Origin of the sequence: Cellulosimicrobium funkei, assembly GCF_900155925.1 — a bacterium.
GTDB classification, from domain to species: domain Bacteria; phylum Actinomycetota; class Actinomycetes; order Actinomycetales; family Cellulomonadaceae; genus Cellulosimicrobium; species Cellulosimicrobium funkei.
The window spans coordinates 400104-457774 of sequence record NZ_FTMI01000004.1; the positions used below are offsets into that span (position 1 = coordinate 400104).

The window sequence follows — 57671 nt, forward strand, 5'->3', positions numbered from 1 at the left end:
TCGCCCGTCGCGGGTGCGTCCGCGCCGGGCGGGTCGACGGCCGACCCGACCGAGGCGAGCGGCGCGCCGACGTCGACCACCCCCGACGCGCCGGTCGCCGGCGCTGCCGAGAGCCCGGCCCTCGTCGGCACCCCGGACGGCGGCCCCACGGCCGAGAGCAGCCCGCGGACGGTCGGCGCTCCCGGCGGCAGCGACGCAGACGAGGCCGACGAGGAGCCGTACGTCCCGCGCGTGTTCGCGTTCGACCCGGACGTCCCGGCGGTGCTCGTCCCCGCACCGGGTGCCCAGGCCGACGCCCCGGCCGCCCAGGCCACGGGCACCGCCGACCGGGAGGCCCCGGCGCCCGTCGCCCACACCTCGGTCCCCCCGGACTCCACGACCTCGGACGACACGGCCGCGGACGCGACGGCCGCGAGCAGCGCGACACCTGACGACCCGACGTCGGCCGACCGGTCGGCCGACGCGACCGGGGGAGGCCCGGCCGACGAGAGCACGGCCGAGCGGTCCGCCGTCGTGCCCGTGAGCTCCGCGCCGGCGGGCGACCAGGGCCGACCCGCGGACGAGGGGAGCGACGCCGCGCCCGACGCGACGCGGGTGATCCCGCCCGTCGACCCGTGGTCGCGGCCCGCGCCCGTCGTGCGCACGTCGATCCTGTCTCCCGCGTCCCCCGACGAGCCGGCGAGCCCGGCGCCGGTCGCCGCCGGCGCGACCGCTCCGGCGGAGGCCCCGGCCGAGGGCTTCGGCGCGACGGCGCAGGCGGTCGCCGCGGGGATCGCCGCACCGAGCGCGTTCACGCCGGTCCCGCCCGACGACTCGCGCGAGGCCTCGCCCTTCGAGGGCTTCGACGAGGACGCGCCGCGGCGCGGCTGGGCCCGCGGGCTGCTGTGGACGGGGATCGCCGTCCTGGTCCTGGGCGGCCTGTACACCGGCGCCCAGTGGTTCTACTCCGACAAGGTCCCGAGCGGGACGAGCGTCGCCGGCGTCGACGTCGGTGGCCTGTCCCGGGCGGCGGCCGAGGACCGGCTCGAGTCGGAGCTCGGGCCGCGCGCGGCCGAGCCGATCACGCTCGCCGCGGGCGAGGCGAGCACGACGCTCGACCCGGCGACGGCGGGCCTGACCTTCGACGCCGCGGGCACGGCCGAGGAGCTCACGTCGTTCTCGATGAACCCGGCGCGCCTGTGGCAGCACCTGTTCGGCGGCAAGGACGCGGAGCCGCTGGTCACGGTCGACGACGCGGCCCTCGACGCCCAGGTCGAGGCGCTGCGCGGCAGCCTGGAGATCGAGCCCGTGGACGGGGCCGTGCAGTTCGTCGACGGCGCGCCCACGAGCACGCCGGCCGCGGACGGCTCGGCGCTCGTCACGGACGAGGTGCCCGCCACCATCACGGAGAGCTGGCTCGTCACCGACGGGCCGGTCGAGCTGCCCACCGAGCCCGTCGAGCCCACGATCACGCAGGACGAGACGGACGCCGCGCTCGCCCTGGCGGAGAAGGTCGTGTCCGCGCCCGTCGTCGTCTCCGTCGGCGGCCAGTCGCCGGAGCTGCCCCCCGAGGCGCTCGCCGCGGCCGCCTCCTTCGCGGCGACGGACGGCGTCCTCACCCTGACCTTCGACGGCCCGGCGCTCGTGCAGTCCGTGGTCGACCGGACGAACGACCTGCTCACGGCGGCCGACGACGCGCACTTCGTCTTCCGGGACGGCGTGCCGGTGATCGAGGGCGGCCAGCCCGGCACGACGATCGACCCGGCCGCCATCGCGACGGCCGTCACGACGGCCGCCTCGGGCGACGAGCGCACGGCGACGGTCGAGCTCGTCGAGTCGGACCCGGAGCAGTCGGTCGCGGCGCTCGAGGCGCTGGGGATCAAGGAGAAGGTGTCGGAGTTCTCGACGCCCGTCCCCAACGTCCCCGTCCGCACCGCAAACCTGCAGCGCGGGGCGGAGAAGGTGAACGGGACGCTCGTCAAGCCGGGGGAGACCTTCTCGCTCGTCGACACGCTCTCGCCCATCACGCTCGAGGGCGGCTACTACGCGGCCGGCATCGTCGAGAGCGGGCGCCACACCGAGGGCGTCGGCGGCGGCCTGTCGCAGATGGCCACGACCACGTACAACGCGGGCTTCTTCGCGGGGCTCGAGGACGTCGAGCACCGCCCGCACAGCTACTGGTTCGAGCGCTACCCCGCGGGCCGCGAGGCGACGATCTTCGTGGGCTCGATCGACATGAAGTTCAAGAACGACACCCCGTACGGCGTCCTCATGCAGTCCTGGGTCGGCGGCGGCCAGCTGCACGTCGCGGTCTGGAGCACCAAGTACTACGACGTCGAGACGTCGTCGAGCGGCAAGTCGAACGTGGTCCAGCCGACGACGGTCACGCACTCGGGCGCCGACTGCGCCCCGACGCCCGCGGGCAGCCCGGGCTTCTCCATCACGAACTACCGCAAGGTCTACCGCGAGGGCGAGCTCGTCAAGGACGAGTCCTACCGGTGGACCTACAAGCCGGACAACGCGGTCGTCTGCGAGTAGACCCGGTCCACCCACGAACCACGGAGGTCCCATGCTCGGACGCAGCGAACGGGAGTCGGGAGCGCAGGCGCTGCTCGCGGCCACGGCGGCGGGATGGGTCGACGGCGACCCGACGGAGGCGCTGCTCGACCTCGGGTCGACGACGGCGACGCTGTCGACCGTCGCGAGCATCGACGCGCTGGCCGCCGTCGTGCACCTGGGCCACCCGGCGCAGCCGTCGCACGAGCTCGAGCGCGCGCTGCTCGCGGCGCCGCCGTCGCTCGTGCTGACCGGCGCGTCGGCGGTGCCGTCGCAGTGGGTCTGGGTCGGCCGGTCGACGGCGGCCCGCGACCTGACGGGGCACGTGGTGGTCGACGAGGCGGGCATGCGCGACCGGCGCCACGTGCTGCGCACGATGGGCGTCAGCCCGTCGCTCGTCCCGACCCGCACCACGCTGGAGGAGCGGGTCGCGCTCGCCGGCGCCGACGGCAGCCTCGTCGTGGAGCGCTCGGTGGCCCGCGGGCCGCTCGCCGCGCTCGGCTACGCCGAGCTCCCGGGGAGCGAGCTCCTCGGCGAGGGCGCGCCCGTCTGGTACGGGCTGCTGGAGAGCCGCGACGCGGCGCCTCGGGCGGAGGGCGTCGCCCAGGTGTGGCTCGCGTTCGGGCCCCGGGACGACCACCGCGGCTCGCTCCAGGAGACGCTCGCGCTCGTCGCAGCCGCCGGGATCGACCTCCAGCACCTGCGCAGCCACCGCTCGCAGGCGGGGCCGCACATCTTCTTCTGCGCGTTCTCGTGCCCTGACGCGACGACGCTCGACGCGCTCGTCGCGGGGTTCGGGGAGCGGGGCGTCGCGCACCGGGTGCTCGCGGTCCTGCCCGGGCAGGAGTTCGTGCCCGGCCCGGACGCGCTCGAGCCGCGCTGGGCGACCGCCCCCGACCCCGTCCACGCGTGAGCGTCGGGTACCTCGGCCCCGAGGGGTCGTTCACCCACCAGGCGGCGGCCGCGTGGTCGGCCGAGCACGGCCCGGTGGATGCCGGGCTCGCGGCCCGCGAGACCGTCGCAGACGTGTTCGCGGGCGTGGCCGCGGGCGTGCACGAGCGGGGCGTCGTCGCGATCGAGAACACGGTCGAGGGGTACGTCGTGCCTTCGCTCGACGCGATCGTCGGGAGCGCGAGCGTCGTCGCGGTCGACGAGGTCGTGCTCGACATCTCGTTCGACGCGTTCGCGCGACCGGGCCACGGCGACCTCACCGAGGTGACGGCGCACCCGCACGGGCTCGCGCAGTGCCAGGGCTTCGTGCGCCGGACGGGCCTCGCCCCGGTCGCGGCGTCGTCGAACGCCGCGGCGTGCCGCGACGCCGGCCCGCACCAGGTCGCCCTCGGCCCGACGATCTGCGGTGAGCTCTACGGCCTGGAGACGGTCGAGCGCGCGGTCGAGGACTTCGCGGGCGCGCGCACCCGGTTCCTCGTGCTGGCGCCGCGCGCGGAGGCCGCCGCCGCGCTCGGCCGGGCGCGCAGCGGCAGCGAGACGGCGTGGCGCACGATGCTCGCGGTGACGCCCGTCGTCACGGGACCGGGGGTGCTCGCGCGCATCACCCAGTCCTTCGGCGCGCGGCGCGTCAACCTCTCGAGCCTCATCACCCGCCCGCTCAAGGCGGTCGCGGGCACCTACGCGTTCGTCCTCGTGGTCGACGGCGCGCCCTGGGACGCGCCGGTGCGCGCGGTCCTGGAAGACCTCGTCGGGGCCGGGGACGCGCTCAAGACGCTCGGGGTCGTCCCGGCGCGCGGCGAGCTCGACGGGTCGGTGCGCGCCGACGTCGACGCCGCCCACGTCCCCGTCGGGAGCGTCGACGCGTCGACCGGCGCGGCGGGCCTCGCGACGGGGCTCCTGTGGTGACCGCCGCGGGTGCCGCGCCGGAGCCTGGAACGTCCCGCTCGGCGGTCCGGGTCGGCGTCGTCGGCCTCGGTCTCGTCGGCGGCTCGGTCGCCCGGCTCCTGCACGACCGCGGGGTCGAGGTGACCGGCTACGACGCCACGGCGACCACGCGCGCGGCGGCGCGGGCTGCCGGTCTGCGCGTGGTCGGCGACGTCGCGGAGGTCTGCGCCGACGAGCCGGACGTCCTCGTGCTCGCCGTGCCGCTGCGCGCCATGCGGGCGGTCGCGGCCGACGTCGCCCGGCACGTGCGGGGCGCGACGGTCGTGACGGACGTCGGGAGCGTCAAGGGCGCGGTGCGCGACGCCGTCCGGTCCGCCGGGCTCGACGCCCGGTACGTCGGGGCGCACCCCATGGCCGGGACGGAGCACTCGGGCTTCGAGGCGTCGGACCCCGCGATGCTCGCGGGCGCGCGCTGGGCCGTGACGGTGGACGCGACCACGCGACCGGACGCGTTCACGAGCGTGCTGCGGCTCGTCACGGGCCCGCTCGGCGGCACGGTGCACGTGCTCACCGACGACGTCCACGACGAGTCCACCGCGCTGGTCAGCCACGTCCCGCACGTCCTGGCCACCGAGCTCCTGGGCGTCGTCGCCGACGCGCCCGTGCGCGACGTCGCGCTGGGCCTCGCCGCGGGCAGCTTCCGCGACGCGACGCGCGTGGGGCGCACCGACCCGCGCCGGACCGAGGCCATGGTCACGGACAACGCCGCGTGGGTCGCGTCCGCGCTGCGCGTCGTCGTGCGCGACCTCGAGCAGCTCGTGCGCGCGCTGGAGACCAACGCGCCCGTGGGGGAGTTCTTCGACCGGCCCGACCCGGTGCGCGCCGCGACGGGCGGCACCGGCGAGCCCGTGCGCGTCGACCTCGACGACGCGGGCACCTGGCGCGAGACGCTCACCGCCGCGGGGGCCCGCGGCGCCGTCGTCGTGGACGTCGAGGACCGGGCGGTCGTCGTCGCCTGAGCGGCCGCCCGCCGGGTCTGGGCGTCGCCCGCGAGTCACGTCCTCGCCAGGCCCCGTCCCCGGGCCCCGTCGACCGGTCGTCCGTCGGGCCCGGTCGTCAGTCCGGGCGCGACGCGGGCCGTCGCGGGGGCCGCGGCGGGACGGGCTTGCCGGCCACGATCGCGTCGAGCGGCACGGAGACCAGGGGAGGGGCGTCGTCGCGCGGGCCGTGGCCGCGGTGCGGCGGGGCGCTGCCGCCCGCGTCCTCGCGCAGCACGAGCGTGGTCGCGGTGGTCTCCACGACCACCCCGATCACGTCGGTGAGGGGCTTGCCCGCGGCGGCGGCGTCGTCGGGCGAGAGCCTGCGGCGGACGACGACCCGCGTCCCCGGCGCCCACGTCGTCCAGGGCGAGTCGGGCACGGGGCGGCTCCTCGGGCGTGTGACGTTCGTCCACGGGCTGGTCAGAGAGGGTCGGGCACCGCCCGACCTGAGCGATACTAGTCGTGCATGCCCCTGTCATGACCTCGCCCCTCGCCGGGCCGGGTCCGGACGAACCCAGAAAGGTACTCGGTCGTGACTTACGTGATCGCCCAGCCGTGCGTGGACGTCAAGGACAAGGCGTGCATCGAGGAATGTCCTGTCGACTGCATCTACGAGGGCAAGCGGTCGCTCTACATCCACCCGGACGAGTGCGTCGACTGCGGCGCGTGCGAGCCGGTCTGCCCCGTCGAGGCGATCTACTACGAGGACGACGTGCCGACGGAGTGGAGCGACTACTACCGCGCCAACGTCGAGTTCTTCGACGACCTCGGCTCGCCCGGCGGTGCCGCGAAGATGGGTCTCATCGAGAAGGACGACCCGATGATCGCCGCCCTGCCGCCGCAGGCCTGAGCCTCCGGCGCCGGCGCTCGTGGGACTCGCCGACCTCTCCGGTCTCGCCTATCCCTGGGACACGCTGACCCCGTACGCGGAGCGCGCGCGAGCGCACCCCCGCGGCGTGGTCGACCTCTCCATCGGCACGCCGGTGGACCCGACCCCCGCCGTGGTGCGCGACGCGCTCGCCGCCGCGTCCGACGCGCACGGCTACCCGACGACGCACGGGACGCCCGCCCTGCGCGAGGCGGTCTCCGCGTGGTTCACCCGCCGTCGCGGCGTCCCCGGGCTCGACCCCGACGCCGTGCTCCCCACCGTCGGGAGCAAGGAGCTCGTGGGGCTGCTGCCCTCGCTCCTGCGGCTCGGGCCGGGCGACGTCGTCGTGCACCCGCGGACGGCGTACCCCACCTACGACGTCGGCGCGCGCCTCGCGGGCGCGACGCCCCTCGCCACGGACGACGTGGACACGTGGGCCGGGCGCGACGACGTGCGCCTGGTCTGGGTCAACTCGCCGAGCAACCCGACGGGCCGGGTGCTCGATGCCGCGCACCTCGCGCGCGTCGTCGCCGCGGCCCGCGAGATCGGCGCGGTCGTCGCGAGCGACGAGTGCTACGCGGAGCTCGCGTGGACCGAGCCCTTCACGACGACCGGTGTCCCGAGCCTGCTCGACCCGGCGGTGTGCGGCGGGTCGCACGACGGCCTGCTCGTCACCTACTCGCTCTCCAAGCAGTCGAGCATGGCGGGCTACCGCGCGGCGTTCGTCGCCGGGGACGCGGCGCTCGTCGCGGACCTGCTCGCGACGCGCAAGCACCTCGGCATGATCGTCCCCGCGCCGGTCCAGGCAGCGATGGTCGCGGCCCTGTCCGACGACGCGCACGTCGCCGCGCAGCGGGACGTCTACGCACGCCGCCGTGAGGTGCTCGTCGACGCCCTCACCGGCGCGGGCCTCGTGATCGACCACTCCGAGGCGGGCCTCTACCTGTGGACGCGGCCCGCCGACGAGGCGGCCGGCGACTGCTGGCTGACGGTCTCCGCGCTCGCGGACCGGGGCATCCTCGTCGGGCCCGGGGCGTTCTACGGGACGGAGGGCGCGGGGCACGTGCGCGTCGCCCTCACCGCGACCGACGAGCGGGTCCACGAGGCCGCGGCTCGACTCTCCGGAGGCCTCCCGCTGGCGTGACCTGGATCACAGCGAGTGTGGTGGTCTCGTGACGGTTCCTGATTGGTCACGTGCGGGTGAGGCGGGGTACGGTCGACCGCGCGGCAACGGCGCGAGCAGCAGCAGGAAGGGAACCATGACCACCACTCAGCAGGCGAAGGTCCGCCTCCTCGTCGACGACCAGGCGCAGGACCTGCCCGTGGTCGCGGCGACCGAGGGCAACGACGGCATCGTCGTGTCCTCCTTGCTCAAGTCGACCGGCCTCGTGACCGTCGACCCCGGCTTCATGAACACCGCGTCGTGCGAGTCGAGCATCACGTACATCGACGGCGAGGCCGGGATCCTCCGGTACCGCGGCTACCCGATCGAGCAGCTCGCCGAGCGGTCGAGCTTCCTCGAGGTCGCCTACCTCCTCATCCACGGCGAGCTCCCCGACGCAGCGACGCTCGACGCCTTCGTCGAGCGCGTCAACCGGCACACGCTCGTGCACGAGGACTTCCGCACGTTCATGGGCACGTTCCCGCGCAACGCGCACCCCATGGCGGTGCTGTCGTCCGCGATCAACGCGCTGTCCACGTTCTACCCCGAGTCGCTCGACCCGTTCGACGACGAGACGGTCGAGCTCGCGACGGTCCTGCTCCTCGCGAAGTCGCGCACCATCACGTCGTACCTGCACCGCCGCCGCGTCGGCGAGCCGCTGCTCTACCCGGACTACTCGCGCGGTTACGTCGACGACTTCCTGCGCATGACGTTCGCGACGCCGTACCAGCAGTACGAGGCCGACCCGGTCGTCGTCGACGCGCTCGACAAGCTGCTCATCCTGCACGCCGACCACGAGCAGAACTGCTCGACGTCGACGGTCCGCGTCGTCGGGTCCTCGCACGCGAACCTCTACGCGTCCGTCGCGGCCGGGGTCAACGCGCTCTCGGGCCCGCTGCACGGCGGCGCGAACGAGTCGGTGCTCACCATGCTCGACAAGATCGCTGGCGCGGAGTACGACGTCGACACCTTCATGAAGAAGGTGAAGAACAAGGAGGACGGCGTCCGCCTCATGGGCTTCGGCCACCGGGTCTACAAGAACTACGACCCGCGCGCGGCGATCGTCAAGAAGTCGGCCGACGCCGTGCTCTCCACCCTCGGCAAGAAGGACCAGCTCCTCGACATCGCCATGGGCCTCGAGGAGATCGCGCTCAACGACGACTACTTCATCGAGCGCAAGCTCTACCCCAACGTGGACTTCTACACGGGCCTCATCTACAAGGCCATGGGCTTCTCGCCCGCCATGTTCACGCCGCTCTTCGCGCTGGGCCGCATGCCCGGCTGGATCGCGCAGTGGCGCGAGATGATGAAGGACCCGCAGACCAAGATCGGCCGCCCGCGCCAGGTCTACGTCGGCGAGACCGAGCGCGACTACGTCGCCGTCTCCGACCGCTGACGATCCCTCCTCCGGACGCCGCGCCCCTCACCTCCCGGTGAGCGGCGCGGCGTTCGTCGTCGGCCCCGTCGGCGACCCGGCGTCGGGACCGACGACGGTCTGTCAGGACGCGTCGGGGACAGCGACGTGGACGCGCAGGGTGCCCGGCTCGAGCGGCGCGAGGTCGGCCGGGTCGAGGGTCGTCCACGTCGAGCCGTCGCGCGACCAGCGGCGGTCGCCGACCTCGACGGCGACGACGTTCGTGGCGTCCGCCGTCGCGACGGCCCACTGGGCGACGGCCCATGCCGACCGCTCGACGTCGCCGTCCTCCGCGGCGCCGGGGAGCGCGGACGCGTCGACCACGACCAAGCCCCCGTCCCCGCCGTCCGACGACGCGACGCGGACGGCGTCGCCGAGGTCGCGCGCGGCGCGCTCCCGGAAAGGCTCGGCCGGGTCGCCGTCGGCCGGGACCTCCTCCGCCGGGACCGCCGCGAGGTCGCACGTGAGCGACGCGGGCGACCAGCCGGTCAGCGCGGACGCCCACGCGCGCGAGCGGGGCTCGTGCTGCGCGTACGCGTCGGGGAACGCGGACCGCTGGACGGTCTGCGCGGCGACGGTGACCTCCATGCCCTCGTAGCCCTCGACCGTCTCGAGCACGTCGTAGAACGTGTTGGTCGAGTAGACGGGGTCCATGATCTCCGCGACGGTTCCCCACCCCTGCGAGGGGCGCTGCTGGAACAGACCGACGGAGTCGCGGTCGCCGTAGTCGATGTTGACGAGCCGCGACTCCTGCAGCGCGGTCGCGAGCCCGATGGTCGCGGCGCGGGCGGGCAGCCCACGCCGCACGGCAGCCCCGCTGATGAGAGCCGCGTTGTCCGCCTGCGTCACGGAGAGGTACCACGTGCGGCCGTCGGCGGTCGCGGCGCAGCGCTCCGCGACGGGTGTCGCGTCGTCGAGCCGGTTGAGCGCGACCACGACCGCGCCGACGCCCACCGCGGCCACCGTGACGAGGGTGACCGCGGTGCGAAGGGGGCGTCGGCGCCGCCGGACACGCCCCGGCGCCGGGGCGTCGGGGGAGCGCGGGGGCTGCGTCGTCGTCATCGTCGAGGCGGGGCGTGCTCGCGAGGGCCGGTCAGTTCGCGTGCAGCGCGGCGTTGAGCTCGACGCCCGCGCCGGTCCGCGAGACCGCCTCGACCCCGCCGGTCAGCGAGTTGCGCCGGAAGAGGATGCCGGACCGGCCGGCGAGGTCGCGCGCCTTGACGACGAGCGGCTCGCCCGAGGCGTCCTGCTGCCCGACGACCGTCACCTTGGTCCCCGCGGTGACGTACAGGCCGGACTCCACGACGCAGTCGTCGCCGAGCGGGATGCCGAGGCCCGCGTTGGCGCCGAGCAGCGAGCGCTGCCCGACCGAGATGACCTCGCGGCCGCCGCCGGACAGCGTGCCCATGATCGACGCGCCGCCGCCCACGTCGGAGCCGTCGCCCACGACGACGCCCGCCGAGATACGACCCTCGACCATCGACGTGCCGAGCGTGCCCGCGTTGAAGTTCACGAAGCCCTCGTGCATCACGGTCGTGCCGGCCGCGAGGTGCGCCCCGAGGCGCACGCGGTCCGCGTCGGCGATCCGGACGCCCGACGGCACGACGTAGTCCACCATGCGCGGGAACTTGTCGACGCCGAGCACGGTCACGGGCTGGCCGGTCGCGCGCAGGCGCAGGCGCGTCTCCTCGAAGCCGTCGACGGCGCACGGGCCGTGGTTCGTCCACACGACGTTCGTCAGCACGCCGAAGAGGCCGTCGAGGTTCAGGCCGTGCGGCACGACGAGGCGGTGGGAGAGCAGGTGCAGGCGCAGGTAGGCGTCGGCGGTGTCGGCGGGGGCGGCGTCGAGGTCGACCTCGGTCCGCACCACGACGACGTCCACGCCGCGCAGCTCGTCGCGCTCCGCGAGCGCATCGAGGGACGCGGGGACGGCGGCGTCCGCCGGGGCGGCGCCGAGCGCCGGCGCGGGGTACCAGACGTCGAGGGTCGTGCCGTCGTCGGTGACGGTCGCCAGGCCGAAGCCCCACGCCGTACGCGGCTCGGACGCGCCCGCCGAGGGGGCGGGCGCGGGGGTCGCAGAAGTCATGCGCCCCACCCTATCCGGCGCCGGTAGGGTGCTGGCGTGACCTCTCCCACCCCTGGCACCGGACCTGTGCTCGACCTCCACGGCGACCTCGTCGCCCTGTTCCGCGCGGTGTGCGACGTGCCGTCCGTGAGCGGGGACGAGCGCGCGCTCGCGGACGCGGTCGAGGCCGCGCTGCGCACGGTCGCGCACCTGGAGGTCGTCCGCGACGGCGACACGGTCGTCGCGCGCACGGCGCTCGGCCGGGAGCGGCGCGTCGTCGTCGCGGGCCACCTCGACACGGTGCCGCTCACGGTCCCGCCGAACCTGCCGACGCGCGTCGTCGGCGAGGGCGCGCACGCCGAGGTCTGGGGCCGCGGCACGGTCGACATGAAGGGCGGCGTCGCCGTCGCGCTCGCGCTCGCGGCGGAGCTCGACGCCCCGGCGCAGGACGTCACGTGGGTCTTCTACGACAACGAGGAGGTCGCCGCGGACCTCAACGGGCTCGGGCGCCTCGCGCGCAACCGCCCGGACCTGCTGGAGGCGGACTTCGCGGTGCTCGGGGAGCCCACGTCGGCCGGCCTCGAGGGCGGGTGCAACGGGACGCTGCGCGCCGAGGTGCGCGTGCCGGGCGTCGCGGCCCACTCCGCGCGCTCCTGGACGGGGACCAACGCGATCCACGCCGCGCACGAGGTGCTGGACCGCCTGGCCGCGTACGTCCCCCAGGAGATCGAGGTCGACGGCCTCGTGTACCGGGAGGGGATGAACGCCGTCGGCATCACGGGGGGCATCGCGGGCAACGTCGTGCCCGACGAGTGCGTCGTCACGGTGAACTTCCGGTTCGCCCCCTCCCGCAGCGTGGCCGAGGCCGAGCAGCACGTCCGCGACCTCTTCACCGGGTTCGCGGTCACCCTCACCGACGCCGCGCCCGGTGCGCGGCCCGGTCTCGACGACCCGCTCGCGGCGGACTTCGCGGCGGCCGTCCTCGGCGTGACCGGCGGGGCACCGGCCCCGAAGTACGGCTGGACCGACGTCGCGCGCTTCGCCGAGCTCGGCGTCCCGGCGGTGAACTTCGGCCCCGGGGACCCGCTGCTCGCGCACAAGGACGACGAGCGGTGCCCCGTCGGGCAGCTCGCGCTGTGCCGCGACGCGCTCCGTGCGTGGCTGACGGCCACCCCTGCGGCATAGGCTCGTGACCATGAGCGACACGGTGCGTGACCAGCAGGGTTCCGACGACGGCGTGCCCCAGACGGGCACCGGGTACCGCAAGGGGCCGGTGCTGCTCCGCGGCGACCAGATCCCCGGCCAGACGACGGACCAGCGCCTCCTCGACTCGCGCGGCAACGCGGACTGGGTGCACTCCGACCCGTGGCGCGTGATGCGCATCCAGAGCGAGTTCGTCGAGGGTTTCGGCGCGCTCGCGGAGGTCGGCCCGGCCGTCTCTGTGTTCGGCTCGGCGCGGACCAAGCCGGACCACGCCGACTACGCGCTCGCCGAGGACGTCGGTCGCCTCCTGGTCGACGAGGGCTTCGCGGTCATCACGGGCGGCGGCCCCGGCATCATGGAGGCGGCCAACAAGGGGGCGTCGGAGGCGGGTGGCCTGTCGATCGGGCTCGGGATCGAGCTGCCGTTCGAGCAGGGCATGAACCGCTACGTCAACCTCGGCGTGAACTTCCGCTACTTCTTCGCCCGCAAGACGATGTTCGTCAAGTACGCGCAGGGCTTCGTGGTGCTGCCGGGCGGGTTCGGCACGTTCGACGAGCTGTTCGAGGCGCTCACGCTCGTCCAGACGCACAAGATCACCGAGTTCCCCGTCGCGCTCGTCGGGACGGACTACTGGACCGGCCTGCTCGACTGGGCGCGGACCGCCGTCGTGGGGCGCGGGATGATCAGCGAGCACGACCTCGACCTGGTCCACCTGTGCGACGACCCGGCCGAGGCCGTCGAGTACGTGTGCGACCGCGGCGCCGAGTTGCGCGCGGAGGAGCGCGAGGCGACGGAGGAGCTCGTCCGGGCGCAGGCCGGCGACGCGAGCTGACGGGCGCGGCGCGATGACCGCAGGTCCCGGCGCGCCCGGCTCCGGCGCGGGCGAACCGGGGTCGCACCCGCCCGAGGGCGCGCCCGTCCCGCTGCCGCCCCTCGGGGTGCCGCCGCGCGGCACCTCGCTCGTGCTGCGCGGGCGCGAGCTCGACCGGCCCGCCGTGATGGCCATCGTCAACCGCACCGACGACTCCTTCTACGCCGGGGCGCGCCAGCTCGACGACCGCCAGGCGCTCGCCGCCGTCGAGCGCGCGGTCCGCGAGGGCGCCGAGATCCTCGACGTGGGCGGCGTGCGCGCCGGGGTCGGCCCGGAGGTCACCCCGGCGGAGGAGATCCGCCGCGTCGTCCCGTTCGTCGCCCGCGTGCGGTCGGAGTTCCCGGACCTCCTCGTCAGCGTGGACACGTGGCGGGCGGACGTCGCGCACGAGGCGGCGCTCGCGGGCGCGGACCTCGTCAACGACACGTGGGCCGGGCACGACCCGCGGCTCGTCGAGGTGGCCGGGCAGCACGGGATCGGGGTGGTGTGCTCCCACACCGGGGGAGCGCGGCCGCGCACGGACCCCGTCCGCGTCGCCTACCCTGCCCGCCCCGGAGCGGCCGACCCGCGCGACGGCGTCGTGCAGGACGTCGTGACGACGCTGCGGGCCGCGGCCGAGCGGGCGGTGTCGTGCGGCGTCCCGCGCGCGTCGGTGCTCGTCGACCCGACCCACGACTTCGGCAAGAACACGTGGCACTCGCTGCACCTGCTCCGCCGCACCGAGGTGCTCGCGGGGCTCGGCTTCCCGCTCCTCATGGCCCTGTCGCGCAAGGACTTCGTGGGGGAGACGCTCGACCTCCCGGCCGACGAGCGACTCGAGGGCACGCTCGCGGCGACGGCGGTCGCCGCGTGGCTCGGCGCGCGCGTCTTCCGCGCGCACGACGTGGCGGCGACGCGCCGCGTCCTCGACCTGGTCTCCGCCGTCCGCGACGAGACGGCCCCGGCAGCGGCCCTGCGGGGCCTGGCGTGACGACGCCGCGCACGGCCGCCCTTCCCGCGGCGCGGGCGCGGCTGCTGCGTCCCGCCACCTGGCGGTGGTGGGTGCAGGTGCTCGTGGTCTACGCCCTGGCCCGGGCGGTGAGCGCCGTCGTGCTGCTCGTCGCCGCGCGGTCCCAGGAGCAGAACCTGTGGACCGACGCCGCGCCCTCGTACCTCGCCTACGTCGGTCGGATGTGGGACGCGAGCTGGTACGAGCAGATCTACTCCTCCGGCTACCCGGACACGCTCCCCGTGGGCCCCGACGGCGCCGTGCAGCAGAACGTGTGGGCCTTCTTCCCGCTCTTCCCCGCGCTCGTCCGCGCGCTCGACGCCGTCACGGGGCTCGGCTGGGAGGTGCTCGCACCGACGCTCGCGCTCGCGTGCGGGGCGGGCGCGGTGCTCGTCGTCCATCGGCTCGTCGCGACGGCCGGGGCGGCCGCCGTCGAGCGGCGCCCGGGCCTGCCGCTCGCGACGGTGCTGCTCGTCAGCGTCTTCCCCTCCAGCCCGGTCCTCCAGGTCGCGTACACCGAGTCGCTCGCCCTGCTCCTCGTGGCCGGTGCGCTGCTCCTGCTCGCGCGGCGCCGCTACGCCGGGGCGGCGCTCCTCGTCGCGCTCCTCGGCTTCTGCCGCGCGGTCGCGCTGCCAATGGCGGCGGTCGTGCTGTGGCACGGCTTCGTGCGGTGGCGCCGCGGTGACCTGCGCGGGCCCGACGCCGCCCGGCTGGGCGGGCTGCTCGTCGTCGCCCTCGCGAGCGGGCTCGTGTGGCCCTGGCTGTGCGGCGCGGTCACGGGCGTGCACCAGGCGTACTTCCGCACCCAGGAGGCCTGGCGCGGCGGCGCGGAGGTCGTGCCGTTCGTGCCGTGGGTGGACGTCTCGCGGTGGCTCGCGGGCGACGCCGGCCCGTGGCTCCTCGCGCTCGTGCTCGTGGTGGCCGCCGCGCTCGTGCTCAACCCGGTGGCGGCGCGTCTCGGCCCGGAGATGCACGCGTGGTCCGGGGGGTACCTGGCGTACCTCGTGGCGACCGTCCAGCCGGGCACGTCGCTCGTGCGCTTCCTCCTGCTCGCGTTCCCGCTCGGCGCGGTGACGGTCGGGTGGACGCGGTCGCGCGCGTGGCTCGCGGCGGTGACCGTCGCGTGCGTCGTGGGTCAGGTGTGGTGGGTCTGGTCGCTGTGGCGGCTGGTCCCGCCGTCGGGCTGGCCGCCGTGACCGGGACGCCCGGGATGTCGGCACGCGTGAACTAGACTGTCCCCCGGGCGTCGTCCGAGGTCGGACGCCCCTCCTCGCGCGTGCGGGGTGGACTCGGGACAAACGGAAATGGAGTGCCATCGATGGCTGCGATGAAGCCGCGGACGGGTGACGGACCGCTGGAGGTCACCAAGGAAGGGCGAGGCATCGTCATGCGGGTCCCGCTCGAGGGTGGCGGGCGTCTGGTGGTCGAGCTCAACGCGACCGAGGCCAGCGAGCTGGGTGAGGCGCTCCAGGCCGTGGTGGGCTGATTGCCCGCACGTGAGCGCCGGGTCTCCGGAACCTCGGAGATCCCGCGCGCGCTGCCGGAGGTGGTCGGTGCACGGGGCGCGCTGAGCGACGCCCCGCTCGTCGACGAGGCACAGGCCGACGCGGTCGTGGTCGCCGTCGCGCCGCCGCGCGAGGCGGAGGACGGGCTGCAGCCGCGCGCCGGCACTGTCGACGCGACCCTGCGGTACGGCGTCGACCTCGCCGAGCTGGCCGAGCGTGCGGGCGGCCCGGGCTTCCGCGGCGCGGCCGGCGAGGTCGTGCGCGTGGACCTGCCGCGCGCGCACGTCGGGTCCACGACCCGGCTGCCGTGGGCGGGCCTGCCGCCCCGCCTCCTGCTGCTCGGCGTGGGCGCCGGCACCGCGACGGACCTGCGCCGCGCCGGTGCCGCGCTGGCCCGTGCGTCCCGCGGCCTCGATCGGGTCGTGAGCGCCGTGACCGCGGACGCCGGGGCGGCCGAGGTCCGCGCCTACGTCGAGGGCTACCTGCTCGCCGCGTACGCCCAGCCGCGTCGCGGCGACGCGCCCGCCGGCGCGCAGGACGCCGCCGCGCAGCTCGTGCTGCTCACGCCGCCCGACCGTCCCGACGTGGCGGCACCGATCGAGGCGGCGACCCGCGCGGCCGCCGCGACGTGGCTCGTGCGCGACCTCGCGAACACGCCGTCCGACGTCAAGGACCCGGCCTGGTTCGCCGACCGCGCCCTCGGGCTGGCCGACGCGCTCGGCCTCGACACCACCGTCCGCGGCCCCGCCGAGCTCGCCGCCGACGGCTTCGGCGCGCTCCTCGCCGTGGGCGCCGGCTCGGCGCGCGGGCCCCGGCTCGTCACCGTCACGTACGACCCCGCGGACCACGGCGTGACCCCGGCGACGGACCGCTCCGCGCCGCGGCACGTGGTCGTCGTCGGCAAGGGCATCACCTACGACACGGGGGGCCTGTCCATCAAGCCGCGCGAGGCGATGGTGCCCATGAAGACCGACATGGCGGGCGCCGCCGTCGCGCTCGCCGTCGTGCTCGGGGCCGCCCGGGCCCGCTCGGACCGGCGCGTCACCGCCGTGCTGCCGCTCGCGGAGAACCACGTCGGCGCGGCGTCGTACCGTCCCGGTGACGTGCTGCGCACGTGGTCGGGGCGCACGGTCGAGGTCGCGAACACGGACGCCGAGGGCCGGCTCGTCCTCGCCGACGCCGTCGGGTACGCCGTGCAGGAGCTCGCTCCCGACGTGCTCGTCGACGTCGCGACGCTCACCGGCGCGGCGAGCGTGGGCCTGGGTCGTGGCCACGGAGCCCTGTTCGCCACCGACGACGGGGTCGCCGACGTGCTCCAGGACGCCGCCCGCACGACGGGCGAGCAGGTGTGGCGCATGCCGCTCGTCGAGGACTACGCGGGTGCGCTGCGCTCCGACGTCGCCGACCTGCGGCACGTCCCTGTCGAGAGCCCCGGCGGTGGGGCCATCACGGCCGCGCTGTTCCTGCGGGAGTTCGTGGGCGACGTGCCCTGGGCCCACCTCGACGTCGCGGGACCGGCGCGCGCTACAGCCGACCGGCACGAGGTCGTGGCCGGGGCGACGGGCTTCGGTGCCCGGCTGCTGCTCGAGGCGCTCGACCGGCTCTGACCTCGGCCGGCTCTGACCTCGGCCGGCTCTGACGCGGCGGGTCAGCGGCGGACGGCGAGCAGGAGGCCGTCGCCGCTGGGCAGCAGCGCCGGCAGCACGCGCTCGTCGGACCGGAGCGACCGGCCGACCTCGCGCACGATCGTCGTGACCTCGTCGCGCCGTGCGGGGTCGGCGACGCGGTCGTGCGAGAGCGCGCCGTCGACCGCCAGCACGCCGCCGGGCCGCAGGAGGCGCAGCCCCTGCTCCACGTACTCGGGGTAGCTGTGCTTGTCGGCCCCGACGAGGACGAGGTCGTACGCGCCGTCGGTGAGGCGGGGGAGCACGTCGCTCGCGCGGCCCGGGATCGTGCGCGTGCGGGACGCGGGCACGCCCTCCTCCGCGAACGCCGCCTTCGCCGCGCGCTGGTGCTCGACCTCGACGTCGATCGTCGTCAGCACGCCGTCGGCGGGCATGCCGCGCAGGAGCCAGATCGAGGCGACGCCCGTGCCCGTGCCGATCTCGACGACCGCGCGGGCCGCGAGGGACGCGGCCAGGACCTGGAGCACGGCCCCGACGCCCGGGAGGACCGCGGGGCAGCCGAGCTCGGCCGCGCGGTCGCGCGCCCGCAGGAGGACCTCGTCCTCGGGGACGAACTCCTCGCTGTACACCCAGCTCGCCGCCTTGGCGCTGCGGTGGGTGCCGACGTCGCTGGTGATCAGGTCCTCCTGGTGGTCCGTCGTCCGGCCCCGGGGGCCGGGCCGGCACTGTCTCGGATCGTACCCGCCCCCTCCCACGCCGGCCCGTTCCCGCGCCGCGTGCGTGTGCACGGGCCGTGGACGTCGCGCGCACGTCCCGCGCGAGCGGGGGAACACGCGCCGAGGGCGGGACGTTCTTCTGGGACGATGGACCACGTGGACGACGCACGACCGAGGACCAGCACGCACGGCCAGCAGGACGCGGGCACGTGGGTGCCGCCGTCGTGGGACTCGATCGTGCGCGAGCACTCGGCGCGGGTCTACCGGCTCGCCTACCGCCTCACCGGCAACCGTCAGGACGCGGAGGACCTCACGCAGGAGACGTTCGTCCGGGTGTTCCGCTCGCTGTCGAGCTACACCCCGGGCACCTTCGAGGGCTGGCTCCACCGGATCACGACGAACCTCTTCCTCGACCAGGTCCGGCGCAAGCAGCGCATCCGGATGGAGGCCATGGGCGACGACGACGGGCACTACCCGGCGCGCGCCGAGGCCCAGCCGGAGCGCGGGTTCGAGCACGCGAACCTCGACCGCGACGTGCAGCGCGCGCTCGACGCGCTCTCGCCCGAGTACCGGGCCGCCGTCGTGCTGTGCGACATCGAGGGCCTCTCCTACGAGGAGATCGCCGTCACGCTCGGCATCAAGCTCGGCACGGTCCGCTCGCGGATCCACCGCGCGCGCTCCCAGCTCCGCGCCGCCCTGCCGCACCGCGACCCCGCCGAGCGTCCGGCGTCGGACGACGCACCGACCGCCGTGGGCGCCCGGGGGGCGGCGTGACCCATCTCGGCTCGCGGCTCTCCGCGCTCGTCGACGGGCAGCTGTCGCCCGCGGAGGCGGAGCGCGCCCTGGAGCACGTGGCCTGCTGCCCGCGGTGCGCGGCGGAGCTCTCCGCGGCCCGGGCGGCCCGGCGCGCGCTGAGCGCGGCCGGGCCGGTGGAGCCGGCGCCGGACCTCGCCGCGCGCCTGCTCGCGCTGTCCGCCCAGATCCCGCCGACGGACGGCGACCCGCTGCGCGCGGCGCCCGCGCCGAGCGACCCCTGGGCCGTTCCCGCGACGCTCCCGCGCGGCGCGTGGAGCGGCGAGGTGCGCCGCGGCTCGCTCCGGCGGCGGGTCGTCGGCCTCGTCGTCGGGGGCGTCGGCGTCGCGGCGGTGGGCCTCTTCGCGCTGGGGGAGAGCCCGCTCGTCACGCCGGACCTGCACCGCAGCGACCCGCTCACCGTGCTCGCGCAGGCCGCACCCCGGGCCACGGGCGCGCTCGTCGTCGGCGGCGCGCGGACCGACGCCCCGGACGGCGGGTCGGGCGGGGGGACGGTCGCCGACGGCGGCGCGTCCGCCCTCGCGGCGCTCGCCGCGCAGGGCTGGACCTGCCCGACGCCGCTCCCCGAGGGATTCCGCGTGGCCGACGTGCGCGACGACGCGCGGCGCGGCGTGCTGGAGATCGACCTCGAGGCGCCGGGCGGGGAGGCGGTCGTGCGCGAGCAGACCGGCCTGCTGGACACGTCGGCGCTCGCGGGCGGCGAGACGTGGGACGTCGACGGGCGCCGCGTGCACGTGCTGTCCGAGGCCCCGTGGCACGTCGTGTGGCAGTCGGGCGACACGGTGATCGACGTCGTCGCCGACACCGAGCAGGAGACGGTCGCCGCCCTCGTGGCGGCGTTCCCGGCCCGTGACTACGATGCCGGGGTCCCGGCGCGCATCTCCCGGGGCTGGACGACCATGACAGGAGCGCTCGGCACCTCATGACCGACCCCCAGACCGGACCGGAGCAGCCCGGTCCGCGCGACGCCGCGCCGAACCCGTTCGCGCCGCCGTCGGCCTACCGCAGCGTGCCCGTCCCGCCGTCCGCCGAGGCGCCACGGCCCACCGAGGCCCCACGGCCCGCCGAGGGCGCTGCGTCGGGCCACGCCGCGCCCGCGTACGGTCCGGGACCGGTCCCGCCCCCGCCCGCGGTGCCCGCGCCCGCGGAACCCTCGAGCGCGGGGCCCACGGACCCCTGGGAGCGGCTGAGCGCGTTCGGCCAGCCCGAGGCGCCGACGCGCCCGGGCGGGTCCGTCGACCCGACCCTCGTGGGCGTGCCCCGCGGACCCGTCGGCACCGCCCCGCGACGCGGCCCGCGCCCGGCCGCCGTGGCGGGCGTCGCGGTGCTCGCGCTCGTCGCGGGCGCCGTCGGCGGCGTCGCGGCCGACCGCCTCGCCGACCCGCAGCCCTCCGGCTCGTCCGTCTCGGCGCTGCCGCCCGCGAGCGTCGAGCCCGGCGCGGACCGCCCCGACGGCTCGGTGGCGGACATCGCGGCGACCGTGCTGCCCAGCGTCGTCTCGCTCCAGGTCCGCGGGGCCGACGGCGTCGCGACCGGATCGGGCTTCGTGCTGCGGGAGGACGGCTTCATCCTCACGAACAACCACGTCGTCGCGTCGGCCGCCGACGGCGGCGACATCGTCGTGCTCTTCTCCGACGGGCACGAGAGCCCGGCCGAGCTCGTCGGGCGGACGGTCGACTACGACCTCGCGGTCGTCAAGGTCGAGGACTCGGGCCTCACGCCGCTCGCTCTCGGCGACTCCGACGAGGTGGTCGTCGGGGACCCGGTGGTGGCCATCGGCGCGCCGCTCGGGCTCAACGGGACCGTGACCACGGGGATCATCAGCGCGCTCAACCGCCCGGTCCAGGCGGGTGCCGCGGCGGAGACGGCGTTCATCAACGCGATCCAGACGGACGCCGCGATCAACCCCGGCAACTCCGGCGGCCCGCTCGTCGACGGCCGGGGCCAGGTGGTCGGCATCAACTCGGCCATCGCGCAGCCGCCGGGGAGCGGCGAGGCCACCGGGAGCATCGGGCTCGGGTTCGCCATCCCGTCGAACCAGGCCCGCCGGACCGCCGAGCAGCTCATCGCCGACGGCGTCGCGACATACCCGGTGATCGGCGTGCTCCTCGACCAGCGCTACCAGGGCGAGGGCGTGCAGGTCTCGACCGACGCGCAGTCCGGGACGCCCGCGGTGACGCCCGACGGCCCGGCGGACGCCGCCGGGATCCGGCCGGGAGACGTGATCCTGTCCATCGACGGCCGGCCCGTCACCGAGTCGGACGAGCTCATCGTCGCGATCCGGGCGAAGGCGCCGGGGGACGCGGTGACCCTGCGCGTGCGGACCGGCGACCAGGAGCGCGACGTGCGCGTCGTCCTCGACGAGGCCACGAGCGAGTAGTCTGTCGGCGTGTTCGGGATCAACGGAGCCGAGTTCGTCGTGCTCCTCATCGTGGCGGTCGTCGTCATCGGTCCCGAGCGCCTGCCGCGCTACGCGGAGCAGCTCGGGGCGTTCGTGCGGTCCGCGCGGGGCTACCTGCGCGACGCGAAGTCGCGCGTGGACGCGGAGCTCGGCGAGGAGCTGTCCGACGTCGACTGGGCCAAGCTCGACCCGCGCCAGTACGACCCACGCCGGATCGTCCGCGAGGCCCTCCTGGACGACGACCCCCTGCCCGAGCGCGTCTCCCCGCCCCGCCCGGCCGCACCCGTCGCGCCGACGGGGCCCGCCCCGTTCGACGACGAGGCCACCTGACCCCGTCGTCCGACCGCGGTACGACGGCGATTCGTTCCGGCGCCCGAGCACCTGTCAGAATGGGGCAATGTCCATCGAGGCGACGCACATCGGTCCGGCACCGGTCCCGGAGACCACGCAGGAGCCCGGGAGCCCGACGGGCACCCGGCCACGGATCCTCTCGGGCATGCAGCCCACCGAGGACTCGCTGCAGCTCGGGAACTACATCGGTGCGCTGCGCCAGTGGGTCTCCCTCCAGGACGCGTACGACGCCCTGTACTGCGTCGTCGACCTCCACGCGCTGACGGTCAACCCGGACCCGGAGCGGCTCCGCGAGCGCACCCGCCGCACGGCCGCCCAGTACCTCGCCGGCGGCGTGGACCCGGACCGCTCGGCGCTGTTCGTCCAGTCGCACGTGCCGCAGCACGCCGAGCTGTCGTGGGTGCTGTCGTGCCAGACGGGCTTCGGCGAGGCGGGCCGCATGACCCAGTTCAAGGACAAGTCCGCGAAGCAGGGCGCCGACGGCACGACCGTCGGGCTGTTCACGTACCCCGTGCTCATGGCGGCCGACATCCTGCTCTACGACGCGGCGCTCGTGCCGGTCGGCGAGGACCAGCGCCAGCACCTCGAGCTCACCCGCGACCTCGCGGAGCGGCTCAACGCCCGCTTCGGCGACGGGACCGCCGTCGTGCCGGAGGCCCACATCGTCCGGTCGGTCGCGAAGATCTACGACCTCCAGGAGCCGACGGCGAAGATGAGCAAGTCCTCGTCCAACGGCAAGGGTGTCATCTGGCTGCTCGACGACCCGAAGGTCGCCGCCAAGCGGATCCGGTCGGCTGCGACCGACTCCGGCACGGAGATCCGCTACGACCCGGTCGCCAAGCCCGGCGTGTCGAACCTGCTGACCATCTACTCGGCGCTCACGGGGCGGGACGTCGAGGCGATCGCCGCCGAGTACGACGGCCAGGGCTACGGGCGCCTCAAGGTGGACCTGGCGGACGTCGTCGTCGACTTCCTCGTGCCGTTCCAGGAGCGCGCGAACACCTACCTGGCGGACCCGGCCGAGCTCGACGCGGTGCTCGCGCGCGGCGCGCAGAAGGCCCGCGAGATCGCGGCCGGCACGCTCGCCCGCGTCTACGACCGCGTCGGCCTGCTGCCCGTGGGCGGGACGACCGCGTGAACCTCCCGGAGCGCGAGCCCCACCAGGTGCGGATCGGCATCGCGATCGAGGTGCCCGAGCCGTTCGCGACGCAGCTCCAGGACGCGCGCGCACGGTTCGGCGACCCGCTTGCGCGGTCGATCCCGCCGCACGTGACGCTCCTCGGCCCGACGGTCCTGGACCGCACCGCGCTCGACACGGCGCGCGCGCACCTGGCTGAGGTCGCGTCGACCGCGGCGCCGTTCCGCCTCCACCTGCGGGGGAGCGCGACGTTCCGGCCCGTCTCGCCCGTGGTGTTCGTCCAGGTGGTCGAGGGCATCGCGGAGTGCGAGCACCTCGAGAGCGCGATCCGCACCGGCCCGCTCGCCCAGGACCTGCGGTTCAACTACCACCCGCACGTGACCGTCGCGCACGAGGTGCCCGAGGCCGCGCTCGACGCGGCGTTCGACCAGATGGCGACCTACGACGCGCAGTTCGACGTCGCCGGCTTCTCGCTCTACGAGCACGGAGACGACGGCGTCTGGCGCCCCGAGCAGGTGTTCCCCCTCGGCGCGGATGCCGCGGGAGCGACCGTCTCGTAGCGTTCGGGGCGTGACGTCGCCCCGCCCCGCCGCCCCGCGCACGCGCGCGCGGGTGGACGCGCTCGTCGAGCGCTGGAAGGACAGCCGGCCCGGCCGCGCGACCTACCGCTACCTGTACGCGCGCGGCGCGCTCCTGTGCGGCGGCATCGCGTACTCCGCGCTGTTCTCGCTGTTCGCCGCGCTGACGATCGGCTACACCGTCTTCATGCGGGTCCTGGGCGGCCGCCAGGAGCTCATGGACGTCGTCTTCGGGGAGATCAACGAGCTCGTCCCCGGGCTCATCGCCCTCGACGGCCAGCCGGGCGCCATCCGGCCCGACCAGCTCCTGCTGGACTCCGGGCTCAGCGTCACGAGCGTCGTCGCGAGCGTGGTGCTGCTCTTCTCCGTCGTGTCGTTCATGTACCACCTGCGTGGCGCCGTGCGGACCATGTTCGGCGTGAGCGATGTCGGCCAGAGCCCCGTGCTCGCCCGGGCGCGCGCCCTCCTCGGGTTCTTCCTGCTCGCGCTGTTCCTCCTCGTCTCCGCCGTCGCCGGCATCGCCGTCACGTCCCTCGGCAACCAGATCCTCGAGGCGATCGGGCTCTCCGGCGGGCCCGCCGTCCTCGTCACCGGTGCGGGCCTCGTCGTGAGCGTCCTGCTCGACGCGCTCGTCGTGGTCGTCGTCGTGCGGCTCCTCGCCGGGGTGCGGGTCCGACGCCGCGACCTCCTCGTCGGCTCGCTCACCGCCGCCGTCGGGTTCGGCGTGCTCCGCTACCTCGGGTCGTCGTTCGTCGAGAGCAGCGCCACGCGGAACGCCCTCCTGGCGTCGTTCGCCGTCCTCGTGACGCTGCTGCTCCTCGTCAACTTCACCGCGCGCATCCTCCTGGCCGTGTGCGCGTGGATGGCGAACCCGCCGCGCCCGCCCGACCCGGTGCCCGACGGCGCCCGGCACGCGCGCGACGGCCGTCCCGAGCTGCCCGTGCTCGACGGCGACCGGACGACCGACGGCCGCCACCTCCGGGCGCCCCGTCACGCCGTCGAGAGCACGCGCGACCACGTCGAGGACAGGCGTGACGCTGCCGAGGGCGCGCGTGACGCCGTCGTCCCGTCGACCGAGGAGCACGTCCGCGCCGGTCACGGGTCGCACCGCCCGTGGAGCCCGGTGGTCCGAGGTGTCCGCCGGGCCCGCCGCCCGCGCGGGACGTGACCGTCGCGCTCGGGCGGTAGGTCGAGATCGGCACGCGCTGCCGAGATCGGCACGTGCGGCTGCCGATCTCGGCCGCAGATGCCGATCTCGGTCGGGACTGCCGATCGCGGCCGTGACCGCTGGTCGCGGTGCGGGGCGCGTGGGCGCGGCGTCACCGGGGCACGACGAAGGGCGCCGACCGTGCGGTCGGCGCCCTTCGTGGCGGTGCGGGGAGCGTCAGAACGCGCGGGTGATCATCGCGCGCTTGACCTCCTGGATCGCCTTCGTGACCTCGATGCCGCGCGGGCAGGCCTCGGTGCAGTTGAAGGTCGTGCGGCAGCGCCACACGCCCTCCTTGTCGTTGAGGATCTCCAGGCGCTGCGTGGCGCCCTCGTCGCGGCTGTCGAAGATGAAGCGGTGCGCGTTGACGATGGCGGCGGGGCCGAAGTACTGGCCGTCGGTCCAGAACACCGGGCAGGACGACGTGCACGCGGCGCACAGGATGCACTTGGTGGTGTCGTCGAAGCGCTCGCGCTGCGCGGCGGACTGGAGACGCTCCTTGCTCGGCTCGTTCCCGGACGTGATGAGGAACGGCATGATCTCGCGGTACGACGCGAAGAACGGTTCCATGTCCACGACGAGGTCCTTGACCACGGGCAGGCCCTTGATGGGCTCGACCGTGATCGGCTTGTCGGGGTTGACGTCCTTGAGGAGCGTCTTGCACGCGAGCCGGTTGCGGCCGTTGATGCGCATCGCGTCCGAGCCGCACACGCCGTGCGCGCACGAGCGGCGGAACGTCAGGGAGCCGTCGTGCTCCCACTTGATCTTGTGCAGCGCGTCGAGGACGCGGTCAGTGCCGTGCGCCTGGACGGTGAACTCGTCCCAGTACGCCTCCTCGCCGTGCTCCGACTCGGGGGAGTAGCGGCGGACGCGGAGCGTGACCTCGAACGAGGGGATCTCCCCGGCCTTGGGCTCGGTGGCCGGGCTCTCGAGTGTGGCAGTCATCAGTACTTCCGCTCCATGGGCTCGTACCGGGTCTGGGTGACGGGCTTGGAGCCCAGGGCGACCTTGTAGCCGTCGAACTGCTCGACGTGGTCGAAGTAGCCCGCGACGTGCCCGTCGGCGACGTCGCTGGCGGACGTCGGACGGCGGTAGGCCATCGTGTGCAGCATGTAGTTGGTGTCGTCGCGGTCCGGGAAGTCCTCGCGGTAGTGGCCGCCGCGGGACTCCTTGCGGTTGATCGCCGCGACCACGGTGACCTCGGCGATGTCGAGGAGGAACCCGAGCTCGATCGCCTCGAGGAGGTCGGTGTTGAACAGGCGGCCCTTGTCCTGCACCGACACGTTCTTGTAGCGCTTCTGCAGGTCGCGGATGTCCGCGAGGGCCTGGTTGAGCGACTCGCCCGTGCGGAACACCTGGGCGTTGGCGTCCATCGTCTCCTGGAGCGCCTTGCGGACGTCGGCGACGCGCTCGCCGTCGGGACGGTTGCGCATCTCCTCGAGCTGCGCGACGACGGCCGCGGCGGGGTTCTCCGGGAGCTCGCTGTACGACGCGGTCGCGGCGTAGGCGGCGGCCGTGCGGCCGGCGCGCTTGCCGAAGACGTTGATGTCGAGCAGCGAGTTGGTGCCGAGACGGTTGGAGCCGTGCACGCTGACGCACGCGACCTCACCGGCGGCGTAGAGGCCCTTGACGACGTTGTGGCTGTCGCGCAGCACCTCGGCGTCGACGTTCGTCGGGATGCCGCCCATCGCGTAGTGCGCCGTGGGGTACACGGGCACGGGCTCGGTGTACGGCTCGATCCCGAGGTAGGTCCGGGCGAACTCGGTGATGTCGGGGAGCTTGGCGTCGATGTGCGCGGGCTCGAGGTGCGTGAGGTCGAGCAGGACGTAGTCCTTGTTCGGCCCGGCGCCGCGGCCCTCGCGGACCTCGTTCGCCATGGACCGGGCGACGATGTCGCGCGGCGCGAGGTCCTTGATGGTGGGGGCGTAGCGCTCCATGAAGCGCTCGCCGTCCGCGTTGCGCAGGATGCCGCCCTCGCCGCGGGCGGCCTCCGACAGGAGGATGCCGAGGCCCGCGAGGCCGGTCGGGTGGAACTGGAAGAACTCCATGTCCTCGAGCGGCAGGCCGCGGCGGTAGGCCAGGGCCATGCCGTCGCCCGTGAGCGTGTGCGCGTTGGACGTCGTCTTGAAGATCTTGCCCGCGCCACCGGTGGCGAAGATGATCGCCTTCGCCTGGAAGACGTGGATCTCGCCCGAGGCGAGGTCGTAGGCGACGACGCCGGTCGCGGTGACCGTCTCGTCGTCGGGGATCTCGCCCGCGGAGAGGTCGTGGTCGGTGATGAGGTCGAGGACGTAGAACTCGTTGAAGAACTCGACGTCCTGCTTGACGCACTGCTGGTAGAGCGTCTGGAGGATCATGTGACCGGTGCGGTCCGCGGCGTAGCACGAGCGGCGCACCGCGGCCTCGCCGTGGTTGCGGGTGTGCCCGCCGAACCGGCGCTGGTCGATGCGGCCCTCGGGCGTGCGGTTGAACGGCAGGCCCATGCGCTCGAGGTCGAGGACGGCGTCGATGGCCTCCTTGGCCATGATCTCCGCGGCGTCCTGGTCGACGAGGTAGTCGCCGCCCTTGACCGTGTCGAACGTGTGCCACTCCCAGTTGTCCTCCTCCACGTTCGCGAGCGCGGCGCACATGCCGCCCTGCGCGGCGCCCGTGTGCGAGCGCGTGGGGTAGAGCTTGGAGATGACGGCCGTCCGGACCTTGCCGGACGACTCCAGCGCCGCGCGCATCCCGGCGCCGCCTGCGCCGACGATGACGACGTCGTACTGATGGGTTTGCATCGGGGTCGATGCCTCCTGGGAGAGAGCCGGGTGGAGCGAGAGGAAGACGGGGGCGTGCGGTGGTGCGGTGCTCAGGCCGTGCAGAACGACGCGAGCAGCTCGGCCGGGGCGTTCGCGGGGCAGGGCTCGAACGTGAAGATCACGAGGGTGCCGAGGACCGTGACGATCGTGAAGGCGAGGTACAGCGCGAGCTTGAGGACGAGGCGAGTGCCGTCACGCTCGGCGTAGTCGTTGATGATCGTGCGGACGCCGTTGGTGCCGTGGAACATGGCGAGCCACAGCATGAGCAGGTCCCAGATCTGCCAGAACGGCGAGGCCCACTTGCCGGCGACGAAGCCGAAGTCGATCGCGTGCACGCCCTCGCCGACCATGAGGTTGACGAACAGGTGCCCGAAGATGAGGACGATCAGCACGACGCCGGAGGCGCGCATGAAGATCCAGCTGTACAGCTCGTAGTTGCTGCGCGTGGCCTTGCGGCGCTTGTACGGGTCGCGCGGGCTCGCGACCTCGACCGTGGGTGCGGCGGCCATCAGTGCCCCCCTCCGAAGACGTTCATCAGGTGGCGCGGCAGGAACCCGGCCATCGTCACGACGAACAGGCCGACGACGACCCAGAGCATCGTGCGCTGGTACCGCGGGCCCTTGGACCAGAAGTCGACCAGGATGATGCGGATGCCGTTGAAGGCGTGGAAGACGATGGCCGCGACCAGGCCCGCCTCACCGATACCCATGATCGGCGTCTGGTACGTCCCGATGACGGCGTTGTACGCCTCGGGCGAGACCCGCACGAGCGCCGTGTCGAGCACGTGCACGAGCAGGAAGAAGAAGATGAGCACGCCGGTCACGCGGTGCGCGACCCACGACCACATGCCTTCGCGGCCGCGGTAGAGCGTGCCGGCTGGTGCACTGGGCACTTTGGGGGCCTCCTGTGGCGAGATCAGGGGGAGATGTCACGTTCCGGCCGTGGTCCGGAACTCCCTCAGTCCGGACCCCGGGACCGTCGTCGGCATCGGTCTCAGGGCTTCCACCATAGTGACATCGACGTCATGATGCGGACCGCCGGGTGCGGCGGAACGGCCCCGTGCCGTGGGTTTGTGACTGATCCCACAGCCCGCGGGGGAACTGCGGCCCTCACTATGCTGGCCCTCATGGCCTCTTCGCCGCACGACTCCTCCGGCCCGTCCGGGTCGCCGATCCCCGGCTTCTTCGCCGTCGTCCCCGCGGGAGGCGCCGGCACCCGGCTGTGGCCGCTCTCGCGGGCGGGCTCCCCGAAGTTCCTGCTCGACCTCACCGGCTCGGGGCGTTCCCTGCTCCAGGCGACGGTCGACCGGCTCGTCCCGCTCGCGGGGGAGCAGGGCGTCGTGCTCGTCACGGGCGACCGGCACGTCGCGTCGGCGCGCACGCAGCTCCCGGGCCTGCCGGCCGAGAACGTGCTCGCGGAGCCGTCGCCCCGGGACTCGATGGCGGCCATCGGGCTCGCTGCGGCGGTGCTCGAGGAGCGGCACGGCGACGTCGTCGTCGGGTCGTTCGCCGCGGACCAGGTGATCACGGGTCGTGCCGCCTTCGAGTCCTCGGTGCGCGAGGCGGTGGAGGCGGCGCGCGCCGGGTACGTCGTGACGATCGGCATCGCGGCGTCGCGGCCGTCGACGGCGTTCGGGTACGTGCACAGCGGCGCCCCGCTCGGCGTCGCGGGGGCACCGAGCGCGCAGCACGTGCGCGGCTTCACGGAGAAGCCGGACGCCGCGACCGCGCAGCGCTACCTCGCGTCCGGGGAGTACCGGTGGAACGCCGGCATGTTCATCGTGCGCTCGTCCGTGCTCCTCGGGCACCTCGCGGACCAGCGCCCCGAGCTGCACGACGGCCTGCGCGCGATCGCGGCCGCGTGGGACGGCCCCGACCGCGACCGCGTGCTCGCGGAGCGGTGGCCCGCGCTCGAGCGGATCGCGATCGACCACGCGGTGGCCGAGCCGGTCGCCGCGGTCGGGGGCGTCGCCGTCGTCCCCGGCACGTTCGGGTGGGACGACGTGGGCGACTTCAACTCCCTCGCCGCGCTCCTCCCGTCCGTCGACGGTGCCGGCTCCAAGGTGCTCGGCGACACGGGGCGCGTCGTGCGCCGCGAGAGCGCGGGCTCGGTCGTCGTGCCCGCGAGTGACCGCGTCGTGACCGTCCTCGGTCTCGACGACGTCGTCGTGGTCGACACCCCCGACGCGCTCCTCGTCACGACGCGGGCGCGCGCGCAGCAGGTGAAGTCGATGGTCGACACGGTGCGCGAGCTCGGGATGGACGAGCTCCTGTGAGCGCCGACGTGACCCTCGCCGCCCGCATCGGGGCCGCCGTCGCGCGCCACGTGGACGAGGTCGTGGCGATCCGCCGCGACATCCACGCCCACCCCGAGGTCTCGCGCGCCGAGACGCGCACCACGGCGCTGCTCGCCGACCGCCTGCGCGCGGCGGGACTCGAGCCGCGGCTCCTGCCGGGCACGGGGCTCGTGTGCGACGTCGGCCCGGAGCCGGGCACGACCGCCGCGGGCGTGCCCGACGGCGCGGCCGTCCCGGAAGGCCGCGTCGCCCTGCGTGCGGACATCGACGCGCTGCCGCTGCAGGACCGCTGCGGCCTCCCGTGGGCGTCGACCGTGCCGGGGGTCGCGCACGCGTGCGGCCACGACGTGCACACGGCCGTCGTGCTCGGTGCCGGGCTCGTGCTCGCGGACCTGCACGCGCAGGGCGAGCTGCGCCGCGGCGTGCGGCTCGTGCTCCAGCCCGCCGAGGAGGTCCAGCCGGGCGGGTCGCTCGACGTCCTCGCGGCCGGGGCGATGGACGGGGTCGACGAGATCTACGCCGTGCACTGCGACCCGAAGGTCGACGTGGGTCGCATCGGCACGCGGATCGGCCCGATCACGTCGGCGTCCGACGAGGTCTCCGTGACGATCGCCTCCCCGGGCGGCCACACGTCGCGACCGCACCTGACCGGCGACGTGGTGTACGCGCTGGGCCAGGTCATCACGCAGGTCCCCGCGGTGCTCGGCCGTCGGCTGGACCCGCGATCGGGCGTGAACCTCACGTGGGGCGCCGTCCACGCGGGCTCCGCGCACAACGCCATCCCGAGCACCGGGACGGTCCGCGGCACCCTGCGCTGCCTGGACGTGCGCGCGTGGGAGTTCGCGGGGCAGGTGCTGCACGACGCGGTGGAGCAGGTCGTCGCGCCGTACGAGGTCGAGGTGACCGTGCACCACACGCGGGGCGTCCCGCCCGTCGAGAACGACGAGCGCTGCACCGGCCTGCTCGAGGCTGCCGCGCGCGACGTCCTGGGCCCGGACAGCGTCGTGCTCACCGAGCAGTCGCTCGGGGGCGAGGACTTCGCCTGGTACCTGACGAAGGTGCCCGGGGCGATGGCCCGCCTCGGCACACGGACGCCGGGCGGGCGCAGCTACGACATCCACCAGGGCGACCTCCAGGTGGACGAGCGCGCGATCGGCCTGGGCATGCGGCTCCTCGCGCGCGTCGCCGCGGGCCAGGACGGGTGAACCGGTCCCGACCCGTGGACAGGGGTGTGTCACGCCTCAGACGCAAAGTGACGCTTGCATAACGAAGCGCCCGCGTTACCGGCAAGTAACGTGCTGGACCCCTCGGGCTGATTAGTCTTCGGTCCTATAGAGGCCGACGGACCGGTTCTCCCGTGCAACGGTGCTCGGGAGGGCCCAGGGGTCCTTCCCTGCGCGGCACTGCTACGAGAACGACAGGAGCTATCAGGTGAAGAGAGCGACTCAGGTCACCGCCCTCGCGGCGGTCGCCGCGCTCGCGCTGGCCGCGTGCGGCGCCGCGCCCGAGGACGACGAGACCACCGGCGGCGGCGACAGCACCGCGGGCGGCAACTCCGACTTCTCCGCGTGCATGGTCTCCGACGCCGGCGGGTTCGACGACCAGTCCTTCAACCAGTCGGGCTACGAGGGCCTCGAGAAGGCCAAGACGGAGCTCGGCATCACGACGCACGAGGTCGAGTCCCAGGCGGACACCGACTACGGCCCGAACATCGACAGCCTCGTCCAGCAGGGCTGCAACCTCATCATCGGCGTCGGCTTCCTCCTCGAGGACCCGATCCAGTCGGCGGCCGAGGCCAACACGGACGTGCACTTCGCCCTCATCGACTCGGCGTTCAGCAACCCGGGCGCCACGGCGGACGACCCGCCGGAGCCGGTCGAGATCGACAACGCGAAGCCGATCCTCTTCAACACCGCGGAGGCGGCGTTCCTCGCCGGCTACCTCGCGGCGGGCATGACGGAGACGGGCACGGTCGCCACGTTCGGCGGCATCCAGATCCCGTCGGTCGCCATCTTCATGGACGGCTACGCCGACGGCGTCGCGAAGTACAACGAGGACAACGGCACCGACGTCAAGGTCCTCGGCTGGGACAAGGAAGCGCAGACCGGCACGTTCACCGGCGACTTCGACAACCAGGCGAACGGCCAGAACGTCACGCAGGGCTTCATCGACCAGGGCGCGGACATCATCATGCCCGTGGCCGGCCCGGTGGGCCTCGGTGCCGCCGCGGCGGCCGAGAGCGGCGGCGCGAAGATCATCTGGGTCGACTCGGACGGCTTCCTCACGACGGACTACGGGAGCATCATCCTCACGTCCGTGATGAAGCAGATCGGCCCGGCGGTCTTCGACACCGTGAGCGAGTCGGCGGACGGCAACTTCACGAGCGAGCCGTACGTCGGCACGCTCGAGAACGAGGGCGTCGGCCTGGCGCCGTTCCACGACTTCGAGGACGCGGTCCCGGCCGAGCTGCAGGACCAGCTCGCCCAGTACCAGGAGCAGATCATCGCGGGCGACCTCGTCGTCGAGTCGCCGAACGCGCCGTGACGCGACGCTGAACCCGCCGGCCGCCCACGGGCGACCGGCACCGGTGGCCCGGGCCCAGCGCCCGGGCCACCGTCATGACGACGACGGTGTCGTCGGGGCCGCGACGACGCGCCGCGCTCCCGCGGGTGCGGTTCGATGGAGTACCTCGACGGGATCGAGGTCGACACCGCGGTACGACTGCGAAGCACGAGGAGAGGCAGACCGGTGAAGCTGGAGCTGCGAGGGATCACGAAGGTCTTCGGGTCCCTGGTCGCCAACGACCACATCGACCTGGTCATCGAGCCCGGCGAGATCCATGCCCTGCTCGGGGAGAACGGGGCGGGCAAGAGCACGCTCATGAACGTGCTGTACGGGCTGTACGACCCGGACGACGGGCAGATCCTCGTCGACGACGTGCCCGTGCAGTTCGCCGGCCCGGGCGACGCGATGGCCGCGGGCATCGGCATGGTGCACCAGCACTTCATGCTGGTCCCGGTGTTCACGGTCGCCGAGAACGTCGCGCTGGGGCACGAGCCCGTGAAGGGCGCGGGTCTCATCGACGCGCGGCGCGCGCGCCGCCTCGTCCAGGAGATCTCGGACCGGTTCGGGTTCGAGGTGAACCCGGACGCGATGGTCGAGGACATCCCCGTCGGCGTGCAGCAGCGCGTCGAGATCATCAAGGCCCTGTCGCGCGACGCGCGCGTCCTCATCCTCGACGAGCCGACCGCGGTCCTCACGCCGCAGGAGACGGACGAGCTCATCGCGATCATGCGCGAGCTCAAGGCGGCGGGGACGTCGATCGTCTTCATCACGCACAAGCTGCGCGAGGTGCGCGCCGTCGCCGACCGCATCACGGTCATCCGTCGCGGCAAGGTCGTCGGCACCGCCGACCCGAGCGCGAGCGAGACCGAGCTCGCGTCCCTCATGGTCGGCCGGTCCGTCTCCCTCGGGGTCGACAAGGCGCCCGCGGAGGACGGTGACACCACGTTCCACGTCGACGAGCTCACGGTCATGGACGACGCCGGCACGGCCGTCGTCGACCGCGTGAGCCTGGAGGTCGCGCGCGGCGAGATCCTCGTCGTCGCGGGGGTCCAGGGCAACGGCCAGACCGAGCTCACGGAGACGATCGTCGGGCTGCGCAAGCCGGTCGCGGGCTCGATCCTGCTCGACGGCAAGGAGCTCGTGGGGCGCAGCGTGTCCCAGGTGCTCGAGGCGGGCGTGGGCTACGTGCCCGAGGACCGCAGCACCGACGGGATCATCGGGACGTTCTCCGTCGAGGAGAACCTCGTGCTCGACCTCGTGACGTCCGCGCCCTACTCGCGCGGCGGCGCGCTCGCGCGCGGCACGATCCGCGCGAACGCGGAGCAGCGCATCGGCGAGTTCGACGTGCGCACCCAGTCGGTCGAGACCCCGGCGGGCACGCTCTCCGGCGGCAACCAGCAGAAGGTCGTCCTCGCGCGCGAGATGTCGCGCCCGCTGCGCCTGTTCATCGCGTCGCAGCCGACGCGCGGCCTCGACGTCGGCTCGATCGAGTTCGTGCACCGGCGCATCGTGCAGGAGCGCGACAACGGCACCCCCGTGATCATCGTGTCGACGGAGCTCGACGAGGTGCTCGCCCTCGCCGACCGGATCGCCGTCATGTACCGCGGCCGCGTCGTCGGGGTCGTGCCCGGCGACACCGACCGCGACGTCCTCGGCCTCATGATGGCCGGGGTCCCGCTCGAGGAGGCTGTCGTGCAGGCCGCCGAGCACCACACGACCCTCGGCGAGGCGGACGCCGTCGCCGAGGACGCGCCGTCGGGCGCCGCGCAGGACGCGGCCGCCGCCCGCGAGGAGGAGATCCAGTGACCCAGCAGGCCACGCCCGACGACGCGTCGGCGCTCCCGCCGACGGCGGCACCGCCGAGCGACCCCCAGAAGCCGGAGGCGCCGGCCGGGCAGGGCGTCCTGCGCGAGATGCTCGAGAGCAGCTGGCTCGTCTCGCTGCTCGCGATCGTCGCCGCGCTGATCCTGGGCGGCGTCCTCATCGCGGCCGCCGACCCCGCGGTCCAGGAGGCGGCGTCCTACTTCTTCGCGCGCCCCTCGGACTTCTTCCAGGCCGTCTGGGACGCGGTGTTCGGCGCGTACGCCGCGCTCTTCCAGGGCGCGGTCCTCAACGTCGACGCGCCCGACGTCTCGCGGGCGCTGCGCCCCCTCACCGAGACGATGACGGTCGCGACGCCGCTCATCCTCGCGGGCCTCGGGCTCGGCATCGGCTTCCGCGCGGGCCTGTTCAACATCGGTGCGCAGGGCCAGATCATCCTCGGCGGCATCTTCGCCGGGTTCGTCGGCTGGACGTTCGCGCTCCCGCCGGGGCTGCACCTCCTGCTCGCCGTGCTGGGCGCCGCGCTCGGCGGGGCTCTGTGGGCGAGCATCGCGGGCGTGCTCAAGGCCCGCACGGGCGCCCACGAGGTGATCGTCACGATCATGCTCAACAACATCGCGATCTACCTCGTCGCGTACCTGCTCACGACGAAGCCGTTCCAGGCGCCGGGCAGCTCCAACCCGATCAGCCCGCGCATCCCGGGGAACGCGCAGTTCCCGCTGCTGCTGGGCGAGGGCTTCCGCCTCCACGCGGGGTTCGTCCTCGCGCTGCTCGTCGCGGTCGGCGTGTGGTGGCTCATGGAGCGCTCGACGCTCGGCTTCCGCTTCCGCGCCGTCGGCGAGAACCCGCACGCGGCCCGGACGGCAGGCATGTCGGTCCCGTGGACGACGGTGTGGGTCATGGCCATCGCGGGCGCGCTCGCGGGCCTCGCGGGCAGCGCGCAGGTCCTCGGCACGGAGCACGTCCTCACGGCCGGCGTCGCGGCGAGCTTCGGGTTCGACGCGATCACGGTGGCGCTGCTCGGGCGGTCCCGTCCGCTCGGGACGGTGCTCGCCGGCCTGCTGTTCGGCGCACTGCGCGCGGGCGGGTTCGTCATGCAGGCCCGCACGGGGACGCCGATCGACATCGTCCTCGTCGTGCAGTCGCTCATCGTGCTCTTCATCGCCGCGCCGCCGCTCGTGCGGGCGATCTTCCGCCTCCCGACCCCGGGCGGCCCGACGCGCGCCGAACGGCAGGCAGCCCGCCGCCGCGCGAAGGCCGTCCCGACCACGACGACCACCCAGGAGGCCGGAGCATGAGCACCGCGACCACCACCCCGGCACCGGCCGCCGCGCCGGAGCGCGCGGCCAAGCCCCTGCCGCCCATCAGCTGGAAGGCCCCGGTGGCGTACGGGGTCATCGGGCTGCTGGCCCTCGTCGTCTTCGCGCTGCTCCCCGCGGGCGGCCAGCAGACGACGTTCCGCCTCTCGACGGCGAAGGACTTCTTCCAGATCGAGCCGATCACGGTGAGCTCCACGGGGGCGGCGCTGTTCCTGTCGATCCTTGCGCTGCTCCTCGCCGGCCTGTCGTTCTGGGCCGCGCGCGACCGGCGCAAGGTCGGCGTGTGGCTGCCGATCGTGTACGGCGTCGCGATCGTCTTCGCGTTCCTCTCCTGGGCCGGGGCCGGGAAGTCGGCGATCCCGCTGACGGGCCTGCTCCAGGGCTCGCTCTTCCTCGCGGTCCCGCTCGTGTTCGGCGCGCTGTCCGGCGTGCTGTGCGAGCGCGTCGGCATCATCAACATCGCGATCGAGGGCCAGCTCCTCGCGGGGGCCTTCCTCGCCGCGGTCGTCGCCTCGCTCACGTCGTCGGCGTACGCCGGCCTCATCGCCGCGCCGATCGCGGGCGCGCTCGTGGGCGTGCTGCTCGTGATCTTCTCGGTGAAGTACTGGGTGAACCAGATCATCGTCGGCGTCGTGCTCAACGTGCTGGTCGTCGGCGTGACGAGCTACCTCTACTCGACGGTCCTCAGCGCGGACCCGGCGACGTGGAACTCGCGCAACCCGCTGCCCGTCATCGAGATCCCGGTGCTGTCGCAGATCCCGGTCGTCGGGCCGGTGCTGTTCCGCCAGACCCTCCTCGTGTACCTCATGTACGTGGTCGTGATCCTGCTGCAGGTCTTCCTGTTCCGCAGCCGCTGGGGCCTGCGCCTGCGCGCGGTCGGCGAGCACCCGAAGGCGGCCGACACCGTCGGCATCAAGGTCAACGCGACGCGCGTGCGCAACACGATCCTCGGCGGCGCGGTCGCCGGCCTCGGCGGCGCGTTCTTCACCGTCGCCGCGGGGCTCGCCTTCGGCAAGGAGATGACGGGCGGCAAGGGCTTCATCGCGCTCGCCGCGATGATCCTCGGGCGCTGGAACCCCGTCGGCGCGCTCGTCGCGGCGCTCCTGTTCGGGTTCTCGGACAACCTCCAGACGGTGCTCGGCATCGTCGGGACGCCGATCCCGAGCCAGATCATGCTCATGACGCCGTACGTCGTGACGATCTTCGCCGTCGCCGGCCTCGTCGGGCGCGTGCGCCCGCCGGCCGCCGAGGGCATCCCCTACGTCAAGTGAGGACGGCATGACGGACGTGCACGACGGCGGTACCCGGCCGGGCGGGGGGACGGACCCGGACGGGTCCGCCGCCGGGCCGGCCGTCGACTGGGACGCGCTGCGCACCGCGGCGCGCGACATCATGACCCGCGCCTACGCGCCGTACTCGGGCTTCCCCGTGGGCGCGGCCGCGCTCGTGGACGACGGCCGCGTCGTCGTCGGCTGCAACGTGGAGAACGCCGCGTACGGCGTGACGCTGTGCGCGGAGTGCTCGCTCGTGAGCTCGCTCGTCGGCTCGGGCGGCGGCCGCCTCGTCGCGTTCGCGTGCGTCGACAAGCACGGCGCGCCGCTCATGCCGTGCGGCCGGTGCCGCCAGCTCCTGTGGGAGCACGGGGGGCCCGACCTGCTGGTCGAGACGGTGCGTGGTATCAAGACGATGAGGGACGTGCTGCCCGACGCCTTCGGGCCCGAGGATCTGGAGGAGCGCTCGTGACCAGCGACGACGTGGCCACGCAGGACGGCATCGAGGACGACGGCGAGGACCGCGGCACCGAGGGGCCGGCGCCGGAGGCGTTCGACGCGGTCGACGTCATCCGGACCAAGCGCGACGGGGCGCGGCTCGCGCCCGAGCAGATCGACTGGGTGATCGACGCCTACACGCGCGGCGTGGTGGCCGAGGAGCAGATGGCCGCCCTCGCGATGGCGATCTACCTCAACGGCATGGACCGCGCCGAGATCGGCCGCTGGACGCAGGCGATGATCGCGTCGGGCGAGCGCATGGACTTCTCGGGGCTCTCGCGCCCGACGGCGGACAAGCACTCGACCGGGGGAGTCGGCGACAAGATCACGCTGCCCCTCGCGCCGCTCGTCGCGGTCTACGGCGTCGCGGTGCCGCAGCTCTCCGGCCGCGGCCTGGGCCACACGGGCGGCACGCTCGACAAGCTCGAGGCGATCCCCGGCTGGCGCGCGGCGCTGACCAACGCACAGATGATGAACGCGCTCGAGCACGTCGGCGCCGTGATCTGCCAGGCGGGCTCGGGCCTGGCGCCCGCGGACCGCCTCCTGTACGCGTTGCGCGACGTCACGGGCACGGTCGAGTCGATCCCGCTCATCGCGAGCTCGATCATGAGCAAGAAGATCGCGGAGGGCACGGGCGCGCTCGTGCTCGACGTCAAGGTCGGCTCGGGCGCCTTCATGAAGGAGCTCGGCTCGGCGCGCGAGCTCGCGCGCACGATGGTCGACCTCGGGACCGACGCCGGCGTGCGCACGGTCGCGCTGCTCACCGACATGTCGACCCCGCTCGGCCTCACCGCGGGCAACGCGCTCGAGGTGCGCGAGTCCGTCGAGGTGATGAAGGGCGAGGGGCCGCAGGACGTCGTCGACCTCACGGTCGCGCTCGCGCTCGAGATGCTCGCCGGGGCGGGCCGCCCGCAGGACGAGGACGACGTGCGCCACGCCCTCCTGGGCGGGCGCGCGCTCGACAAGTGGCGCGAGATGATCGCGGAGCAGGGCGGCGACTCGCGCGCCCCGCTGCCCGTCGCGCGCGAGCGCGAGCACGTCGTGGCCGACCGCGACGGGGTGCTCGAACGGCTCGACGCGTACGCCGTCGGGGTCGCCGCGTGGCGCCTCGGGGCAGGCCGGGCCCGCAAGGAGGACCCGGTGCAGGCGGGCGCGGGCGTCGAGCTGTTCGCCAAGCCCGGGGACACCGTCCGCAAGGGCCAGCACCTCATGACCCTGCACACCGACACCCCGGAGCGCTTCGAGCGCGCGGTGCAGGCCCTCGACGGCGCGTGGTCCGTCGCGGAGCCCGGCACCGTGGTCGAGCGCGGCTCGGTCGTCCTGGACCGCGTCGACTGAGCGTGTCGGCCGACGAGCAGGGCCCGCCCGAGCCGGCCGACACGCGCCGGCCGAGGTCGGTCTACGGCGTGGGGACCGAGCCCGACGCGCGGTTCAGCCTCGCCAACGAGCGCACCGCGCTCGCGTGGGTGCGCACCGGGCTGGGCCTGGTCGCGGGCGGCGTCGCGCTGACGTCGTTCGCGACGTTCGCGGGCATGGCGGGCCTGCTCGACGTCGTCGCGGGCGTCGCGTGCCTCGCCGGCGCCGGGTTCGCGGGCTACGCGCTCGTGTCGTGGCGCCGTAACGAGCGGGCCCTGCGGCTGCGGTGGCGCCTCCCGGCGCCGAGCGGCCTGCCGGTGCTCGTCGTCGGCGTCGTCGTGCTGGCCCTGCTGCTCGCGGGCTACGCCGTCGGGGCGGCGACCGGAGGGTGAGCGTGCCGTCGGGGGAGCCCGGCGCCGTGCCGCCGCGGGACGAGGGGCTGCAGCCCGAGCGCACGGCGCTCGCGTGGCAGCGCACGGTGCTCGGGGTCGTGGTGGGGGCGCTCGTGCTCGCCGCCGCCGGGCTGCGCTCCGGCTCCGTGGTCACGGTGTGCGCGGCGGTCGCGGTGGCGGTGCTCGCGCTCGTCCCCGCGGTGCTGCGCCCGCCGACCGGCGGGCTCCCGCGCGACGGGCGGCTCCACTCGTGGTCGTTCCTCGTGCGCGTCGGCGGCCTCGTCGTCGTGCTCGCCCTCGTGGGCGCGGCCTGGGCGTTCGGCCGGGTCCTCGGCGGTGCCGCGTGAGGCGCGGGCCGGGGGCGCTGCGGGCGACCGACGTCGCGCGCCTCCTCCCGGCACGCACCCTGCCGCCGTCCCCGCCGCCCGGCGCCTACGCGCCCGACGCCGCGACCCCCCACGTGCTCGACCTCGCGCGCCGCGCAGGGCACCCCGAGCCCCGCGTGCGCGCGCTCGCGACGACCCTCGACGGGCTGCGGCCCGCGGACCGGCGTGCCGTCGTCGACCCGTTGCGCCGGCTCGACCGGCCCGACGAGGGGCTCGCGGTCCGGACGCTGGAGATCGCGGGCGGGCCCGCGCGCCAGACCGACGGCACGACGTGCGGCTCGGCCGTGCTGGGCCTCCTCGCCGCGGCGGGCGACCCGGTGCTCGCCCTGTGGCTCGCCACCGGGCTGCGCCCGGGGGACGCCGCGCGGCACGACCCGGCGGACGCTCGCGTCCGGGGCGGCGTCGAGCGGTTCAGGACGCTCCAGCAGGCGCTCAAGCGCCGCACGAACCGGCGCGCGCTCGGGCCGCTGCCGTGGCCCGCGGCGCTCGGGACGCCGCCCTGGGGCGCCGCCCGGACCGCACGCCACGCGGACGTGCGGTTCGTGGACCGGGTCGTCGCGGGGCCGGGCGCGGAGCGTGTCGTGGGCGCCGCGCTCGCGGCGGCGGCGCGCGGCGTGCCCGTGCCGCTCTTCACCGGGGGAGACCTCGCGCTCGGGCTCGCGACCGCCGTCCCGCGCCACGTCGTGCTCCTCACCGACGCCGACGCCGGGGCGGGATGGTGCCGGGTCTACGAGCCGTCGTCGGGCACGCTCCGCACCGTCGCGGCGGGCGCGCTCCTCGACGGTGCCCGGGTGCCCGCCGTGCGCCGCGCGCTCGGGGGCTGGCCGCACGTGTGCTGGGCGCTCCTGCCCGACGGCCGCGCTGGCGAGGGGGCGCGCCCGGCGGCAGGATGGGCGCAGCCGCCACGACCGTGGTGAGCACGCCGATCGTCGAGGAGGAGTCGCGATGAGCACCGTGCCCGGGAACGACGCATGGCGGGACGCCGGACTGGACGAGCAGGGCGAGGACGCCGTCAGCCTGGTGGAAGAGGTCGAGGACGACGACCCCGGGGTCGAGGACCCCGTGCACGAGGTCGACGAGTACCAGCCGCGGACCCCGCGCCCCGACCTGGAGGGCGAGGCCGCCGAGGCCGACGTCGTCGAGCAGGCGTCCGCCGTGCCCGGCAGCGACGACGACTACGCCTGACCGTCCGCACCCGGCCGGTGCGCTCGGCGCGAGGCGGGGCGTACCGGCCGGTACCGTGAGCGCATGACCACCGAGAACGCCCCGCTGACGGTCGACGTCATCCGCGCGCTGCCCAAGGTCGTGCTGCACGACCATCTTGACGGCGGGCTCCGCCCCGCCACGATCCTCGAGCTCGCCGCCGACGTGGGGCACCAGCTCCCCGCGGACGACGCCGAGGCGCTCGGCGCCTGGTTCGCGGAGTCCGCGGACTCCGGGTCGCTCGTGCGCTACCTCGAGACGTTCGACCACACGATCGCCGTCATGCAGACGCGCGACGCCCTCGCCCGCGTGGCGCGCGAGGCGGTGCTCGACCTCGCGCGCGACGGCGTCGTGTACGCCGAGCAGCGCTGGGCGCCCGAGCAGCACCTCCAGCGTGGCCTCACCCTCCAGGAGACGGTCGACGCCGTGCAGTCCGGCATCGAGCAGGGCGTCGCCGAGGCGGCCGCCGAGGGGCGGACCATCCGCGTCGGGCAGCTCGTCACCGCGATGCGGCACGCCGACCGCTGGTCGGAGATCGCGGAGCTCGCCGTCGCGAACCGCGGGAACGGCGTCGTCGGGTTCGACATCGCGGGCGCCGAGGACGGCTTCCCGCCCTCGCGCCACGTCGAGATCTGGCGCTACCTGGCCGAGCAGAACTTCCCCGTGACGATCCACGCGGGGGAGGCGGCGGGCCCGCAGTCGATCGCCGAGGCCGTGCACCTCGGCCAGGCGAGCCGCATCGGCCACGGCGTGCGCATCGTCGAGGACATCGCGTTCGACCCGGAGTTCCCGCACAGCGCCGAGGGCGAGCCCGGGACGGCCGCGCTCGGCCTCCTCGCGCACTGGGTGCGCGACCACCAGATCCCGCTCGAGCTGTGCCCGTCGTCGAACGTGCAGACCGGGGCGGCGACGTCGATCGCCGACCACCCGATCACCCGCCTCAAGGAGCTCGACTTCGCGGTCACGCTCAACACCGACAACCGGCTCATGTCGCGCACGACGATGACCCAGGAGATGGCGCTCCTCGTCGAGCACGCCGGCTGGACCATCGACGACCTCGCGGACGTCACGATGACCGCCGCGTGGAGCGCGTTCGTGCACCACGACGAGCGTCGTGCGCTCGTCGACGACGTGATCCTCCCCGGCTACCAGCAGATCGAAGGAGCGCAGCTGTGAGCGACGCGACCGGCACGCAGCCCCTGGACGCGGCGGGCCTGGCCCGCTTCGTCGACCACACGCTGCTCAAGCCCGAGGCCACCCCCGCGGACGTCGCGGCGCTCGTCGAGGAGGGCGTCCGCCTGGGCGTCTACTCCGTGTGCGTCTCCCCGTCGATGCTGCCCCTGGACCCGGCGACCACGCGCGAGCGCGGGCTGCTCGTCGCGACGGTGTGCGGCTTCCCGTCGGGCAAGCACCACAGCGACGTCAAGGCGTTCGAGGCCGCCCGGTCCGTCCGCGACGGCGCCGACGAGGTCGACATGGTCATCGACGTCGGCGCGGCCAAGGCCGGCGCCTGGGACGCGGTGCGCGACGACGTCGCGGCCGTCCGCGCCGCCGTCCCTGCGGACAGGGTCCTCAAGGTCATCATCGAGTCCGCCGCGCTCACGGACCACGAGATCGTCGAGGCGTGCCGCGCGTCCGAGGCGGCGGGCGCGGACTTCGTCAAGACCTCGACCGGGTTCCACCCCGCGGGCGGTGCGTCGACGCACGCCGTCTCGATCATGGCCGAGACCGTCGGCGGTCGCCTGGGCGTCAAGGCGTCCGGCGGCGTCCGCACGCTCGCCGACGCCCTCGCGATGATCGAGCACGGCGCCACGCGCCTCGGGCTGTCCGGCACCGCCGCCGTCCTCGCGGGGTTCGGCGGCGCGGACGCCCCCGCCGGCGGGGACGCGGGCTACTGAGCGTCGTGACGGCGGCGGTGATCGTCGTCGCGGAGGCCTGACGAGCCGGGGTCCCCGGTCACCGGAACGTTCCGGCGACCGGGGACCCCGGCTCGTGGTGGCTCAGAGACCGAGCGCGCGCGTCATGTCGGCCTTGACGCGGTCGAGGCGGTCGCGGGCGAAGGCCCGGGCCGCGGTGAGGTCGTCGTGCGAGGCGTCCGGGGCGACCGGGACCACGACCTCGAGGTAGCACTTGACCTTCGGCTCCGTGCCGCTCGGGCGCACGATGACGCGCGTGCCGTCCGCGGTGAGGATCCGCACGCCGTCCGTCGGCGGGAGCCCGTCCAGGCCCGCGGAGAGGTCGGTGACGTCGGAGACGCCGGCCCCCGCGAGGGTGCGCGGGGGAGCGGCCCGCAGGTGGGCCATCGTCTCGCCGATGCGGTCGAGGTCCTCGAACCGGGCGGAGAGCTGGTCGCTCACGTGCAGGCCGTGGGCGCGCGCCAGGTCGTCGAGCGCGTCGACGATCGAGCGCCCCTCGGCCTTGAGGCGGTTCGCGAGCTGCGCGACGAGCAGCGCCGCGCTGATGCCGTCCTTGTCCCGGACGTGGGCCGGGTCGACGCAGTAGCCGAGCGCCTCCTCGTAGCCGAACACGAGGCCGTCGACGCGCGAGATCCACTTGAACCCGGTGAGCGTCGTCGCGAAGCCGAGCCCGTGCGCGGCCGCGATCTTCCCCAGCAGGCGCGACGACACGATCGAGCAGGCCAGCACGCCCCCCGGGGCGCCGGACGCGGCGACGCGGCGCGCGACGTCGTCGCCCAGGAGCGCGCCGACCTCGTCGCCGTGCAGCATGCGCCAGCCGTTCGACCGGGCCGTCTCCGCGCCCTGGTAGGTCCCGACGCGCGGGTCGAGCACCGCGACGGCGCACCGGTCGGCGTCGGGGTCGTTGGCGAGCACGACGTCGGCCGCCGCGTCCTGCGCGACGGCGAGCGAGAGGTCCATCGCGCCCGGCTCTTCCGGGTTGGGGAACGCGACGGACGGGAAGTCGGGGTTCGGGTCGAGCTGCTCCTCGACCGGCACGACCGTCGTGAAGCCCGCGTCGCGCAGGACGTGCGCGACCGTCTCGCCGCCCACGCCGTGCAGCGCCGTGGTGACGACCTTGAGCTCGCGCCGTGCGCCGTCGGACAGCGCCAGGACCGACCGCTCGTAGGCGACGACGACCTCGCGGTCCAGCACGGTCCACCCGGACGACGCGCGCGGGACGGACCGCGCCGGCCCGACGGCCGCGATCGCGGCGGCGATGTGCGCGTCGTAGGGCGGGACGATCTGGGCGCCCTGGCCCGAGTCGGTGACGACGCGGCCGCCGAGGTAGACCTTGTACCCGTTGTCGGCAGGCGGGTTGTGGCTCGCGGTCACCATGACACCCGCGTCGGCGCCGAGGTGGCGCACCGCGAAGGCGAGGACGGGCGTCGGCAGGGCCGACGGCAGGACGAGCACGTCGAGGCCCGCCGCGGTGAGCACGGCCGCGCTGTCCACCGCGAACGTGCGGGAGCGGTGCCGCGCGTCGAACCCGACGACGACGCGCGGGCGCGCCGCGCCGCCCGCGCCCGCCGGGCCGAGGGTGTCGAGCAGGTAGGCGCCCAGGCCCGCGGCCGCGCGGATCACGACCGCGCGGTTCATGCGGTGCGGCCCCGCCTCCATGCGCCCGCGCAGGCCCGCCGTGCCGAACTCGAGCGGGCCGGAGAACCGGTCCTGCAGGTCGGCGAGCGCCCGCACGCGCACGTCGTGCTTGCGCGGGTCGGGGGAGTCGACGAGCTCGAGCAGACGGCGCAGCTCGTCCTGGTCGCTCGCGTCGACGTCGTCGTCGATCCACGCCGTGACGCGCGCGAGGAACGCCGCGTGGTCGGTCCCCGGGTCGAAGGTCGGGTCGTCGGCCGGGTCGGCCCGGTGCCCCGCAGTGCGGTCCGTCATGTCACACCAGCTTCGCGATGTCGGCCAGGAGGGCGCTGATCCGGGGTCCCGCGGCCTGGCCGGCCTCGATGACCTCGGCGTGGGAGAGCGGCGTCGGGCTGATCCCGGCGGCGAGGTTCGTCACGAGCGAGACGCCGAGCACCTCCAGGCCGCAGTGCCGGGCCGCGATGGCCTCGAGCGTCGTGGACATGCCGACGAGGTCGGCGCCGAGGACCCCGGCCATCCGCACCTCGGCGGGCGTCTCGTAGTGCGGCCCGGGGAACTGGGCGTACACGCCCTCGGGCAGCGTCGGGTCGACGCGGTGCGCGAGCTCGCGCAGGCGCGGCGAGTACACGTCGGTCAGGTCGACGAACGTCGGCCCCTCCAGCGGGCTGCGGGCCGTGAGGTTGATGTGGTCGGAGAGGAGGACGGGAGTGCCCGCGCCCCACTCCTGGTTGAGCCCGCCGCAGCCGTTCGTGAGGATGAGCGTCTCCGCGCCCGTCGCGGCGGCCGTGCGCACGCCGTGCACGACGGCGCGCACCCCCTTGCCCTCGTACAGGTGCGTGCGCGAGCCGAGCACGAGGGCGTGCCGCACGGAGCCGTCGGCGCGCTCGACCCGGATGGACCGCGTCACCGAGAGGTGGCCCGCGACCGCGGGTGCGGAGAAGCCGGGGATCTCGTGCGTCGGGACCTCCGCGACGACCTCGCCGAGCAGCTCCGCGGCGCCGCCCCAGCCCGACCCGAGCACGAGGGCCATGTCGTGGCCCTCGACCCCGGTGGCCTGCGCGATGTGGTCGGCCGCGGCCCGGGCCACGAGGAAGGGGTCGGTCGCGGGATCGTCGAGCGGGGGTGTGCTCGGAGGCGTCGTCGTCATGGTCGCAAGGCTAGTCCGTCCCCGGGCCCGCGACCTGACGAGCACCGCCGTCCCGTGCGGCGCGCCGGACCTGCCGCGACGTCTCGCATGCTGACACCGAGGGACGCGACGGCCTGACAGAATGTCCGGCGTGACGCACGTGAGCATGGACTCCTCGACCGCCCCGGACAGCACCCGCATCGTCGTCGTGGGGGGTGGGCCCGGCGGCTACGAGGCCGCCCTCGTCGCCCGTCGCCTCGGCGCCGACGTCACCGTCGTCGAGCGCCACGGGCTCGGCGGCGCGGCCGTCCTGACGGACGTCGTGCCCTCGAAGACGCTCATCGCCACCGCCGACTGGATGACGATCGCCGAGCGCGCCGCCGAGCTCGGCATCCGCCTCCCCGTCGACACGGCCAAGGCGCAGCACCCCGCGATGCGGCGGCACATCGTCGACCTCGAGGCCGTCAACACGCGCGTCATGGCGCTCGCGGCGGCGCAGTCCGCCGACATCCACGCGCGGCTCGAGCGCGAAGGCGTGCGCGTCGTCATCGGGGAGGGCCGGCTCGACGGCCCCGAGCGCGTCGTGGTCGACGCGCCCGACGGCACCGACGGCCCGCTCGTGCTCGACGCCGACGTCATCCTGCTCGCGCTCGGCGCGACGCCGCGCGTGCTGCCCACCGCGCAGCCCGACGGCGAGCGCATCCTCACGTGGACGCAGCTCTACAACCTCTCCGAGCTCCCGGAACGGCTCGTCGTCGTGGGGTCGGGCGTCACCGGCGCCGAGTTCGCGGGCGCGTACAACGCGCTGGGCTCGGACGTCGTGCTCGTGTCGAGCCGTGACCGCGTGCTCCCCGGCGAGGACGCCGACGCCGCCGAGCTGCTCGAGGGCGTGTTCCGCTCGCGCGGCATGACGGTGATGTCACGCTCGCGCGCCGAGTCCGCCGAGCGCACCGCGGACGGCGTCCGCGTCACGCTCTCCGACGGCCGCGTCGTCGAGGGCTCGCACGTGCTCATCGCCGTCGGCGCGATCCCCTCGACGAGCGGCATCGGCCTCGAGGAGGCCGGGGTCCGGCTCACGCCCAGCGGGCACGTCGAGGTCGACAAGGTGTCGCGCACGTCGGTGCGCGGGATCTACGCCGCGGGCGACTGCACCGGCGTGCTGCCCCTCGCGTCCGTCGCGGCGATGCAGGGCCGCGTCGCCATGTCGCACGCGCTCGGCGACGCCGTCGTGCCGATCAAGCTGCGCACCGTCGCGGCGAACATCTTCACCGCGCCCGAGATCGCGACCGTCGGGTACAGCGAGGAGCAGCTCAAGGCGCAGAGCAGCAAGTACGTCACGACCGTCCTGCCGCTCGCGCGCAACCCGCGCGCCAAGATGCTCGGGATGCGCGACGGCTTCGTCAAGCTGTTCGCCCACCCGGAGGCGGGGGTCGTGCTGGGCGGCGTGGTCGTCGCGCCGCGCGCGAGCGAGCTCGTGTTCCCCATCACGCTCGCGGTCTCGCACCGCCTCACGGTCGACGACGTCGCGTCGGCCTTCACCGTCTACCCGTCGCTCAGCGGCTCGATCGCCGAGGTGGCGCGCATGCTGCACCACCGGGAGGACTGAGCACTCGGCGGTCCCGGCGGGCGCGGCGCCTCAGCCGAGCGCGGCGACCAGCCGACGGGCGCTCGCGGCGGGGTCCTCGGTGCCCGTGACGAGCGTGCGGTGCGCGAGGCTCCGCGTGCCCGGGTCGTCGAACCACTCGGCGAGGAAGTCGTGCCCCGCGGGTCGCCAGTCGGTGCCCTTGGCGGCGAGGGAACGGGCGCGCAGCACGCCGAGCGCGTGCTCGCGGTCGGTGCTCGGCAGCACGAGGACGACGTGGGGGACGGACGCGAGCGCGGCGCGGACGCGGGCGAGCTGCACGGGGTCGGTGTACGACGCGTGCCCCGCGCCGAGCGCCAGCACCGAGCCCGGGTGCTCCGCGACCGCGCGCTCCGTCGCGTGCGCGCGGGCCGGCTCCCACTCGCGCTCGGCCGCCACGCGGCCCACGACGCCGACGCGCTCGACGAGCCGCTCGACGCTCCAGCCGACCTCCGGGTAGTAGCGGTCGGCCACGGTGTCGAGGTCGACGAACGGCACCCGGAGCCGCTGCGCGACGAGCGCGCCGAGCGTCGACTTGCCGGTCGCCGCGGGACCGAGCAGGACGAGGACGGGCGCCGGGGGACGAGCGTCCGGCACGTCAGAGCCGTCCGTCGAGACGCAGGCTCCCGTCCGACCACGCGAGCTCGGTGAGCTGGAAGCCGGGGAACGTGTGCTCGAGCACGCCGCCCAGGAGCGCCTGCACGTCGACCGCGACGCGCGCCTCGGGCAGCACGCGCACGGCCTCGGGCGGCAGACCGCGCGAGCGCAGCGCGCCCTGCAGCGGCGCCTCGACGAAGCCGAGAAGCTTGTGGGCGGGCAGACCGGCGGCGCTCGCCTCTACCGCGAGCACCGCGGTGCCCGCGACGACGGACTCCACGCGCAGCGTCGCGCGGACGACCGGGACGAGCCGGGCCGCGAGCCGGAGGGCCGACGGCGGGTCGGGCACCTCGCGCAGGTCGACGACGACCCGCACGTCGTCGCCCTCGCTCGCGACCGACCGCACGTACGGCGGCAGGCCGCCCGTCGCGCGGGCGATCTCGACGGCCTCGGTCACGGTCAGCTCGATGCGCACCCGTCGACCCTAACCCGCCGCCCCGCGCCCGGGTCAGGCCGCGGGCGCCGGGATCCCGGGCCGAGGTGGCCGGGACGGTCTCAGTCCTGCGCGCGGAGCTCGGCGAGCAGCGGGCGGTGGTCGGACGCCGTGACGTCGAGGACCTCGACCGACCGGAACGTCACCGCGGGGGAGCCGAGAACCCAGTCGATCCGGTGCGCCGGGGCCACGGCGGGCGACGTGAGCGCCGCGGGGTCGCCCGCGACGTCCTGCCCGCTCTCGAGACCGGCGTCCTCGAGGAGGGCGATCTCGTCCCAGCCGGGTTCCGCGTTGAGGTCGCCCGCCAGGACGTACGCGTCCCCGACCGGCTCCGCGGCGAGGAGCGCGTCGAGCTGGTCGAGCCGGGTCGGGGTGTTCTCCTCCCGGTGCTGCACGTGCACCGACGTGACGCGCACCGGGACGCCCGCGGCGTCGACCGTCGCGGAGACGGCCGAGCGCTCCTGGGGACCGGCGCCGTAGGGGAGGGCGTGGCGCACGACGTCGGTGAGGTCGCCCCGCAGCGGGTCCCAGAGGATCGCGTTGCCGAACTGGCGGTCGGCCGCGGGCGCGAAGACGACCCGCATGCCGGTCGCGCGCGCGAGGTACGTCGCCATGTCGGCGCCGCCGCCGAGCACCCAGCCGCGGGACACCTCCTGGAGCGTCACGACGTCGGCCCCGGACTCCGTGATCGTCGCCGCCATCTCGTCGAGCCGGACCGACGGGTCGGCGCTCACGCCGTAGTGCAGGTTCCAGTCCAGCAGCCGGAGGTCGCCCACCGGGTAGTCGGCGACGGCGGACGTCGTCGTCGGCACGTGGACCTGGGAGACGCCGACGAGCGCGAGCAGCGCGACCGCGCCCCCGAGGGCGAGCGCGAGCGGCCCGCGCTCCCGAGGGGCGGGCCGCTCGTCGTCCGGGGTCGGCGCGGCGCGGTGCGCACGCCTCCCCGCGACCACGGCGGGGACGGCCACCGCGAGCGCGGCCGCGACGGGCAGCAGGGTGTGAGGGAACGGCAGCGGCACGTCGTACTCGAGCTGGTAGCCCAGCAGCGGGACGGCGACGCCGAGACCCGCGGCGCTCGCGGCGCCGGCGAGCCGGAGCCACGTGAGCGGCAGCGCCGGGCGGGTCAGCGCGAGGGCGAGCGTGCGCCCCGCGACCGGGACCAGCAGCACGAGCAGGGCGAGGAGCACCCAGCCCCACGCTCCCGGCCCGTCGACCCGGGGGACCGCGAGCAGGACGACGGCGACGCCCACCACGAGCACCGCGGGCGGGAGCCACACACCGGGCCGGGACCGCGCGGGTCGCGGGACGGCCCAGGCCGTGAGCAGCGCGGCGACGGCGAGCCCGGTGACCGCGAACGGGAGCGAGACGCCCGTCTGCGCCGCCGCGAACGCCGGGTTGGCCAGCACCTGCACGGCGAGCGCGACGAACTGGCCGAGCACCCACAGCCCGCGCGACCCCGGCAGGGCGTCGCGCCGGCGCAGCACCCACGCGCAGGCGAGCGCCGCCCCCGTGATGGCGGCCGTCACGACCCACGCGCCGACGTCGACCCGCCAGTAGGCGTCCCACGTGCCCAGGGCCGCGCTCAGCGCCGCGGCGAGGAGCGCGCCGAGCACGACGCCCAGGGCCACGAGGCGGCCCCGCGCGAGGCCGTCGGCCGCGCCGGGGCGGGCGCCGCTCGCGAACCCCGCCACGAGGACGAGCACGCCTATCCCGAGCGCGACGGTCGCCAGGCCCACGCCGTACCGGACGAGCCCGAGGTCCGCGCCCGAGGCGATCGCCGTGCCGAGCGCCTGGAGCACGAGCCGCGCCACGACGAGCGCGGAGACGGCGAGCAGCACGACGCGGCCGGTGAGCTCGAGCCGCGCGGCGATCATCGCGACGAGCAGCCCCGGCGCCGCGTACGTCGCGAGGGCCGTCAGGGCCACGGTGACGACCCCCGCGGAGAACGCGTGGTCGAGCAGCGGGCCGCTCGACCGCACGAGCTCGACCACCGTCGCCGTGACCGTGACGACGAGGAGCAGGAGGGCGAGGTCGGCGCGGTCGCGCGGGACGACGGGGGCCGGCGCGGGGTTCACGAGGTGTGACGCTACCGCCCCGGGCGCGCCCGGCACAGGACGGCCGGCGTGCGGGCGGGCGGCGTCGGTGCTCGGGACGCCGCCCGGGCCCTCAGTCCTCGGACGGGCCCTCGAGCAGGGCACGCAGCCCCGGCCAGGCGTCCGCGAAGGCCGGGAGGAGGTCGAGGCCCGCGAGGTCGTCGACGGGGACCCACCGGACCTCGATGCTCTCGGCGTCGGTCGCACGCGGCTCGACCGGCGTGCCGTCCACGACCTCGGCGAGGACCGTCGTGTACCGCCACGGGCCGTGGTCGAGCACGCGCTCGCCCACGACGCGCACGGCCGCGGGGTCGATCCCTGCCTCCTCCTCCGCCTCGCGCAGGGCTCCCTGCGCGGCGGTCTCGTCCGGCCCGACGGCGCCCCCCGGCACGCCCCACGTCCCGCCCTGGTCGGACCACGGGGCCCGGTGCTGGAGCACGACGTCGGTCGGCCGCCCGGTGCCGTCGCGCCGGGCGAGCAGCAGCCCGGCCGCCCCGAACAGCCCCCAGTGCCGACGTCCGCACGCGCACTCGACCCAGCCGTCGCCCGGCTGGAGGTGGCGGGGGAGCCGGGTCGGCGGCTCGTCGGGGTCGCGGGGGGCGGTCGGGATCGTCACGAGCCCCATGCTGCCAGCCCGGTGCCGTGCCCCGCCGCGCGCGGCGGTGCGCCGTCGGCGAATTCCGTGGACCGTGTGGGTGGCGCCCGGCACGATGTCCGGGTGAGCCATACGCCGTACGAGAACACCGACGCCGCGCCCGCGGACGCCGTCGACCGTCCCGCCGAGGACGACACGCTCGCCCGGCCCCGGTGGCGCCGGGACACCGCGGTGTTCCTCTCGGGGCAGACGGTCTCCCTGTTCGGCTCGATGCTCGTCCAGTACGCCGTCATGTGGCACCTGACGATCGAGACCAAGTCCGGCTCGGTGCTCGCGCTGAGCACGCTGTTCGGGTTCCTGCCGCAGGCCGTCGTCTCCATCTTCGGCGGCGTGTGGGCGGACCGGGTGAACCGCAAGGTGCTCGTGATCGCCGCCGACGCCACGATCGCCGTGACGACGCTGGCGCTCGCGCTCCTCATGCTCGGCGGGGCCGACGACCTCTGGCTCATCTACGCCGCGCTAGCCGTCCGCTCGACGGGCGCCGGCGTCCAGACCCCGGCCGTCGCGGCGCTGCTCCCGCAGATCGTGCCCACGAGCAGGCTCCTGCGGGTCAACGGCATCAACCAGTCGATCCAGTCCGCGATGATGCTCCTCGCCCCCGCGGTCGCTGCGGCCCTGTACGCGAGCCTGTCCCTGGTCGCCGTGTTCTTCGTCGACGTCGTCACCGCCGCGATCGGGATCGGGCTCCTCCTGCTCGTGCCCGTCCCGACCCTCGCGCGCGCCGCCGCGGGTGAGCGCGCCGGGTACTTCGACGACCTCGTCGAAGGGTTCCGCTACCTCGGGTCGCACCCGTTCGTCCGGTGGGTGCTGGGCCTCTACGCCGTCGTGTTCCTGCTCATCGTCGCGCCGTCGTACCTCACGCCGCTCATGGTCGCGCGCACCTTCGGCGAGGAGGTCTGGAAGCTCACTGTCAACGAGGTCGCGTTCTCCGTCGGGATGCTCCTCGGGGGCGTGCTGCTCGCGACCTGGGGCGGCCTCAAGAACCGGATCGCGATGATCGTCGGCTCGACGTTCGTCTTCGGCCTGCTGTCGGTCGCGATGGGCGTCTCGACGAACATGTGGGTGTTCTTCGTCTTCATGTTCCTGCTCGGGCTCTCCGTGCCGCCCTTTTCCACGACGTCGATGACCGTGCTCCAGGAGACCGTCGAGCCGGAGCGCCAGGGCCGGGTCTTCGGGTTCGTCGGCATCGTCATGGCGGTCTCGATGCCGCTCGGCATGGTCGTGTTCGGCCCGCTCGCGGACCGCTTCTCCGTCGAGTCGTTGCTCGTCGTCTCCGGGGTCCTCATGTTCGTCGTCGTGACCGTCGCCGTCGCGCTGCCCTCAGGACGGCGGGCGATGCGCGCCGCCGCCCAGCCCGGCTGACAGCAGGCAGACGGCGAGCTCGGCACCCGCGGTCAGGATCGGCAGTCGGTGCTACCGAACTCGACCTCGGGTGCCGAGCTCGGTCGGAGGTGCCGATCTCGGGACGACCGCGTCCACCCCGACAAGGTGCCGGGGTGGGACGCGCAGGTCAGTCGACGATCTCGCAGATGGCGGTGCCCGAGCTGACGCTCGCGCCCGCGGTCGCCGAGAGCGAACGGACGGTGCCGGCGCGGTGGGCGAGGAGGGGCTGCTCCATCTTCATCGCCTCGAGCACGACGACGAGGTCGCCCTCGGCGACCTGGGTGCCGTCGGCCACGGCGACCTTGACGATCGTGCCCTGCATGGGCGAGGCGAGCGTCGTGCCGGACCCGCCGCCGTTGGACTTCGCGGCGCTGCGGCGCGCGGGGCGTCGGGCGGCGTTCGCGGTGCGGGCACGCCCGGCGGCCATGCCGAGCCCGGCGGGCAGCACGACCTCGAGCCGCTTGCCGCCGACCTCGACGACGACGCGCTCGGTCGCGAGCGGCTCGTCGTCCTCGTCCGCGGGCGCGGCGGGAGCGGGCGCGAGCGTGGCGAGCCGGTCGGCGAACTCGGTCTCGATCCACCGGGTGTGCACGCGGAACGGCTCGTCGTCGGTGGGGACGAACGCCTCGGCGTCGAGCACGGCCCGGTGGAACGGGACGACGGTCGGGATGCCCTCGACCTCGAGCTCGCGCAGGGCGCGGCGGGCGCGCTGGACGGCCTGCTCGCGCGTGGCGCCGGTGACGACGAGCTTGGCGATCATCGAGTCGAACGCGCCGGAGATCGTGTCGCCCTCGACGACGCCGGAGTCGACGCGCACGCCCGGCCCGGACGGGAAGCGCAGGCGCGTGATGCGCCCCGGGGCGGGGAGGAAGTTGGCCGCCGGGTCCTCGCCGTTGATGCGGAACTCGATCGAGTGGCCGCGCACCTGCGTGGAGGTGTACCCGAGCGGCTCCCCGGCGGCGATGCGCAGCTGCTCGCGCACGAGGTCGATGCCGGTGACCTCCTCGGAGACGGGGTGCTCGACCTGCAGGCGGGTGTTGACCTCGAGGAAGGAGATGGTGCCGTCGGCGCCCACGAGGAACTCGCACGTCCCGGCGCCCACGTACCCGGCCTCCCGGAGGATCGCCTCGGACGCCTTGTACAGCTCGGCCTCCTGCGCGGCGCTGAGGAACGGCGCGGGAGCCTCCTCGACGAGCTTCTGGTGGCGACGCTGGAGCGAGCAGTCGCGCGTGGAGACGACGACGACCGTGCCGTGCTCGTCGGCGAGGCACTGGGTCTCGACGTGCCGGGGGGTGTCGAGGTACCGCTCGACGAAGCACTCGCCGCGCCCGAACGCCGCGGTCGCCTCGCGGACGGCGGACTCGTAGAGCTCGTCGATCTCGTCGGTGGTGCGCGCGACCTTGAGGCCGCGGCCCCCGCCGCCGAACGCTGCCTTGATCGCGATGGGCAGCCCGTGCTCGGCCGCGAACGCGTGGACCTCGCTCGCGTCGGCGACCGGGTCGGGCGTGCCGGGCACGAGGGGGGCGCCCGCACGGTGCGCGATGTGGCGGGCGCTGACCTTGTCGCCGAGCGCGTCGATCGCGGCGGGCGGCGGGCCGATCCAGACGAGCCCGGCGTCGAGCACGGCCTGCGCGAACTCGGCGTTCTCGGCGAGGAAGCCGTACCCGGGGTGCACGGCGTCGGCGCCGGAGCGGCGCGCGACGTCGAGCAGCTTCGCGATGTCGAGGTAGGTCTCGGCCGCGCGCGTGCCGCCGAGCGCGAACGCCTCGTCGGCGAGGTGCACGTGCAGGGCCTGGCGGTCGGGGTCGGCGTAGACCGCGACGGACGCGATGCCGGCGTCGGCGCACGCGCGCACGATCCGGACGGCGATCTCGCCACGGTTGGCGACGAGGACCTTGCTCAGGGGGCGGGTGGGGTTCGCGGGCACGGCTCACGGTAACGCGTGCGCACGGCGCGGTTCACGCTCCTGCGCGCGGTACCGGACAAGATTGGAGAACAAACCAAGCCGCGCCGAGGGCGGTTGTCGGAAACCTCCATAGCGGCCCGTCCCTGGGCTTCGTGAGGTGCGCGGCGTTGTCCGGCCTCGACAACGGGCGCCGCGCAGCGCGTCAGGCGCGCAGCGCGTGCCAGGCCACGCCGACCTCGCGCAGGAGCGACCGCACGAGCGGCAGGCTGATCCCGACGACGCCGTGGTGGTCGCCCTCGATCCGCTCGACGTACGGGCCGCCGAGGCCGTCGACCGTGAACGCGCCGGCCACGTGGAGCGGCTCGCCGGTGGCGACGTACGCGTCGATCTCGTCGTCGGTGAGGTCGGCGAAGTGCACGACGGTCGAGCTCGTCGCGCCCACCGCCGCACCCGTCCCCCCGGCGTCGGCCGGGCGCAGGTCCACGAGCCAGTGCCCGGTGTGCAGGACGCCGGCCCGGCCGCGCATGGCGCGCCAGCGGGCGCGCGCGTCGTCCGCGTCGGCGGGCTTGCCGAGCACCTCGCCGTCGAGCTCGAGCATCGAGTCGCACCCGACGAGCAGCGCGGCGTCGTCCTCCGGCGTCCCTGGGGCGGTCGCGTCGAGCGTGCGCACGACCTCCTCCGCCTTGGCGCGCGCGAGCACGAGCACGGCGTCGACGGGCGCGAGCCCGCCACGTTCCGCGGCGGCGTCGCGCAGCACGGCGTCCTCGTCGACCCCGGACACGCGCACCAGCGGGTCGACGCCGGCCGCACGGAGCGTCGCGAGGCGGGCGGGGGAGCGGGAGGCGAGGAGCAGTCGGAGCACCCGCGCAGACTACCCGGCGCGGCTCTCGGCCCCGGCTACGCCAGGAGCAGCGCGGCAGCGAGGAGCACGACGGGCGAGCCGACCGTCGTGACGAGGATCGTGTCGCGCGCGAGGATCTCGCCGCGCCCGAACCGTGCCGCGTAGTTGTAGACGTTCTGCGCGGTGGGCAGCGCGGCGAGCGTGACCGCCGAGGCGACGGCCGCGTCGTCGAGCCCGAGCACGAGCCGGGCGACGACGAACGCGACCACCGGCATCACGACGAGCTTCGCGGCGCTCGCGACGCCGACGGCCGCGCGCGGCTCGCCGCGCCGGAGCGGGCGCGTGCCGTGCAGCGACATGCCGAACGCGAGCAGGATCATGGGGATCGCGGCGCCGCCGAGGATGTCGAGCGGGGCCATGACCGCGACCGGCGGCGTCCAGCCGCTCACGGAGACGACGGCGCCCGCGAGCGACCCGAGGATGATCGGGTTGCGCACGGGCTGGGCGAGCACGAGCCGCCACGACGTCCGTCCGGTCGTCGTCGCGTCGAGCACGAGCAGCGTGAGTGGCGCGAGCACGAGGAGCTGGAGCAGGAGCACCGGCACGACGGCCGTCGCGTCGCCCAGCACGTAGACCGCGACGGGCAGGCCGATGTTGTTCGCGTTCACGTATCCCGAGCCGACGACGCCGACCGTCGCCTCCGGGGCTGGCAGCCGCAGCCAGAGCCGGTCGACGGCCACGAAGACGCCGGCCGTGACGACGGCGGAGGTCGCGGCCACCGCGAGGGGCGCATGGAACAGCGCGCCGACGTCGGCCCGGGCGAGGACGGTGAACAGCAGCGCCGGGCTCGCGACGAAGAATCCGACGCGGTTGAGCGCGGTCCGTGCGTCGGGGCCCCCGACGTCGAGACGTGCGGTGACGTACCCGGCGGCCACGACGACGGCGATGACCGCGAAGCCGGTGAGGACGGCGCCCATGGGCTCAGAGCACCCGGGCGCCCACCGGCCCGGGACGGCGCGCCGCCGTCCCGGGCCGGCCGTGCGCGGGGGTCACGACGAGAGCGCGTCGCGCAGCACGTCGAGGCCCACGGAGCCGAGGTTGAGCGCACGCTCGTGGAACGCCTTCGCGTCGAACTGCTCGCCGCGGGACTGCGCCGCGGCGAGCGCGTCGTCGCGCGTGGCCTCCCACAGGCGCTGCCCGACCTTGTACGACGGCGCCTGCCCCGGCCAGCCGAGGTAGCGGTCGAGCTCGAACCGCACGAACGAGTCGGGCATGTTGACGTTCGCGCGCAGGAACGCGAGCGCCTTGTCGGCGTCCCACGTGCCACCGCCCCACTCCTGCGGGGCGGGGAGCCCGAGGTGCACGCCGATGTCGAGCACGACGCGCGCGGCACGCATGCGCTGCGCGTCGAGCATGCCGAGGCGGTCGCCGTCGTCGTCGAGGAACCCGAGGTCCGCCATGAGGCGCTCCGCGTACAGGGCCCAGCCCTCGCCGTGGCCCGAGACCCAGCACGCGAGGCGGCGCCACGTGTTGAGCGTCGCGCGCGCGTACACGGCCTGGCCGCACTGCAGGTGGTGGCCGGGGACGCCCTCGTGGTAGACGGTCGTCTTCTCGCGCCACGTGTTGAACTCGGTGACGTCCGCGGGCACGGACCACCACATGCGGCCCGGGCGGGAGAAGTCGTCGCTCGGCGGGGTGTAGTAGATCCCGCCGGTCTGCGTCGGCGCGATCATGCACTCGAGGTCGAGCACCGGCGCCGGGATGTCGAAGTGGACGCCGTTCAGCGCGGTGACCGCGGCGTCCGAGGTCTCCTGCATCCAGGCCTTGAGCGCGTCCGTGCCGAGCAGCTTGCGGCTCGGGTCGGCGTCCAGCGCCGCGACCGCGTCCTCGACGCTCGCGCCGGGGCCGGCGATGCGGCGCGCGATCTCCTCCTGCTCCGCGACGACGCGCGCGAGCTCCTCCAGACCCCACGCGTACGTCTCGTCGAGGTCGACCTCGGCGCCGAGGAACGTGCGCGAGAAGAGGGCGTAGCGCTCGCGGCCGACGGCGTCCTCGGTGCGGGCCTGCGGGGCGAGGGTCGTCTCGAGGAAGTCCGCGAGCCGGCCGTACGCCTCGCGCGCGGCGGCGGCGCCGTGCTCGAGCTCCTTGCGCACGAGCGAGCACGCGGCGGAGTCGTCGAGGACGGCGTCGGCCTCGGGGCCCGAGACGAACGTCGTGAAGAAGGAGCCCTGCGGGTCGGCGAGCTCGCGTGACTGCGCCACGCCGATCCGCACCTGGCGGATCGCGGCGACGTTGCCGCGCGACGCCGCCTCCGCGAGCGACGCCATGTAGCCGTCGATCGCGCCGGGAAGGCCGTTCAGGCGGGCCGCGATGTTCTCCCACGCCTCGACCGTGCCCGTCGGCATGATGTCGAAGACGTCGCGCAGCTCCTGCACGGGCGACGCGATGTTGTTGAGGCTCGCGAGCGGCTCGCCGGCCTCGTGCAGCTCGAGCTGCAGGCCGATGCGCTCGCGCATCGCCGCGAGGGTGACGCGGTCGACGTGGTCGACCGGCTCGAGCCCGTCGAGCTCGCGCAGCACCGCGCGGTCGGCCTCGGCGCGCGCCTCGTGCCCGGCGGGGGACAGGTCGGTGACGAGGTGGTCGTAGCCGGACAGGCCCATCGAGGTGGCGGCCAGCGGGTCGAGCTCGGCGACCTGCGTGACGTACGCCTCGGCGACGGCGTCGATCGGCGTGGGAGTGCGGTCGGGGGTCCCGGCGGAGGCGCCGGCGGGGGTGGTGGTGGTGTCGCTCACCCGGACGAGACTACTCGGCGCGGGGCGGGCGCTCCGTCGGATCCTCCGGGACTTTCGGCCCGTCCTGAGGTGCCCCGTCGCCCGCGACCGGGCGTCCCCCGCGCAGCGCGGCGAGCAGGTCGTCGGCCCAGTCACGGTGGTAGCGCACGAGCAGCACGCCGGTCGCGTCCTCGTCGTCGGTCGCGTGCCAGACGGCGACCGGGTCACCCGGGCGCGGGCCCGCCGTGCCGGTGGGCGCGACGACGCGCACCGGGCGCGCCGTCGCCGCGCCCGAGCTCGTCGTGACGACGAGCGTCCCGCGCACGTCGTGCGCACCGGGCTGCGGGGCGTCGGTGGCCGGTGCGGGCACGGTGAGCGTGCCCGTGGCCCGGACGGGGGCGGCGAGCAGCGCG

General features: G+C 74.8%; 55 protein-coding genes (2 of these 55 cut by a window edge). 36 read left to right on the forward strand and 19 right to left on the reverse strand.

Features of this window, described 5'->3' with window-relative positions:
• The 4 genes in view from BXA05_RS12790 to BXA05_RS12805 are tightly spaced (at most 31 nt apart) and all read left to right on the forward strand, a layout consistent with a single transcriptional unit that may run on beyond the window.
• On the forward strand, positions 1–2517 hold the 3' portion of the coding sequence (locus tag BXA05_RS12790) for a VanW family protein (protein WP_244550454.1). 720 nt of this gene lie to the left of the window's left edge; only the last 2517 of its 3237 coding nucleotides appear in the window; its start codon lies beyond the left edge, outside the window; its stop codon occupies positions 2515–2517.
• Between the two features lie 31 nt (positions 2518–2548).
• Complete coding sequence (locus BXA05_RS12795; RefSeq protein ID WP_061267634.1) at positions 2549–3448, forward strand: hypothetical protein; 900 nt, start codon at positions 2549–2551, stop codon at positions 3446–3448.
• Positions 3445–4392 carry a prephenate dehydratase gene (locus BXA05_RS12800; protein WP_244550455.1) on the forward strand — a complete coding sequence of 316 codons (948 nt, stop codon included), beginning with the start codon at positions 3445–3447 and terminating at the stop codon, positions 4390–4392. Before BXA05_RS12795 ends, BXA05_RS12800 begins: the two co-directional genes overlap by 4 nt.
• Positions 4386–5390 carry a prephenate dehydrogenase gene (locus BXA05_RS12805; protein ID WP_244550456.1) on the forward strand — a complete coding sequence of 335 codons (1005 nt, stop codon included), beginning with the start codon at positions 4386–4388 and terminating at the stop codon, positions 5388–5390. Before BXA05_RS12800 ends, BXA05_RS12805 begins: the two co-directional genes overlap by 7 nt.
• Before the next feature lie 97 nt (positions 5391–5487).
• Here the strand turns inward: BXA05_RS12805 and BXA05_RS12810 are convergent, their stop codons facing one another.
• Complete coding sequence (locus tag BXA05_RS12810; protein WP_034651460.1) at positions 5488–5790, reverse strand: putative acetyltransferase; 303 nt, start codon at positions 5788–5790, stop codon at positions 5488–5490.
• A 153-nt stretch (positions 5791–5943) separates the two neighbouring features.
• Between BXA05_RS12810 and fdxA the strand changes: the two genes are divergently transcribed.
• From fdxA to BXA05_RS12825, 3 genes are all read left to right on the forward strand, one after another.
• Positions 5944–6261: a ferredoxin gene (gene fdxA, locus BXA05_RS12815; RefSeq protein ID WP_024841122.1), complete on the forward strand. Its 318-nt coding sequence runs from the start codon at positions 5944–5946 to the stop codon at positions 6259–6261.
• Positions 6262–6280: 19 nt separating this feature from the next.
• A complete protein-coding gene (gene dapC, locus BXA05_RS12820) occupies positions 6281–7423 on the forward strand; it encodes a succinyldiaminopimelate transaminase (protein WP_076405228.1) in 1143 nt (380 codons plus the stop codon).
• A gap of 115 nt (positions 7424–7538) precedes the next feature.
• Positions 7539–8837 (forward strand): citrate synthase, encoded by a 1299-nt coding sequence (locus BXA05_RS12825; protein ID WP_021482791.1) that lies wholly within the window; start codon positions 7539–7541, stop codon positions 8835–8837.
• A 102-nt stretch (positions 8838–8939) separates the two neighbouring features.
• On the opposite strand, the gene BXA05_RS12830 is transcribed toward BXA05_RS12825, so the two are convergent.
• Together BXA05_RS12830 and dapD are read right to left on the reverse strand one after the other, a co-directional pair.
• Positions 8940–9917, reverse strand: a complete 978-nt coding sequence (locus tag BXA05_RS12830; protein ID WP_076405229.1) for a hypothetical protein — start codon at positions 9915–9917, stop codon at positions 8940–8942.
• A gap of 31 nt (positions 9918–9948) precedes the next feature.
• Entirely contained in the window at positions 9949–10941 is a 993-nt protein-coding gene (gene dapD, locus BXA05_RS12835) for a 2,3,4,5-tetrahydropyridine-2,6-dicarboxylate N-succinyltransferase (RefSeq protein ID WP_076405394.1), read from the reverse strand.
• Between the two features lie 36 nt (positions 10942–10977).
• On the opposite strand from dapD, the gene dapE reads away from it, so the two are divergent.
• The 6 genes from dapE to BXA05_RS12865 all read left to right on the forward strand — a co-directional run bounded on the left by dapE (position 10978) and on the right by BXA05_RS12865 (position 17094).
• On the forward strand, positions 10978–12105 hold the full coding sequence (gene dapE, locus BXA05_RS12840) for a succinyl-diaminopimelate desuccinylase (RefSeq protein ID WP_061267637.1): 1128 nt from the start codon (positions 10978–10980) through the stop codon (positions 12103–12105).
• A 10-nt stretch (positions 12106–12115) separates the two neighbouring features.
• On the forward strand, positions 12116–12955 hold the full coding sequence (locus BXA05_RS12845; protein WP_061267638.1) for an LOG family protein: 840 nt from the start codon (positions 12116–12118) through the stop codon (positions 12953–12955).
• Between the two features lie 13 nt (positions 12956–12968).
• Positions 12969–13964 (forward strand): dihydropteroate synthase, encoded by a 996-nt coding sequence (gene folP / locus BXA05_RS12850; protein WP_083711866.1) that lies wholly within the window; start codon positions 12969–12971, stop codon positions 13962–13964.
• Positions 13961–15178: a hypothetical protein gene (locus BXA05_RS12855; protein ID WP_083711867.1), complete on the forward strand. Its 1218-nt coding sequence runs from the start codon at positions 13961–13963 to the stop codon at positions 15176–15178. The genes folP and BXA05_RS12855 overlap by 4 nt, the downstream gene beginning before the upstream one ends.
• A gap of 122 nt (positions 15179–15300) precedes the next feature.
• A complete protein-coding gene (locus BXA05_RS12860; protein WP_064506638.1) occupies positions 15301–15468 on the forward strand; it encodes a DUF3117 domain-containing protein in 168 nt (55 codons plus the stop codon).
• A 60-nt stretch (positions 15469–15528) separates the two neighbouring features.
• Positions 15529–17094 carry a leucyl aminopeptidase family protein gene (locus BXA05_RS12865; RefSeq protein ID WP_241005621.1) on the forward strand — a complete coding sequence of 522 codons (1566 nt, stop codon included), beginning with the start codon at positions 15529–15531 and terminating at the stop codon, positions 17092–17094.
• Positions 17095–17135: 41 nt separating this feature from the next.
• On the opposite strand, the gene BXA05_RS12870 is transcribed toward BXA05_RS12865, so the two are convergent.
• Positions 17136–17741, reverse strand: a complete 606-nt coding sequence (locus BXA05_RS12870; RefSeq protein ID WP_369824879.1) for an O-methyltransferase — start codon at positions 17739–17741, stop codon at positions 17136–17138.
• A gap of 243 nt (positions 17742–17984) precedes the next feature.
• On the opposite strand from BXA05_RS12870, the gene sigE reads away from it, so the two are divergent.
• The 7 genes from sigE (at position 17985) to BXA05_RS12905 (ending at position 24277) form a co-directional block, all read left to right on the forward strand.
• On the forward strand, positions 17985–18602 hold the full coding sequence (gene sigE / locus BXA05_RS12875) for an RNA polymerase sigma factor SigE (RefSeq protein ID WP_061267693.1): 618 nt from the start codon (positions 17985–17987) through the stop codon (positions 18600–18602).
• On the forward strand, positions 18599–19567 hold the full coding sequence (locus tag BXA05_RS12880) for a zf-HC2 domain-containing protein (RefSeq protein WP_076405233.1): 969 nt from the start codon (positions 18599–18601) through the stop codon (positions 19565–19567). The genes sigE and BXA05_RS12880 overlap by 4 nt, the downstream gene beginning before the upstream one ends.
• Positions 19564–21021, forward strand: coding sequence for a S1C family serine protease (locus tag BXA05_RS12885; protein WP_076405235.1), 1458 nt, complete (start codon positions 19564–19566; stop codon positions 21019–21021). Before BXA05_RS12880 ends, BXA05_RS12885 begins: the two co-directional genes overlap by 4 nt.
• A 9-nt stretch (positions 21022–21030) precedes the next feature.
• Positions 21031–21372, forward strand: coding sequence for a twin-arginine translocase TatA/TatE family subunit (locus tag BXA05_RS12890; RefSeq protein ID WP_034651176.1), 342 nt, complete (start codon positions 21031–21033; stop codon positions 21370–21372).
• 67 nt (positions 21373–21439) lie between these two features.
• Entirely contained in the window at positions 21440–22531 is a 1092-nt protein-coding gene (gene trpS, locus BXA05_RS12895; RefSeq protein WP_076405236.1) for a tryptophan--tRNA ligase, read from the forward strand.
• The gene (locus BXA05_RS12900; protein WP_061267643.1) at positions 22528–23091 is read left to right on the forward strand and encodes a 2'-5' RNA ligase family protein; all 564 of its coding nucleotides are present in this window, start codon (positions 22528–22530) and stop codon (positions 23089–23091) included. Before trpS ends, BXA05_RS12900 begins: the two co-directional genes overlap by 4 nt.
• 10 nt (positions 23092–23101) lie before the next feature.
• Complete coding sequence (locus BXA05_RS12905) at positions 23102–24277, forward strand: YihY/virulence factor BrkB family protein (protein ID WP_076405238.1); 1176 nt, start codon at positions 23102–23104, stop codon at positions 24275–24277.
• A gap of 216 nt (positions 24278–24493) precedes the next feature.
• On the opposite strand, the gene BXA05_RS12910 is transcribed toward BXA05_RS12905, so the two are convergent.
• The 4 genes from BXA05_RS12910 to sdhC form a co-directional block, all read right to left on the reverse strand.
• The gene (locus tag BXA05_RS12910; RefSeq protein ID WP_021481376.1) at positions 24494–25261 is read right to left on the reverse strand and encodes a succinate dehydrogenase iron-sulfur subunit; all 768 of its coding nucleotides are present in this window, start codon (positions 25259–25261) and stop codon (positions 24494–24496) included.
• On the reverse strand, positions 25261–27093 hold the full coding sequence (gene sdhA, locus BXA05_RS12915) for a succinate dehydrogenase flavoprotein subunit (protein WP_076405240.1): 1833 nt from the start codon (positions 27091–27093) through the stop codon (positions 25261–25263). Before sdhA ends, BXA05_RS12910 begins: the two co-directional genes overlap by 1 nt.
• Positions 27094–27164: 71 nt before the next feature.
• The gene (locus BXA05_RS12920) at positions 27165–27623 is read right to left on the reverse strand and encodes a succinate dehydrogenase hydrophobic membrane anchor subunit (protein ID WP_021481378.1); all 459 of its coding nucleotides are present in this window, start codon (positions 27621–27623) and stop codon (positions 27165–27167) included.
• Positions 27623–28006 carry a succinate dehydrogenase, cytochrome b556 subunit gene (sdhC, locus tag BXA05_RS12925; protein ID WP_021481379.1) on the reverse strand — a complete coding sequence of 128 codons (384 nt, stop codon included), beginning with the start codon at positions 28004–28006 and terminating at the stop codon, positions 27623–27625. The genes BXA05_RS12920 and sdhC overlap by 1 nt, the downstream gene beginning before the upstream one ends.
• 234 nt (positions 28007–28240) lie before the next feature.
• On the opposite strand from sdhC, the gene BXA05_RS12930 reads away from it, so the two are divergent.
• The 14 genes from BXA05_RS12930 to deoC all read left to right on the forward strand — a co-directional run bounded on the left by BXA05_RS12930 (position 28241) and on the right by deoC (position 42119).
• Positions 28241–29389, forward strand: a complete 1149-nt coding sequence (locus tag BXA05_RS12930) for a mannose-1-phosphate guanylyltransferase (RefSeq protein ID WP_076405399.1) — start codon at positions 28241–28243, stop codon at positions 29387–29389.
• On the forward strand, positions 29386–30615 hold the full coding sequence (locus BXA05_RS12935) for an amidohydrolase (protein ID WP_076405241.1): 1230 nt from the start codon (positions 29386–29388) through the stop codon (positions 30613–30615). Before BXA05_RS12930 ends, BXA05_RS12935 begins: the two co-directional genes overlap by 4 nt.
• 226 nt (positions 30616–30841) lie before the next feature.
• On the forward strand, positions 30842–31954 hold the full coding sequence (locus BXA05_RS12940) for a BMP family lipoprotein (protein WP_076405243.1): 1113 nt from the start codon (positions 30842–30844) through the stop codon (positions 31952–31954).
• Positions 31955–32158: 204 nt separating this feature from the next.
• On the forward strand, positions 32159–33781 hold the full coding sequence (locus BXA05_RS12945; RefSeq protein WP_061267649.1) for an ABC transporter ATP-binding protein: 1623 nt from the start codon (positions 32159–32161) through the stop codon (positions 33779–33781).
• Positions 33778–35094 (forward strand): ABC transporter permease, encoded by a 1317-nt coding sequence (locus BXA05_RS12950; RefSeq protein ID WP_076405246.1) that lies wholly within the window; start codon positions 33778–33780, stop codon positions 35092–35094. The genes BXA05_RS12945 and BXA05_RS12950 overlap by 4 nt, the downstream gene beginning before the upstream one ends.
• Entirely contained in the window at positions 35091–36386 is a 1296-nt protein-coding gene (locus BXA05_RS12955) for an ABC transporter permease (protein ID WP_061267651.1), read from the forward strand. Before BXA05_RS12950 ends, BXA05_RS12955 begins: the two co-directional genes overlap by 4 nt.
• A gap of 7 nt (positions 36387–36393) precedes the next feature.
• Positions 36394–36858 carry a cytidine deaminase gene (locus BXA05_RS12960; protein WP_076405248.1) on the forward strand — a complete coding sequence of 155 codons (465 nt, stop codon included), beginning with the start codon at positions 36394–36396 and terminating at the stop codon, positions 36856–36858.
• A gap of 29 nt (positions 36859–36887) precedes the next feature.
• Positions 36888–38222: a thymidine phosphorylase gene (locus tag BXA05_RS12965; RefSeq protein ID WP_061267697.1), complete on the forward strand. Its 1335-nt coding sequence runs from the start codon at positions 36888–36890 to the stop codon at positions 38220–38222.
• 2 nt (positions 38223–38224) lie between these two features.
• Positions 38225–38632 (forward strand): YidH family protein, encoded by a 408-nt coding sequence (locus tag BXA05_RS12970; RefSeq protein WP_061267652.1) that lies wholly within the window; start codon positions 38225–38227, stop codon positions 38630–38632.
• A gap of 2 nt (positions 38633–38634) precedes the next feature.
• Positions 38635–38979, forward strand: a complete 345-nt coding sequence (locus BXA05_RS19755) for a DUF202 domain-containing protein (protein WP_137280227.1) — start codon at positions 38635–38637, stop codon at positions 38977–38979.
• Positions 38976–39935, forward strand: a complete 960-nt coding sequence (locus tag BXA05_RS12980) for a hypothetical protein (RefSeq protein WP_076405252.1) — start codon at positions 38976–38978, stop codon at positions 39933–39935. Before BXA05_RS19755 ends, BXA05_RS12980 begins: the two co-directional genes overlap by 4 nt.
• Before the next feature lie 28 nt (positions 39936–39963).
• On the forward strand, positions 39964–40203 hold the full coding sequence (locus tag BXA05_RS12985) for a hypothetical protein (RefSeq protein ID WP_009863298.1): 240 nt from the start codon (positions 39964–39966) through the stop codon (positions 40201–40203).
• A 63-nt stretch (positions 40204–40266) separates the two neighbouring features.
• Positions 40267–41397, forward strand: a complete 1131-nt coding sequence (locus tag BXA05_RS12990; protein WP_043651295.1) for an adenosine deaminase — start codon at positions 40267–40269, stop codon at positions 41395–41397.
• Positions 41394–42119, forward strand: a complete 726-nt coding sequence (deoC, locus tag BXA05_RS12995) for a deoxyribose-phosphate aldolase (protein WP_061267656.1) — start codon at positions 41394–41396, stop codon at positions 42117–42119. The genes BXA05_RS12990 and deoC overlap by 4 nt, the downstream gene beginning before the upstream one ends.
• Positions 42120–42221: 102 nt before the next feature.
• Here the strand turns inward: deoC and BXA05_RS13000 are convergent, their stop codons facing one another.
• Complete coding sequence (locus tag BXA05_RS13000; RefSeq protein ID WP_083711869.1) at positions 42222–44066, reverse strand: phospho-sugar mutase; 1845 nt, start codon at positions 44064–44066, stop codon at positions 42222–42224.
• A gap of 1 nt (position 44067) precedes the next feature.
• A complete protein-coding gene (locus BXA05_RS13005) occupies positions 44068–44919 on the reverse strand; it encodes a purine-nucleoside phosphorylase (protein ID WP_043651298.1) in 852 nt (283 codons plus the stop codon).
• 121 nt (positions 44920–45040) lie between these two features.
• On the opposite strand from BXA05_RS13005, the gene BXA05_RS13010 reads away from it, so the two are divergent.
• Complete coding sequence (locus BXA05_RS13010; RefSeq protein ID WP_076405254.1) at positions 45041–46504, forward strand: NAD(P)H-quinone dehydrogenase; 1464 nt, start codon at positions 45041–45043, stop codon at positions 46502–46504.
• Positions 46505–46534: 30 nt separating this feature from the next.
• Here the strand turns inward: BXA05_RS13010 and BXA05_RS13015 are convergent, their stop codons facing one another.
• The 4 genes from BXA05_RS13015 to BXA05_RS13030 all read right to left on the reverse strand — a co-directional run bounded on the left by BXA05_RS13015 (position 46535) and on the right by BXA05_RS13030 (position 50312).
• Positions 46535–47116 (reverse strand): shikimate kinase, encoded by a 582-nt coding sequence (locus BXA05_RS13015; protein WP_076405256.1) that lies wholly within the window; start codon positions 47114–47116, stop codon positions 46535–46537.
• Between the two features lies 1 nt (position 47117).
• Positions 47118–47591 (reverse strand): hypothetical protein, encoded by a 474-nt coding sequence (locus BXA05_RS13020; RefSeq protein ID WP_076405258.1) that lies wholly within the window; start codon positions 47589–47591, stop codon positions 47118–47120.
• 80 nt (positions 47592–47671) lie between these two features.
• Entirely contained in the window at positions 47672–49684 is a 2013-nt protein-coding gene (locus BXA05_RS13025) for an endonuclease/exonuclease/phosphatase family protein (protein ID WP_076405260.1), read from the reverse strand.
• A gap of 91 nt (positions 49685–49775) precedes the next feature.
• Entirely contained in the window at positions 49776–50312 is a 537-nt protein-coding gene (locus BXA05_RS13030) for an NUDIX hydrolase (RefSeq protein ID WP_425291925.1), read from the reverse strand.
• A 108-nt stretch (positions 50313–50420) separates the two neighbouring features.
• On the opposite strand from BXA05_RS13030, the gene BXA05_RS13035 reads away from it, so the two are divergent.
• The gene (locus tag BXA05_RS13035) at positions 50421–51719 is read left to right on the forward strand and encodes an MFS transporter (protein WP_061267663.1); all 1299 of its coding nucleotides are present in this window, start codon (positions 50421–50423) and stop codon (positions 51717–51719) included.
• 148 nt (positions 51720–51867) lie between these two features.
• Here the strand turns inward: BXA05_RS13035 and BXA05_RS13040 are convergent, their stop codons facing one another.
• The 5 genes from BXA05_RS13040 to BXA05_RS13060 form a co-directional block, all read right to left on the reverse strand.
• The gene (locus BXA05_RS13040; protein WP_233140235.1) at positions 51868–53667 is read right to left on the reverse strand and encodes an acetyl/propionyl/methylcrotonyl-CoA carboxylase subunit alpha; all 1800 of its coding nucleotides are present in this window, start codon (positions 53665–53667) and stop codon (positions 51868–51870) included.
• A gap of 181 nt (positions 53668–53848) precedes the next feature.
• Positions 53849–54508 carry a Maf family protein gene (locus tag BXA05_RS13045; protein ID WP_009863138.1) on the reverse strand — a complete coding sequence of 220 codons (660 nt, stop codon included), beginning with the start codon at positions 54506–54508 and terminating at the stop codon, positions 53849–53851.
• A 35-nt stretch (positions 54509–54543) separates the two neighbouring features.
• Positions 54544–55464, reverse strand: coding sequence for an AEC family transporter (locus BXA05_RS13050; protein ID WP_061267665.1), 921 nt, complete (start codon positions 55462–55464; stop codon positions 54544–54546).
• Between the two features lie 72 nt (positions 55465–55536).
• Positions 55537–57279 carry a DUF885 domain-containing protein gene (locus tag BXA05_RS13055; RefSeq protein WP_076405264.1) on the reverse strand — a complete coding sequence of 581 codons (1743 nt, stop codon included), beginning with the start codon at positions 57277–57279 and terminating at the stop codon, positions 55537–55539.
• 10 nt (positions 57280–57289) lie between these two features.
• Positions 57290–57671, reverse strand: partial view of a hypothetical protein gene (locus BXA05_RS13060; RefSeq protein WP_076405266.1) — the 3' portion only. 332 nt of this gene lie beyond the right edge of the window; 382 of the gene's 714 nt are visible here — the last part of the coding sequence; its start codon lies beyond the right edge, outside the window; it ends in the stop codon at positions 57290–57292.

Coding starts and splice junctions, on each gene's coding strand:
- BXA05_RS12795 (WP_061267634.1), top strand. CDS start 2,549: ATGCTCGGACGCAGCGAACGGGAGTCGGGAGCGCAGGCGCTGCTCGCG.
- BXA05_RS12825 (WP_021482791.1), top strand. CDS start 7,539: ATGACCACCACTCAGCAGGCGAAGGTCCGCCTCCTCGTCGACGACCAG.
- BXA05_RS12830 (WP_076405229.1), bottom strand. CDS start 9,917: ATGACGACGACGCAGCCCCCGCGCTCCCCCGACGCCCCGGCGCCGGGG.
- dapD (WP_076405394.1), bottom strand. CDS start 10,941: ATGACTTCTGCGACCCCCGCGCCCGCCCCCTCGGCGGGCGCGTCCGAG.
- BXA05_RS12845 (WP_061267638.1), top strand. CDS start 12,116: ATGAGCGACACGGTGCGTGACCAGCAGGGTTCCGACGACGGCGTGCCC.
- folP (WP_083711866.1), top strand. CDS start 12,969: ATGACCGCAGGTCCCGGCGCGCCCGGCTCCGGCGCGGGCGAACCGGGG.
- BXA05_RS12860 (WP_064506638.1), top strand. CDS start 15,301: ATGGCTGCGATGAAGCCGCGGACGGGTGACGGACCGCTGGAGGTCACC.
- BXA05_RS12885 (WP_076405235.1), top strand. CDS start 19,564: ATGACCGACCCCCAGACCGGACCGGAGCAGCCCGGTCCGCGCGACGCC.
- trpS (WP_076405236.1), top strand. CDS start 21,440: ATGTCCATCGAGGCGACGCACATCGGTCCGGCACCGGTCCCGGAGACC.
- BXA05_RS12910 (WP_021481376.1), bottom strand. CDS start 25,261: ATGACTGCCACACTCGAGAGCCCGGCCACCGAGCCCAAGGCCGGGGAG.
- sdhA (WP_076405240.1), bottom strand. CDS start 27,093: ATGCAAACCCATCAGTACGACGTCGTCATCGTCGGCGCAGGCGGCGCC.
- BXA05_RS12920 (WP_021481378.1), bottom strand. CDS start 27,623: ATGGCCGCCGCACCCACGGTCGAGGTCGCGAGCCCGCGCGACCCGTAC.
- BXA05_RS12930 (WP_076405399.1), top strand. CDS start 28,241: ATGGCCTCTTCGCCGCACGACTCCTCCGGCCCGTCCGGGTCGCCGATC.
- BXA05_RS12955 (WP_061267651.1), top strand. CDS start 35,091: ATGAGCACCGCGACCACCACCCCGGCACCGGCCGCCGCGCCGGAGCGC.
- BXA05_RS12960 (WP_076405248.1), top strand. CDS start 36,394: ATGACGGACGTGCACGACGGCGGTACCCGGCCGGGCGGGGGGACGGAC.
- BXA05_RS12985 (WP_009863298.1), top strand. CDS start 39,964: ATGAGCACCGTGCCCGGGAACGACGCATGGCGGGACGCCGGACTGGAC.
- BXA05_RS12990 (WP_043651295.1), top strand. CDS start 40,267: ATGACCACCGAGAACGCCCCGCTGACGGTCGACGTCATCCGCGCGCTG.
- BXA05_RS13000 (WP_083711869.1), bottom strand. CDS start 44,066: ATGACGGACCGCACTGCGGGGCACCGGGCCGACCCGGCCGACGACCCG.
- BXA05_RS13005 (WP_043651298.1), bottom strand. CDS start 44,919: ATGACGACGACGCCTCCGAGCACACCCCCGCTCGACGATCCCGCGACC.
- BXA05_RS13010 (WP_076405254.1), top strand. CDS start 45,041: ATGTCCGGCGTGACGCACGTGAGCATGGACTCCTCGACCGCCCCGGAC.
- BXA05_RS13050 (WP_061267665.1), bottom strand. CDS start 55,464: ATGGGCGCCGTCCTCACCGGCTTCGCGGTCATCGCCGTCGTCGTGGCC.